Source organism: Facklamia sp. P12945 (assembly GCF_050409485.1).
Lineage (GTDB): Bacteria > Bacillota > Bacilli > Lactobacillales > Aerococcaceae > Facklamia.
This window is the reverse complement of the sequence record NZ_JBNUPJ010000006.1, coordinates 1-57,671: the sequence shown is the minus strand read 5'-3', so window position 1 is coordinate 57,671 and position 57,671 is coordinate 1. Positions and strand designations below refer to the sequence as shown.

At 35.4% G+C, this 57,671-nt stretch carries 54 protein-coding genes, 1 tRNA gene, 1 riboswitch and 1 other annotated feature (1 of these 57 running past the window's edge); of the genes, 44 read left to right on the top strand and 11 right to left on the bottom strand.

Going from position 1 to position 57,671, the window contains the following annotated elements; genetic code table 11:
- Both ACQV2X_RS03195 and ACQV2X_RS03190 read right to left on the bottom strand, forming a co-directional pair.
- Positions 1 to 54, bottom strand: the 5' portion of a protein-coding gene (locus ACQV2X_RS03195) for a glycogen/starch/alpha-glucan phosphorylase (RefSeq protein ID WP_428872830.1). 2,232 nt of this gene lie to the left of the window's left edge; the window shows 54 of its 2,286 coding nt (coding positions 1-54); it begins with the start codon at positions 52 to 54; its stop codon lies off the left edge, out of view.
- Positions 55 to 241: 187 nt separating this feature from the next.
- Positions 242 to 1,075, bottom strand: coding sequence for a DUF368 domain-containing protein (locus ACQV2X_RS03190; protein WP_428872831.1), 834 nt, complete (start codon positions 1,073 to 1,075; stop codon positions 242 to 244).
- A gap of 140 nt (positions 1,076 to 1,215) precedes the next feature.
- On the opposite strand from ACQV2X_RS03190, the gene ACQV2X_RS03185 reads away from it, so the two are divergent.
- The 14 genes from ACQV2X_RS03185 to ACQV2X_RS03120 all read left to right on the top strand — a co-directional run bounded on the left by ACQV2X_RS03185 (position 1,216) and on the right by ACQV2X_RS03120 (position 18,336).
- On the top strand, positions 1,216 to 1,467 hold the full coding sequence (locus ACQV2X_RS03185) for a hypothetical protein (RefSeq protein ID WP_428881688.1): 252 nt from the start codon (positions 1,216 to 1,218) through the stop codon (positions 1,465 to 1,467).
- Positions 1,454 to 2,734 carry a hypothetical protein gene (locus tag ACQV2X_RS03180; RefSeq protein WP_428874634.1) on the top strand — a complete coding sequence of 427 codons (1,281 nt, stop codon included), beginning with the start codon at positions 1,454 to 1,456 and terminating at the stop codon, positions 2,732 to 2,734. The genes ACQV2X_RS03185 and ACQV2X_RS03180 overlap by 14 nt, the downstream gene beginning before the upstream one ends.
- Positions 2,735 to 2,770: 36 nt before the next feature.
- Positions 2,771 to 3,178, top strand: a complete 408-nt coding sequence (gene cdd / locus ACQV2X_RS03175) for a cytidine deaminase (protein ID WP_428872834.1) — start codon at positions 2,771 to 2,773, stop codon at positions 3,176 to 3,178.
- 20 nt (positions 3,179 to 3,198) lie between these two features.
- Entirely contained in the window at positions 3,199 to 3,591 is a 393-nt protein-coding gene (gene gloA, locus ACQV2X_RS03170) for a lactoylglutathione lyase (RefSeq protein WP_428874635.1), read from the top strand.
- Between the two features lie 489 nt (positions 3,592 to 4,080).
- The gene (gene glgB / locus ACQV2X_RS03165; protein WP_428885096.1) at positions 4,081 to 6,015 is read left to right on the top strand and encodes a 1,4-alpha-glucan branching protein GlgB; all 1,935 of its coding nucleotides are present in this window, start codon (positions 4,081 to 4,083) and stop codon (positions 6,013 to 6,015) included.
- A 1-nt stretch (position 6,016) separates the two neighbouring features.
- Entirely contained in the window at positions 6,017 to 7,153 is a 1,137-nt protein-coding gene (locus tag ACQV2X_RS03160; RefSeq protein ID WP_428872923.1) for a glucose-1-phosphate adenylyltransferase, read from the top strand.
- Positions 7,154 to 8,308 carry a glucose-1-phosphate adenylyltransferase subunit GlgD gene (glgD, locus tag ACQV2X_RS03155; RefSeq protein WP_428872924.1) on the top strand — a complete coding sequence of 385 codons (1,155 nt, stop codon included), beginning with the start codon at positions 7,154 to 7,156 and terminating at the stop codon, positions 8,306 to 8,308.
- 10 nt (positions 8,309 to 8,318) lie between these two features.
- Entirely contained in the window at positions 8,319 to 9,770 is a 1,452-nt protein-coding gene (gene glgA / locus ACQV2X_RS03150; RefSeq protein WP_428885095.1) for a glycogen synthase GlgA, read from the top strand.
- A 218-nt stretch (positions 9,771 to 9,988) separates the two neighbouring features.
- Positions 9,989 to 12,115 carry a transglycosylase domain-containing protein gene (locus tag ACQV2X_RS03145; RefSeq protein ID WP_428885094.1) on the top strand — a complete coding sequence of 709 codons (2,127 nt, stop codon included), beginning with the start codon at positions 9,989 to 9,991 and terminating at the stop codon, positions 12,113 to 12,115.
- A gap of 92 nt (positions 12,116 to 12,207) precedes the next feature.
- On the top strand, positions 12,208 to 12,552 hold the full coding sequence (locus ACQV2X_RS03140) for a YlbF family regulator (protein WP_428872927.1): 345 nt from the start codon (positions 12,208 to 12,210) through the stop codon (positions 12,550 to 12,552).
- A gap of 96 nt (positions 12,553 to 12,648) precedes the next feature.
- Complete coding sequence (locus tag ACQV2X_RS03135; RefSeq protein WP_428885093.1) at positions 12,649 to 13,917, top strand: metallophosphoesterase family protein; 1,269 nt, start codon at positions 12,649 to 12,651, stop codon at positions 13,915 to 13,917.
- Positions 13,907 to 16,726: an AAA family ATPase gene (locus ACQV2X_RS03130; RefSeq protein WP_428872930.1), complete on the top strand. Its 2,820-nt coding sequence runs from the start codon at positions 13,907 to 13,909 to the stop codon at positions 16,724 to 16,726. Before ACQV2X_RS03135 ends, ACQV2X_RS03130 begins: the two co-directional genes overlap by 11 nt.
- On the top strand, positions 16,727 to 17,674 hold the full coding sequence (locus ACQV2X_RS03125; protein ID WP_428872931.1) for a 3'-5' exoribonuclease YhaM family protein: 948 nt from the start codon (positions 16,727 to 16,729) through the stop codon (positions 17,672 to 17,674).
- A gap of 8 nt (positions 17,675 to 17,682) precedes the next feature.
- Complete coding sequence (locus tag ACQV2X_RS03120; protein ID WP_428893295.1) at positions 17,683 to 18,336, top strand: SRPBCC family protein; 654 nt, start codon at positions 17,683 to 17,685, stop codon at positions 18,334 to 18,336.
- Positions 18,337 to 18,403: 67 nt separating this feature from the next.
- On the opposite strand, the gene ACQV2X_RS03115 is transcribed toward ACQV2X_RS03120, so the two are convergent.
- The 3 genes from ACQV2X_RS03115 to ACQV2X_RS03105 form a co-directional block, all read right to left on the bottom strand.
- On the bottom strand, positions 18,404 to 19,390 hold the full coding sequence (locus ACQV2X_RS03115; protein ID WP_428892493.1) for a peptidylprolyl isomerase: 987 nt from the start codon (positions 19,388 to 19,390) through the stop codon (positions 18,404 to 18,406).
- Positions 19,391 to 19,530: 140 nt separating this feature from the next.
- Positions 19,531 to 19,890, bottom strand: a complete 360-nt coding sequence (locus tag ACQV2X_RS03110) for a YtxH domain-containing protein (protein WP_428872935.1) — start codon at positions 19,888 to 19,890, stop codon at positions 19,531 to 19,533.
- Between the two features lies 1 nt (position 19,891).
- The gene (locus ACQV2X_RS03105) at positions 19,892 to 20,326 is read right to left on the bottom strand and encodes an HIT family protein (RefSeq protein ID WP_428874644.1); all 435 of its coding nucleotides are present in this window, start codon (positions 20,324 to 20,326) and stop codon (positions 19,892 to 19,894) included.
- Positions 20,327 to 20,566: 240 nt separating this feature from the next.
- On the opposite strand from ACQV2X_RS03105, the gene ACQV2X_RS03100 reads away from it, so the two are divergent.
- From ACQV2X_RS03100 to ACQV2X_RS03070, 7 genes are all read left to right on the top strand, one after another.
- Entirely contained in the window at positions 20,567 to 21,334 is a 768-nt protein-coding gene (locus ACQV2X_RS03100; protein WP_428874645.1) for a hypothetical protein, read from the top strand.
- 120 nt (positions 21,335 to 21,454) lie between these two features.
- Positions 21,455 to 21,526 (top strand) — tRNA-Arg (locus tag ACQV2X_RS03095).
- 653 nt (positions 21,527 to 22,179) lie between these two features.
- Positions 22,180 to 22,791: a 50S ribosomal protein L25 gene (locus ACQV2X_RS03090; RefSeq protein WP_428872939.1), complete on the top strand. Its 612-nt coding sequence runs from the start codon at positions 22,180 to 22,182 to the stop codon at positions 22,789 to 22,791.
- A 69-nt stretch (positions 22,792 to 22,860) separates the two neighbouring features.
- Positions 22,861 to 24,042, top strand: coding sequence for a tRNA epoxyqueuosine(34) reductase QueG (gene queG / locus ACQV2X_RS03085; RefSeq protein ID WP_428892523.1), 1,182 nt, complete (start codon positions 22,861 to 22,863; stop codon positions 24,040 to 24,042).
- Positions 24,043 to 24,045: 3 nt separating this feature from the next.
- Entirely contained in the window at positions 24,046 to 24,573 is a 528-nt protein-coding gene (trmL, locus tag ACQV2X_RS03080) for a tRNA (uridine(34)/cytosine(34)/5-carboxymethylaminomethyluridine(34)-2'-O)-methyltransferase TrmL (RefSeq protein WP_428894223.1), read from the top strand.
- A 33-nt stretch (positions 24,574 to 24,606) separates the two neighbouring features.
- Positions 24,607 to 24,830 (top strand) — a binding site (T-box leader).
- Positions 24,831 to 24,871: 41 nt separating this feature from the next.
- Positions 24,872 to 26,164, top strand: coding sequence for a serine--tRNA ligase (serS, locus tag ACQV2X_RS03075; protein WP_428872942.1), 1,293 nt, complete (start codon positions 24,872 to 24,874; stop codon positions 26,162 to 26,164).
- Between the two features lie 279 nt (positions 26,165 to 26,443).
- Positions 26,444 to 27,979, top strand: coding sequence for an ATP-binding cassette domain-containing protein (locus ACQV2X_RS03070; RefSeq protein ID WP_428874646.1), 1,536 nt, complete (start codon positions 26,444 to 26,446; stop codon positions 27,977 to 27,979).
- Positions 27,980 to 28,357: 378 nt separating this feature from the next.
- On the opposite strand, the gene ACQV2X_RS03065 is transcribed toward ACQV2X_RS03070, so the two are convergent.
- A complete protein-coding gene (locus ACQV2X_RS03065) occupies positions 28,358 to 29,173 on the bottom strand; it encodes an undecaprenyl-diphosphate phosphatase (protein ID WP_428873012.1) in 816 nt (271 codons plus the stop codon).
- 148 nt (positions 29,174 to 29,321) lie between these two features.
- On the opposite strand from ACQV2X_RS03065, the gene ACQV2X_RS03060 reads away from it, so the two are divergent.
- Positions 29,322 to 29,807 carry a PTS sugar transporter subunit IIA gene (locus ACQV2X_RS03060; RefSeq protein ID WP_428872944.1) on the top strand — a complete coding sequence of 162 codons (486 nt, stop codon included), beginning with the start codon at positions 29,322 to 29,324 and terminating at the stop codon, positions 29,805 to 29,807.
- Positions 29,808 to 29,906: 99 nt separating this feature from the next.
- Here the strand turns inward: ACQV2X_RS03060 and ACQV2X_RS03055 are convergent, their stop codons facing one another.
- Positions 29,907 to 30,947 (bottom strand): lactonase family protein, encoded by a 1,041-nt coding sequence (locus ACQV2X_RS03055; RefSeq protein ID WP_428894222.1) that lies wholly within the window; start codon positions 30,945 to 30,947, stop codon positions 29,907 to 29,909.
- Between the two features lie 128 nt (positions 30,948 to 31,075).
- Here ACQV2X_RS03055 and ACQV2X_RS03050 point away from each other — a divergent pair, with 128 nt between their 5' ends.
- The 4 genes from ACQV2X_RS03050 to ACQV2X_RS03035 all read left to right on the top strand — a co-directional run bounded on the left by ACQV2X_RS03050 (position 31,076) and on the right by ACQV2X_RS03035 (position 34,393).
- The gene (locus ACQV2X_RS03050; RefSeq protein WP_428894221.1) at positions 31,076 to 32,332 is read left to right on the top strand and encodes an AI-2E family transporter; all 1,257 of its coding nucleotides are present in this window, start codon (positions 31,076 to 31,078) and stop codon (positions 32,330 to 32,332) included.
- A 101-nt stretch (positions 32,333 to 32,433) separates the two neighbouring features.
- The gene (locus ACQV2X_RS03045; RefSeq protein WP_428872948.1) at positions 32,434 to 33,153 is read left to right on the top strand and encodes a DUF554 domain-containing protein; all 720 of its coding nucleotides are present in this window, start codon (positions 32,434 to 32,436) and stop codon (positions 33,151 to 33,153) included.
- Between the two features lie 32 nt (positions 33,154 to 33,185).
- Positions 33,186 to 33,806, top strand: coding sequence for an NADPH-dependent FMN reductase (locus ACQV2X_RS03040; protein WP_428894220.1), 621 nt, complete (start codon positions 33,186 to 33,188; stop codon positions 33,804 to 33,806).
- 11 nt (positions 33,807 to 33,817) lie between these two features.
- The gene (locus tag ACQV2X_RS03035; protein ID WP_428872952.1) at positions 33,818 to 34,393 is read left to right on the top strand and encodes an NADPH-dependent FMN reductase; all 576 of its coding nucleotides are present in this window, start codon (positions 33,818 to 33,820) and stop codon (positions 34,391 to 34,393) included.
- A 58-nt stretch (positions 34,394 to 34,451) separates the two neighbouring features.
- On the opposite strand, the gene rnhC is transcribed toward ACQV2X_RS03035, so the two are convergent.
- The gene (gene rnhC, locus ACQV2X_RS03030) at positions 34,452 to 35,390 is read right to left on the bottom strand and encodes a ribonuclease HIII (RefSeq protein WP_428872954.1); all 939 of its coding nucleotides are present in this window, start codon (positions 35,388 to 35,390) and stop codon (positions 34,452 to 34,454) included.
- Positions 35,391 to 35,525: 135 nt separating this feature from the next.
- Here rnhC and zapA point away from each other — a divergent pair, with 135 nt between their 5' ends.
- From zapA to ccpA, 16 genes are all read left to right on the top strand, one after another.
- Entirely contained in the window at positions 35,526 to 35,774 is a 249-nt protein-coding gene (gene zapA / locus ACQV2X_RS03025; protein WP_428872956.1) for a cell division protein ZapA, read from the top strand.
- Positions 35,775 to 35,846: 72 nt separating this feature from the next.
- Positions 35,847 to 36,386 (top strand): CvpA family protein, encoded by a 540-nt coding sequence (locus ACQV2X_RS03020; protein ID WP_428872958.1) that lies wholly within the window; start codon positions 35,847 to 35,849, stop codon positions 36,384 to 36,386.
- A gap of 30 nt (positions 36,387 to 36,416) precedes the next feature.
- Entirely contained in the window at positions 36,417 to 38,774 is a 2,358-nt protein-coding gene (locus ACQV2X_RS03015; protein WP_428894219.1) for an endonuclease MutS2, read from the top strand.
- A gap of 82 nt (positions 38,775 to 38,856) precedes the next feature.
- Complete coding sequence (gene trxA, locus ACQV2X_RS03010; protein WP_428872961.1) at positions 38,857 to 39,168, top strand: thioredoxin; 312 nt, start codon at positions 38,857 to 38,859, stop codon at positions 39,166 to 39,168.
- 124 nt (positions 39,169 to 39,292) lie between these two features.
- Positions 39,293 to 40,399 carry an alanine dehydrogenase gene (ald, locus tag ACQV2X_RS03005; protein ID WP_428872963.1) on the top strand — a complete coding sequence of 369 codons (1,107 nt, stop codon included), beginning with the start codon at positions 39,293 to 39,295 and terminating at the stop codon, positions 40,397 to 40,399.
- 117 nt (positions 40,400 to 40,516) lie between these two features.
- Complete coding sequence (locus ACQV2X_RS03000) at positions 40,517 to 41,410, top strand: bifunctional hydroxymethylpyrimidine kinase/phosphomethylpyrimidine kinase (RefSeq protein WP_428872965.1); 894 nt, start codon at positions 40,517 to 40,519, stop codon at positions 41,408 to 41,410.
- 1 nt (position 41,411) lies between these two features.
- Positions 41,412 to 43,160 (top strand): hypothetical protein, encoded by a 1,749-nt coding sequence (locus ACQV2X_RS02995; RefSeq protein ID WP_428893292.1) that lies wholly within the window; start codon positions 41,412 to 41,414, stop codon positions 43,158 to 43,160.
- Positions 43,161 to 43,186: 26 nt separating this feature from the next.
- Positions 43,187 to 44,095 (top strand): ABC transporter ATP-binding protein, encoded by a 909-nt coding sequence (locus ACQV2X_RS02990; protein ID WP_428872967.1) that lies wholly within the window; start codon positions 43,187 to 43,189, stop codon positions 44,093 to 44,095.
- Entirely contained in the window at positions 44,088 to 45,431 is a 1,344-nt protein-coding gene (locus tag ACQV2X_RS02985) for an ABC transporter permease (protein ID WP_428872969.1), read from the top strand. The genes ACQV2X_RS02990 and ACQV2X_RS02985 overlap by 8 nt, the downstream gene beginning before the upstream one ends.
- 137 nt (positions 45,432 to 45,568) lie before the next feature.
- On the top strand, positions 45,569 to 46,411 hold the full coding sequence (gene racE / locus ACQV2X_RS02980) for a glutamate racemase (RefSeq protein WP_428872971.1): 843 nt from the start codon (positions 45,569 to 45,571) through the stop codon (positions 46,409 to 46,411).
- Entirely contained in the window at positions 46,392 to 46,988 is a 597-nt protein-coding gene (locus tag ACQV2X_RS02975) for an XTP/dITP diphosphatase (RefSeq protein ID WP_428872973.1), read from the top strand. Before racE ends, ACQV2X_RS02975 begins: the two co-directional genes overlap by 20 nt.
- Before the next feature lie 2 nt (positions 46,989 to 46,990).
- Entirely contained in the window at positions 46,991 to 47,518 is a 528-nt protein-coding gene (locus ACQV2X_RS02970; protein WP_428872975.1) for a metallophosphoesterase, read from the top strand.
- Positions 47,515 to 48,027, top strand: a complete 513-nt coding sequence (gene cbpB, locus ACQV2X_RS02965) for a cyclic-di-AMP-binding protein CbpB (protein WP_428874651.1) — start codon at positions 47,515 to 47,517, stop codon at positions 48,025 to 48,027. The genes ACQV2X_RS02970 and cbpB overlap by 4 nt, the downstream gene beginning before the upstream one ends.
- A gap of 82 nt (positions 48,028 to 48,109) precedes the next feature.
- Positions 48,110 to 48,664: a DUF948 domain-containing protein gene (locus ACQV2X_RS02960; protein ID WP_428872979.1), complete on the top strand. Its 555-nt coding sequence runs from the start codon at positions 48,110 to 48,112 to the stop codon at positions 48,662 to 48,664.
- Position 48,665: 1 nt separating this feature from the next.
- Positions 48,666 to 49,100, top strand: a complete 435-nt coding sequence (locus ACQV2X_RS02955) for a YtxH domain-containing protein (RefSeq protein ID WP_428872980.1) — start codon at positions 48,666 to 48,668, stop codon at positions 49,098 to 49,100.
- 810 nt (positions 49,101 to 49,910) lie between these two features.
- Entirely contained in the window at positions 49,911 to 50,915 is a 1,005-nt protein-coding gene (gene ccpA, locus ACQV2X_RS02950; protein WP_428872981.1) for a catabolite control protein A, read from the top strand.
- Positions 50,916 to 50,980: 65 nt separating this feature from the next.
- On the opposite strand, the gene ACQV2X_RS02945 is transcribed toward ccpA, so the two are convergent.
- From ACQV2X_RS02945 to ACQV2X_RS02935, 3 genes are all read right to left on the bottom strand, one after another.
- On the bottom strand, positions 50,981 to 54,070 hold the full coding sequence (locus tag ACQV2X_RS02945; protein ID WP_428872983.1) for a transglycosylase domain-containing protein: 3,090 nt from the start codon (positions 54,068 to 54,070) through the stop codon (positions 50,981 to 50,983).
- Positions 54,071 to 54,096: 26 nt separating this feature from the next.
- The gene (locus ACQV2X_RS02940) at positions 54,097 to 55,068 is read right to left on the bottom strand and encodes a rhodanese-related sulfurtransferase (RefSeq protein WP_428872985.1); all 972 of its coding nucleotides are present in this window, start codon (positions 55,066 to 55,068) and stop codon (positions 54,097 to 54,099) included.
- Between the two features lie 279 nt (positions 55,069 to 55,347).
- Positions 55,348 to 55,905, bottom strand: coding sequence for a folate family ECF transporter S component (locus ACQV2X_RS02935; RefSeq protein WP_428872986.1), 558 nt, complete (start codon positions 55,903 to 55,905; stop codon positions 55,348 to 55,350).
- A gap of 48 nt (positions 55,906 to 55,953) precedes the next feature.
- A riboswitch (THF riboswitch) is annotated at positions 55,954 to 56,051 on the bottom strand.
- A 95-nt stretch (positions 56,052 to 56,146) separates the two neighbouring features.
- Here ACQV2X_RS02935 and ACQV2X_RS02930 point away from each other — a divergent pair.
- Together ACQV2X_RS02930 and ACQV2X_RS02925 are read left to right on the top strand one after the other, a co-directional pair.
- Positions 56,147 to 57,070: a diacylglycerol/lipid kinase family protein gene (locus tag ACQV2X_RS02930; protein ID WP_428872987.1), complete on the top strand. Its 924-nt coding sequence runs from the start codon at positions 56,147 to 56,149 to the stop codon at positions 57,068 to 57,070.
- 71 nt (positions 57,071 to 57,141) lie between these two features.
- Entirely contained in the window at positions 57,142 to 57,576 is a 435-nt protein-coding gene (locus ACQV2X_RS02925) for a DUF2187 family protein (RefSeq protein WP_428872988.1), read from the top strand.
- The last annotated feature ends 95 nt before the right edge of the window (positions 57,577 to 57,671 follow it).

Below are 57,671 nucleotides of genomic sequence, written 5' to 3'. Positions count from 1 at the left end.
ATCATAAACTTTTTTTTGAAAGAGGTCTTGAGTATAACGCTCTAGTAAAGTCATAAGTTTCTCCTTTATAGCGATTTATTGAAAAGAATCGTTTTATAACAAAATTCAAATATCCTTTTGTCTTCTTCATTATAAGTGAAAGGGCAATGACCTGCAATTTAATCTACTACTGAATGGGACGAAAAAGGTTCCCATCCATCGATTAAAGCTGATGAATAGGGTGGAGTGTGAATATTTATAATTAATTAATTTTTTTATACTTCTCTTCTAAGCGTGCCATCCACCAACCTAAAGCACTTCCTAATAAGAGCATGAGGCCGCAAATTGCATAGCCACTAAGTTGAAAACTTGTGTATTCGGTTGGAATGATCATAAAGGTAGATGCCAGAACAACACCGAAAATAAAGTGGAAGAACTTTGCATAGTAGCGGTCAAAAATTCTCTCAATTAGTTTAGACAAGAGCAGTATTGTTAATAGACCACCAACTCCAATTGGAATAATTACAGTCAGGTCTAAACTTTTGAACCCATCAGACATTAGCTTGTACATGCCCATGTAAAGAATAAAATTTGAAGGGCTCAATCCCGGAATCAGAACTCCTAATGCAATCAAAGCTCCTGCGATCATCCAAGTAAAGAAGTTTGCTGAAACCTGTCCGCCAAACCATGATTGTCCAAATATAAGCAAACATAAGGCCGCAATAAAAGAAAGAACCATTACAATCAAATCTGACTGATTGCGTCCTTCTTGACTAGCTTCTTTCCACAGTGAAGGAATCATACCCACTATGCATCCTACAAAAAACCACATGACATAAGTTTCATAATTTTCGAGAACATGGCTAACCCCGAAGGATAGGATGACTATGCCAAACAGGGCACCTAAACCGACAGGTATGAAGAAAATGATGTTTTCAACGAAGTCTTTAGTGATATTAGCTAGAAAACGGATAATTCGTTCATATAAACCAAAAATTGCCGCTAAAGCACCACCAGAGACTCCGGGTAAAATAAAGCCTGATCCAATGAACATGCCTTTGACAAAGCGCCAAATCCAATCAATTGTTTTTTTCATAAATTGCCCTCCATAGTTCAATACTTTTTCAGTTTAGCCCTTCTTGGTAAAATTTTCAATGAAAGTTAGCATGATGCTTGAGTAGGTCTTTTGAGGAATCTATTGTATAATAATATTAGTATGATATAGGAGGAAAAGTTATGAACATAGTTTATTTTTCTGATAAATGTCCGAATACGGAGGCTTTTATTAGCCGCTTAGATCAAATGGAAGTGAGCTACAAAGCAGTCAATATAACTGATTCAATGAAGAATTTAAAAGAGTTTCTTAAATTAAGAGATAGTCGTAATGAATTCGATGAAGTTAAAAAAAATGGCAATGTGGGTATTCCTGTTTTATATTCTGAGGATCGATTAATCTATGATTTGGATACAATTAATGAAAAAAAGTAAACAAGTCTTCAAGAGAATAGTTATAAGTATTACCTTCATTATTTTCAGCCTCTTTTTAAGACTGCCGACTAGCCACGCCCAAACGGAGTCTGATTTTTATGACATGTCTATTGAGATAGTAAATGACTTAACAACTGAAGTTAGTGATCAAGAAGATCAACAGTTACGAACCTTAAAAGATTCCTTAACAGAGTTTGATGTGGAGTATAAAGTAGAACAATTGGCTAAGAAATATGATCTAGAACCTAAAAGAACGACCCTCGATTTAGAAGAAAATTACCGTATGGAGTCCTTCCTTTTAAGAGAAGATGCCCCATATGGTATGGAATTAATTGCTATCTATCAAGTCGATCAGTTAGTCTATCTAGCCAGTCAATATTATGGGGCCCTCGAATTTATTGAAGAACAAAATCAATCCATTGAAATAGCTCGTGCTGTTGCCAAAGATTTTCAAATAATGGCCAGTCTGCAAGGGAATATTATGGAAGATGACGGCCTGTTAGTAGAAGTATCGTCTAAAGACAAGCAAGATGACTATCGTTTAGCTTATTTTAGAGAGCAAGCGGTTTTATCAGACTATCTGATCAATGAATTTTTAAAAAGCCAAAAGATTGAGGGCATCAATTCTCAACTAACCCTTGAATTAGCAGAAAAGAAAGAAATTCCTGATCCAACAGATGAAAAGTCAGAGGATTTAGAAGACGATAAGCGTCCTCTAGAAGAGAAATTAAAGGGCATGATACCCGCTTCCTTAGCTGAGTCTGAAATAGTTGCATTTGATGACTATCAAGATAATATTATAAGTCTTGAAGATCAAATTAAGCTTTATCAATCCAGAATCCAGACAGAGATTACGGCTGATAATTTTTCTCGAGAATCTATTATCGAACAATTAGGACAAGCAAGTAAGAGCAAAAAGCAAGATAACTTAGAGTCGGACGAATATTACTTTCTTTCTAAAAATAATTTAGTCTATCTTAACTTTATTTATAGTGAAGAACAATTGTTGCAAGCTAATTTCCATTATTTCGATGAAAATTGTTTTAAAGAAGGTAAAGATTTCCAGTCTCTGCTAACAGATTATGAAAACAATGGTTCTATCACAGTAGCAGAAATTGAAGAAGACCTCGGTTCAGCTGATAGTGCGGCATATTATATGATGACTGGCTTTTCTTATTATTCATGGGTGAGCTTTTCGGATAATATCCGCCAATTAATTGCAAGTATACAACAAGATCAAATTATTAATCTTCAAATTGATGAATAAAATCACTAATTATCACACACAGGAAGAAGGATCAAAGTGGATCAAACAACAATTAATTCTTTGATGGAACAAGCTCGTGAAGCAGTAAAAAGAGCCTATTGCCCATACTCAAATTTTCCCGTTGGAGCAGCATTGTTAACTAAGGACGGTAAAGTTTATACAGGTGTTAATATTGAAAATGTGTCCTTTGGTGCTACTAATTGTGCAGAGCGCTCAGCAATCTTTACGGCTGTATCCGAAGGATACCGTCCAGGTTTTATTGAGGCAATTGCAGTAGCAGGGGATACGGAAGACTTTTTAATGCCTTGCTCAATTTGCCGTCAAGTATTGGTAGAAATGGCAGAGCCTGACACTCCTGTCTATTTAACACGTAAGGACCAATCCATCTATCAAACAACAGTCAGTGAACTTGTACCAATGGCTTTCCAAAGCCTAGATATGTAAAAAATACAGGAGGAATTATAATGACACAAAAATTGTTACATACTTGCTATCGAATTAAAGATAGAAAAGCGAGCTTGACTTTCTATACGGAAGTTTTTGATTTTAAAGTGATGCGTGATCGTCGCTTTCCAGAACATCAGTTCGATTTGCTTTATTTACAAGTTCCTGGATCAGATTTTGAATTAGAGTTAACCTATAACTATGACTCGGAAGGCTATACTATCGGAGATGGATTCTCTCACATGGCTATTGGAGTGGATAATCTTCAAGCGCAACATCAAAAATGTAAGGAAGCTGGTTACGAAACAACAGAGCTCAAAGGACTTCCAGGTCAAAAAGCTTCTTACTTCTTTGTATCTGACCCTGATGGCTATCGACTGGAAGTGATGGATAATAAAAACTTAGCAGTATAAGCTTGTCTATGCCCGTTGCTTATGGTAAGATTTATACATGCGATGAGTCGAATACAATCTGGTAGATTGGAAGCAAGCTGTCTAGAGCTAAGAGCTCAAGCCAGGAAGGCGACAGAGCAAGTTGGAGCTGTGAACTGCAACTTGCAGTATCTTAGGATATTTTGCGATTCGTGAGTACTAGTTACTCACCGACACTCTTATGGAGTGTCCCTTATAAAAGAGCCTTTAACTTTCTGAAATTCAGTCAGTTAGAGGCTTTTTTGTATGAATTTAAAAAACAAGAGTTTTAGAGCTTAAATTTTTAATATTTATAACTAATTAATTTCAATATTAATGAACATATCATTTTGACTTTAAAATGGGCTTTGTCATGGGATTATTCTTTTAAATTAGAGGGCGTTCCGTTACAATATTGGTAATTGAACAAGTTACCCAATTCACTTAATAGTCCGTCTCAAACTTATCAATTATAAGAATGGAAGGTTGCCAATGACATTTTCCTTGGATCGAAGTAGCTTAAACAAAGAAATAGAAAAGTTTTCAACACAATTGCATGACCAAGCCTATCATTTTTTAGGTGCCAAGCAGGTTCAGTCAAATTCAAAAGGTTATCAGTTTAGTGTATGGGCACCCAATGCTTGGCAGGTATATTTACAAGGCGATTTTTCTAATTGGAAAAATCTATGGATGGAAAAACTTGATGGCGGTGTATGGAGTCTATATGTTGAAAACGCTCAAGCAGGACATTGTTATAAATATGGAATGGATCATGGAAATAATCACATTGAATATAAAATTGATCCTTACGCTATGCGATTTGAAACCCCCCCTCAAGATGCATCGATTATCGAAGATCTCACACCATTCCCATGGAATGATCAAAAGTGGCTAAAAGCACGCAAGGCTAAAGATAAATTTGACAGTCCTTTACAAATTTATGAAGTTCATCAGAGTTCATGGCGACAGCATCCCGATGGAAGATCTTATTCTTTTAAAGAGTTAGCTCACAGTTTAGTTCCTTATGTTAAAGAAATGGGTTATAACTACATTGAGTTTATGCCTCTAACTGCCTTTCCTTATGCTCCTTCTTGGGGCTATCAGGTAACCGGCTATTACGCAGTCGCTGGTCAATATGGAAGTAATGAAGATTTTAAATATTTCGTTAATTATGCTCATCAAGAAGGCATTGGTGTCATTCTTGATTGGGTACCTGGTCATTTCAATCAAAATGCGAATGCTTTGGCATATTTTGATGGTCAGGCTTGTTATGAGTATGCAGATCCTCAACGAGCTAAAAATATTAGCTGGGGTAGTTTAAATTTTGACCTTGGAAAATTACAGGTACAATCTTTTCTAATCTCAAATTTAAATTATTGGCTGTCTGAATTTCATTTGGATGGTATTCGAGCAGATGCTATTTCAAATATTCTTTATCTCGATTTTGATCAAGGTCCCTGGACGCCTAATAAATATGGAGGAAATGACAACCTTGAAGGCTATCATTTCTTACGCATAATGAATCAATGGGTTCAAGATTACTATCCTGAGGTTTATATGATTGCTGAAGAAGCCACTTCATCTAGCGGAATAACTTTGGATATTGCTCATGGAGGATTGGGTTTTGATTATAAATGGAATATGGGTTGGATGAATGATGTCTTACGGTTTTTCCAACTTCCTTACAATCAAAGGCCAGCTCAATTACGTCTCATTACTTTTGTTTTTATGTATCAATTTAAAGAACGTTACTTACTTCCTTTCTCTCATGATGAGGTTGTTCATGGGAAAAAATCCTTGCTAGCTAAAATGCCAGGTAGTCGCTATGATCAATTTGCTGATTTGAGACTTTTACATGCCTATATGTTAGCTCAACCTGGTAAAAAACTTCATTTTATGGGTAATGAATTGGGACAATTTATAGAGTGGCGTTATTATGAAGAATTAGATTGGCAAGGACTAAAGCAAGAATATAATAGTGAATATCAAGCGTTTATGCGAACTATCAATAAGATTGGCTTAAATAGGCCAGAATTTTATCAATTGGATCATCATCCAGAAGGAATAACAGTTTTGGATGCGGATGATTTAGAGAGAGGATTGCTAAGTTTTATTCGTTGGTCTAAAAACAAACAATCATACTCTGTGATAATGATTAATTTTTCAAAAAATCATTATTATGATGTGGAATTAGGTGTCCCTGAAAGTGGAGATTTTCTTGTCTATCTTAATAGTCAAGCAGATCAATTTGCAGGTTATCAACAAAATTGGCAAAAGTTTTACCAAGCAAAAAATAAAAGCTGTTGTAAGCAAGATTATTGTTGTTTGATTGAAGTTCCAGCTTTATCCGTTCAATTTATTGAACATATAAATTTGCATCAAGATAGAAAGGAGAAGGATGCTAAGCAGTTAGTATCCAAACGCTAAAATGAAAGATGAAATGATTGCGATGATACTAGCCGGAGGTCAAGGAAGTAGGTTGGGCGTTTTGACCAAGCAGATTGCTAAGCCCGCAGTGCCATTTGGAGGAAGGTATCGTATTATTGACTTTGCTTTAAGTAACTGTGCAAATTCTAACATTCATAAAGTGGGGGTCATTACTCAGTACCAACCTCTAGAATTAAATGGTCATATCGCTAATGGGGAGGCTTGGGGCTTTAATGCTAGCGGTGGTGGCACAACTATTTTACAACCTTATTCATCCACTGATGGAGAAAAGTGGTTTAAAGGGACATCAAATGCTATTTATCAGAACATAACCTATATCGATTCTGTTAATCCAGAATATGTTTTAATTTTATCTGGAGATCATATTTATAAAATGGATTATTCAAAGATGTTAGATTTTCATAAAGAAAAAGGCGCTTCTTTAACAGTTGCTGTGAAACCTGTGCCTATCAAAGAAGCAACACGCTTTGGAATTATGAACACAGATAAAAATGATCGTATCGTTGAATTCGAGGAAAAACCTGATCAGCCACAATCAAATTTGGCTTCAATGGGGATCTACATTTTCAATTGGCAGAAATTACGTAACTATTTAATTGAAGATCAAGATCAAGATAATCAATTAGAAGATTTTGGTAAACACGTTATTCCACTTTATTTAGCCAATGATGAAGCATCTTATGCTTATGCCTTTGACGGTTACTGGAAAGATGTGGGAACTATTTCATCCTTATGGGAAGCAAATATGGAGATTTTGAATCAAGATCACCCACTCTATCACTCCAATCCTGATTGGCGTGTCTACTCGAATAATCCGGTTCTACCTCCGCAAGTAGTGACGGACCATGCGGCGATCTATGATTCCTTTGTTACTGATGGATGTTATGTATCAGGAGAAATTCACCGGTCTATTCTTTCCGAAAACGTAAAGGTGGGGCTGGATTCTCAGATTACCGATTCAGTGATCATGGCTAATGCTAGGATTGGAGCATCTTGTCGAATTGAGTATGCAATTGTTGGCGAGAATGCTCGAATAGCAGATGGAGCAATGGTGATTGGAACAGAAAGAGACATTGCAGTTGTCGGTTTTGGCGATCAGATAGAAAGGAAGAATTAAATGGTTCAGCATAAGACTTGTGCAATTTTAAATTTAACAGAAGACAATCAACCTCTATATCCTTTAACTTATAATCGTCCTATCGCAGCTTTGCCATTTGCGAGTCGTTATCGCATTATTGATTTTATTTTATCTTCTCTTTCTTACGCTCAAGTTCAATCGGTGGCTATGTTTATTGGTGAGTCCGGACGCTCTCTGTATGATCATATCCGCTCAGGAGCCTCATGGAATCTTGATTCACGGATTAGAGGAGGTATTTTCACCTTCTCTCAACAAGACTGGAAGGCGCGTTATCATCGAGAGAACGACCATGAAGACTACTATTATAATCATCGAATCTTCTTAGAAAGATCGAAAGCTAAGTATGTCTTTGTATCTGGATCGAAGATTATCGCTAATTTAAATATTAATGACTTACGTCAATCGCACATTAGAAGTAAGAAAGATGTAACTTTAGTTTATAAAAATGTGATTGCATCGACTATAGGGATGGACCATCCCAACGAACGCATCGTTGCGTTTGATGAAGAAAAAAATATCGTCGATCTATTACCTAACTCAGAAAAACCCGCTCTTGCATCCGTTAGTTCCAGCTTAGATATGTATTTTCTATCTGTAGACATTCTTTTAGCTTTAATTGACCGAGCTGATAGAGAAGAGCAGTATCTTGAAATAGATGATCTTATTCAGTTTTATTTATTGGATTATAGCATTCATCCTTATGAATATACTGGTTATACCGCAAATATTAATACGGTAGAAGCCTACTATCAAGCCAATATGGACATGTTAAACCATTTATCCTTTGCAGCTTTATTCCATACGGATCAGGCTGTTCGTACCAAATCCAAAAATGGAATTCCAACCTATTACCATGAGCGTTCCTATGTGCGAAATGCAATTTTAGCAACTGGAACGACCGTTTACGGTGAAGTAATCGACTCTTTAATTAATCGGCGAGTTCAAATTGGGGAGAATGCTAGTGTGAGAAATTCAATTATTCAACAAGGGGTTGAAATTGGAGAGGGAGCCACAGTAGAGTACGCCATTTTAGATAAAAATGTCGTGGTTAAGCCCGGCACAGTGATTCGTGGACGCCCTGATAAATTAATTGTAAAAGCTAAAAATGAAATTGTGGATGCAAGGGTAGATTAGGAGGATTTAAATGAAAATACTTTATGCCTCAGCTGAAGCGGCTCCTTTCTTTAAAACAGGAGGTCTAGGAGATGTCGCTTCTGCATTGCCAAAAGAGTTAGCGAAGGAACCCGAGCTTGATGTTCGTGTGGTGCTTCCTTTCTATAGTCAAATGGCTAATGAATATGCGCAACAGCTAGAAGAAATTGCACATTTTCGTTTCCAACTGGGGCAACGAAATGTCTACTGTGGAATTAAGCAATTGAAGGACCATGGAGTAACCTATTACTTCATTGATAATTTGGCTTATTTTGATCGCGCTTCTTTATATGGAGAATGGGATGATGGCGAACGCTTTGCCTATTTTTCAACTGCTATCATTGAAATGCTGGAAGTAATTAATTGGATACCAGAAATTATTCATTGCAATGATTGGCAAACGGCTATGATACCCGCTCTTTTAATCGATCGTTATCACTGGAAGGAATCCTTAAAAAACATTCGAAAAGTACTCACTATTCACAATTTACGTTTTCAAGGGATTTATGATGCATCCATGCTTTCGAATGTCTTTGGCACTGGCTTTAATACCTTTACCGACGATGGTTTGAAGTACCACAACAATATGAATTACCTTAAGGGTGGTATTAACTTTGCCGATCGAGTAACAACGGTCAGTCCGACCTACGCTCAAGAAATATTAACTCCAGAATTTGGTGAAGGTTTAGATGCAGTATTAAGGCGAAATGAATGGAAACTTAAAGGAATTATTAATGGAATCGATTTAGAAATCAATAATCCCAAGACAGACAGCTATTTGCCTTATCATTATGATCAATCAGATCTTTCAAACAAAGCTAAAGTAAAAAGCTACCTTCAAAGGCAACTTACTCTTAAACAAGATAATCAGATCCCTTTAATTGGAATCGTCAGCCGGCTGACAGACCAAAAAGGTTTGCAATTAGTTGAGCAAATTATGGATGATTTACTGCAACAAAATGTTCAAATGGTTATTTTAGGTACTGGAGACCAACACTTTGAAGATTCATTTCGCTATTTCGAGCAGAAATACCCTGATCAACTGAGAGCTTGCATTCAATTTGATCTTGGACTGGCTCAGCAAATATATGCTGCCAGCGATATTTTCTTGATGCCATCTGCTTTTGAACCTTGTGGTCTCTCGCAAATGATTGCCATGCGCTATGGCACACTGCCTCTGGTGCATGAGACAGGAGGCTTAAAAGATACTGTCGAAGCTTATAATAAATATACTGGCCAGGGAACCGGTTTTTCATTTAAAGGTTTTAACCGCGACAATTTACTTTTTACCATTAATATGGCCTTAGATATTTATATTAATCAAAAGGAAGTTTGGCAGAAGTTAGTGAAGCAAGCCATGGGTAAAGATTTCTCTTGGACTGCACCTGCTAAAGCATATAAAGCTGTTTATGATGAACTTTTAAATACATCTGTCAATTTATAGAATTTAATTAATTTTCAATTATTAGCCTTCTAAAAATGTTTCATTGAGACATCAGTTAGATGGCTATTTGAATACTTAGGCAAAAGTCATACAATCTTTCATAAATTTTCTTAATCATTTAGTATAATTTAATAAAAAGATTGACCTCGGCCTTTAGTTGGAAGGCGGTCGATATAATTCTGTCTAGGATAGAATTAACAAAGTAGGTGAATGATTAAATGGAGAAATTTAAAATGCAATCGAGTAAACATAAAATATTTCAAGGGATCAAAAATATTTGGCGCTATTACCGAGGATGGAAGTGGTTAGTGTTTATTGCTTTATCACTTACCTTATTCTTAACCTCTTATTTGGTTTTTATTGCGAAAACGACTGATGTTAAACAACTGCAAGATTCCCTGCAAACAAAAACAGAAATCTATGACAAGCAAGATCAATATGTAGGTACACTCTTATCGCAAAAAGGAAGCTATGTGACCTTAGATGAGATATCTCCCTTAATGCAAGAAACAGTTGTTAAAACTGAAGACAAGCGCTTTTATGATCACAATGGATTCGATACAATTGGAATTGGTCGAGCTTTTTTGCGTTTAGTTATTAATCGCAATACTTCTGGTGGGGGAGGCTCCACTTTAACACAGCAATTAGCTAAAAATGCTTTTCTCAGCTTGGATCAAACTTTTCAACGTAAATTAAAAGAATTGTTTCTAGCACTTGAAATTGAGAAAACTTATTCAAAAGATCAAATTCTTGAAATGTATTTAAACAATGCCTACTTTGGTAATGGAGTCTGGGGCATTCAAGATGCGGCTCAAAAATACTTTGGCATTAATGCTTACCAATTAGATCAGAATCAATCAATGGTTCTAACCGGTATCTTAAAAGGTCCTTCCTTATATAATCCAATTGATGATTATCAAGCAGCTATTGACCGACGAAATGTCATTGCTGATCTTTTGGCTGATGAAGGGGTTATCTCATTTTCTAACGCAGAGGATTACAAAGCAATGTCTATACCTCTTTTAGACAATTATGTTCCAGCCAGTTCTGGACATGAATATCCATTTTACTTTGATGCGGTGATCAATGAAGCTATTCGTAAGGTAAACATCCCTGAAGAAGACCTTATGTCCAAGGGCTATCGAATTTATACTAATTTAGATATCAATGCTCAACAAGGTCTTAATAACGCTTATCAAGAGAATGCTTATTTATTTAATGATGGGGCATATGATGCGCCGATTGTTCAAAGCGCAAGTGCGATAGTTGATACTCGTACTGGGGGAATTATGGCAATTTATGGAGGAAGAGGAGAATATGTCTATCGCGGCTTTAACCGTGCTAGCGATATGTATCGTGCTCCTGGATCGACCATTAAGCCCTTAGCAGTTTATTTACCAGCTCTTGAGAATGGATTTAATATGCATTCGATGGTTCCTGATGTTGTTAAGGCTTATGGTAAGGATCAATTTGCTCCAGAAAACTTTAATCGTCAAACGGATCCTAGAGGAGAAGTCCCCTTATACTATGCTTTATCACAAAGTAAAAATACATCCGCTGTTTATTTACTAGATAAATTAGGAATTCAAACCGCAGTCGATAAACTGCATCAATTTGGTATTGAAGTTCCCCAACAAGACCAGCAGTTGACCTTGGCCTTAGGGGCTTTTTCGACAGGAGTAAGCCCTGTGCAATTAGCCTCAGCTTATGCGACTTTTGCTAATAAGGGAATAAGAAATGAATCTTACTTTATTCGACGAATTGAAGATATTTCTGGGAAAGTTGTATATGATAACGAAAAACCTAAACGTCACTTAATCATGACCAAAACGATTGCCGCAGATATGACCAGCATGATGTTAGATACATATGGTGGCAATGGTACTGGATATGGCGCAGGCCCTAATACAGGTTTGATTGCTGGTAAAACAGGAACAACTGAAGTATCAGACGGTTCAACCCAAACGCGAGACCGTTGGATGGTTGGTTATACCCCAGATTTTGCGATAGCGACATGGATTGGTCTGGATGACGTAGAAAGTGCTAATTTGGATGAAATTATGCCAACTGGCATGGGGAGATTATTTAATAGTCAAACTTCTTACATGATGGCATACTCGCCACAAACACCATTTGATGTCAGCTACGCTTCGCAAATGGAAGCAGATACCAATGGTAAAATGGGTGGTGATTGGTTGGAAAATGTTGATTTCAACTTTGACGGAGAACTTTTTTCAACACTTAAAGAGAACGGAAGTAATCTATGGGAAAAGGTTAAATCTTTTAGTAGTGAAAAAACACAAGAGGTTATCAATTGGATCGAAAACTTAGACCTACCCATTTAAAAAACGCCCAATAAAAATGGGTGCTTTCACCTCAGTTTGATTGAAAAAAAGACTAAAAATTGATACTATTATCATATAGAAATGAGGTTATTATGAACATTAATATTTATGATACAGCTAACACTTTAGAACGCGAATTACGACAGTTGCCAGCTTATTTGAATGTAAAATCGGCACTCGAAGAAATAAAGAAAGATCCTGAAAGCAATCAGTTGTTTGAAGAGTTTCGTCAGGTCTCACAGTCACTTCAGACAATGACTGAACAGCCGAGTGAAGAGAAAATCACAGAAGTTCAAAACTTGTATGCAAAAGTAATGGAAAACCCTTCAATTAAGAAGTTAATGGAAAACGAACAACAACTCGGATTTCTAATGGAAGAAATCAATCAAATTATTACCAAGCCACTACAAGACTTATATCAAGCGCCAACTGAATAAATTTGAATTTGGCAACTGGAAGCCATCGAACAATTATCTTTCGAGGTTCTTTCAGTTGCTTTTATCAACCAATTATTTTGGAGAGAGGAGACCGAGATGCGTTTCATGCATTTTGCTGACCTACATTTAGATAGCCCCTTTGCTGGAATGCAAAAACAATACCCTAGCTTACAAGAAGTTCTAATCCAAGCTCCATATAAGGCATTCCATCGAGGCGTTTCATACGCTATTAAAGAAGATGTAGACGCTGTTGTTATTGTAGGAGATATTTATGATACTCAAAAACAAACAATTTATGCTCAACATGCTTTTTTAAAAGAATTAGAACGACTGAAAGCAGCAGAAATCCCAGTGGTTATTTGTCATGGGAATCATGACTTTCTTAATAACCAACGCTTACTGATGCAATATCCTGAAAATGTTTACGTCTTTAAAGATGAGTCGATTGACCATATCGATATAAAGACAAATGATAATCAAACTTGTCGCTTCTATGGTTTTTCTTATAATAAACGTTGGATTCATGAATCCAAGGCCCAAGAATTCCCTGCAAAAAACAATGAAACGGACTTTACCGTAGGTTTATATCACGGGGAATTGTTAAGTACGACGCAAAAGGGAAATTATGCTCCTTTTACATTGGAGCAACTAATCTCAAAAAATTATGATTACTGGGCTCTTGGACATATCCATCAGGCAAATACTTTATCCACATTCCCGCTTATTCAATATGCTGGTAGTCCTCAAGGTAGAAATCGCCTGGAGATTGGCGACAAGGGAGCCTATTTAGTCACCTTAGAAGTCGATCAAAAGGTAAAATCTGAATTTATTCATTTAGCTGAAATTGAATGGAGAGATGAAATCATAGAGTGTCAGGAAAACTGGCAAGTTAATGATTTGTTATGGGCGATAGAATCCTTAGTCAATAACTTTAAAGATGAGGTTGATAAGGGCCTACCTTCGAAGATTATTTCTTTAACTTTAAAAAATGCACAACGTTTGCCAATCGATATACAAGAACAAATTGAAAAAGGTGAGGTTGAATCGATACTCACTGAACCCCAGTCGATCGAAAAATTCGCGATTATTGTTAGGGTAAAGCTTGAGCGTCAAATGGTATTAGATGCCTTCGAATATGATAAAACATTAAAAACTAGCTTCCAAGCGGCTTGTCAAGATATGCAAGAAGGTAAAGCATATCATGAAAGTCTAGCAGAATTATTTGACCACCCAATTATTAAGCAAAGGATGTCAGATTTATCATTGGATGAAGAATTGAAGAAGGAATCTATTCGATCAGCACAAGAGTTAATGATTCAAGCAATCGGATTTGAATTTAAGGAGGCGATTGATAGTGAAGATTAGCACCCTTGATATCTATGGATACGGTAAATGGGTTAATCAACGCTTTGATTTAGATGATCAATTACAGTTGATTTTTGGTCAGAACGAAGCTGGGAAATCAACACTCCAATCTTTTATTCGAAGTATTCTTTTCGGATTTCCTTCTAAACATCGACGGGTCAATCAAATTAATCGCTATGAACCCAAACTTAGTGAAGTATATGGGGGCAGAATTCTTTTAAAAGAAACTAGCCATGGAGATATTTGGGTGGAAAGAACTAATAGAGGTCTAACTTTAACAGATACAAAAGGGCATGAGCTTGAACAACTAGTGTTAGATCAAATCTTAAGTGGATTAGATGAAAACCTCTTTGACTCCTTTTATGCCTTTTCACTGCAAAATTTGCAGGAACTGTCAAATGTTGATGCAGAAAAATTGGGTGATTATTTCCTATCAATCGGAACGGTTGGATCAGATAAATTTCTTTCTGTGGCTAAATATTTCGAAAAAGATCTGGGGCAACTTTATAAATTAAAGGGGAAAAATCCTAAACTTAATCAAGCGTTATTGGAATTTGAAGAACTTAGTCAATCCATTGAGAAAATGAAGCAAAATATGGCGAAGTATGATGACCTGTTCGACCAACAGCAAGCTGAAATAGATCAAATTGAAGGTCTTAATCAGTCTATTCATGATTTAGAAGAAAAGCAAAGACAATTGGATCAGTTGATGACAAGGTTTGATATTTATCAAAAAGACCTCGTCGCTCAAAGAGAGTTAGAGCAATTAGTTTTTACTAAAATGGATAAGGATATGCCAGAAAAATTAGAAGAGGCTGTTCGGACCAAAAATGATAGTCAAAAGACTATACAACAAATGCAAGAGCGTATTCACAATTTAAACAATGAAATGAGTACCCTAACCCGTCTAAATTGGGGAAAAAACCACGAAGACCAAAGGAGACAATGGTCAAGTGATACCGCCCATATTAAAAAGGTGGATTTACGTTTAGAACACGTTTTAGAAAGAATTCAAGAACAAACCAATACTATGGCTCGACTGGCTCGTGAAGGACAGTTTTATCCTGAAAAAGTAAAGAAGTCCTCAGAGTTTGACCGTGAAATCGAGCAAGGTTACGAAATTCAAGCGGCCATAGATGATTTTGAAGGACAAAAAGATTCTATTCAAGCAGAGAGAAAAGTTTTCCTAGATCAGCGAAAAGAATTGCAAACCTACTCTGTCACAGTTAGACAGCAGCACGCAAAACTAGAAAGTATGCGTATGAATGAAAGAGCTCAATTACAACAAGCTACAAATATTAGGCATTATCTTATAGGGGCTCTTTCAATCATTTTAGGACTAGCAATGGGTATTTATCATTTACTTAATCAGACAGGGGCGAATTTCCGTTGGATTGCTTTGATTTTAATCGGATTAGGTATACTTTCAACCGCTTATGTCTTCTTTGAGCATCTAAAATATAAAAAGAAATTTCATTCCTCGCCAGCAATTGAGAAAATGGCTGAATTACAAAGAAAAGAGCGCCATTATCAAGATAGAAGTCAAGAACTAGGTCAAGACATCAATCAACGAGAAGCCAATCTTCGATCGGTTGAAGAAAACTTAGTCAGAAAAAGACAAGAGCAGCAACGATGGTTAGTTGCCTTAGGCTTTTATCCAACTGCAGATGCAGAAATTGTTCTTAAATCGAATCCGGTTAAAGAGTACTTTCAAGCTGAAACAATTCGTCAACAATATGAAGAAGAGCGAAATGACCTCAATGTCGAGATTGCCAAATGGCGCAAACAAATCGCTCCACTACTTGAGCGTTTTCCTTTGGGAGATCAAAGTATCAAGGTTCTTATACACCACGTTGAAGAAACTGAAGTTTCAATCGCCCGTCAAGTGGAACGTGGTAAAGCGATGGAGGAACGTATAAGAAATGCTCAAGATATTATTGCTCAAGAGAAAAAACATCTACAAGAGCAGCAAGAAATCATTGAATCAATTTATCAATCAACAAACTCCTTTGACCAAGTTGACTTTAGACAAAAAGTTCAAGCCAATAATCAAATTCAGCAACTCAAAGAAAAACGTCACTTGTATAGTGAGCAGATTAGGGGTTATGAAAATGAGATGTCAGCTATCGAAAGTAAACAGTCATTAATCAATCAATATAATAAGGTTCAAAATGAATTAACGCTTAATAAAAGTCGTGTACAACCTCATCAATATCAGCGTGCAAATATTGAAGTGGCTTTAAATCAGCTTGAGCAAGATGGAAGTTATCAAGTCTTACAACAAAAACTGGAAGATAAGAAAGCAGAAATCATTAAATATGTTCAAGAGTGGAGTAAGAAAAAAATTGCTGTCGATTTAATCTATCAAACATTAAGACAAGGAATGGATAATCCGATTCCTGAAATGAATAAAATGGCTAATGAAATTTTTTCTAAATTAACCTATGGGCGTTATGATCAAATTAAATTGAATAAAACCGGAATCAAAGTTAAACAGTTTTCAGATGTGCTGTTTTCACCCCATGAACTTTCGCAAGGAACCTTGGAGCAATTATATGTCGCTCTACGTTTAGCTTTTATAGTGAATGCCTCTTCAATGGTATCAATGCCTATCATAATCGACGATGCTTTTGTGAACTTCGACGAAATACGTAAAGCAAGCATGTATAAAGTTTTAGAGACCATCAGTCAAAATCATCAAGTTTTATTCTTTACTTTTGATCAAATGGCTGCGGATACATTAGCGATTGATTCGATGATTAACTTAGACGAGCTAATAGAAACGAATTCAACCCAGGAGGAGAGCTAAATGAGTTTATTATATGAGATTAATGAAGGAGACGAATTTGGAATTTATGTTCTTATTAAAGCAGCAGATGTGAGAACCGCTAGAAATGGCAAACCATTTATTGCCTTCCGTTTTCAAGACCGTTCTGGATCCATGGATGGTATGTATTGGTCTGCTACTGAAGAAGAAATTAACAAATTCCAAGTCGGTAAGGTTGTTTTTCTGAGAGCTAATCGGGATACTTATCAAGGAAGTCCTCAAGTAAAAATTAAAGCACTTCGTTTAGCTGAAGAAGGAGAACCCAACGATCCAACACTTTATGTTGAACGAATTTCTATGAAAATTGATGATATAAAAGAACAGATTAATGACGCTTTATTTCTCATTCAAGAACCGAATATTAATCGAATTGTGCGAAAAATTTTGAGTGAACATGAAGAAGCTTTTTACAGCTATCCAGCTGCTAAAAGAAACCATCATGCAATGGCAGGCGGTTTAAGTTATCATACTGTTTCTATGTTGAAAATTGCTAGAGCACTTTTGGCTATCTATCCGCAAATAAATTCTAGCCTACTTATTGGTGGACTGATACTTCACGATATCGGCAAAACAATTGAACTATCTGGAGCTATCTCAACCGAATATACTTTTAAAGGTAAAATGTTAGGTCATATCGTCATTATGTCAGAAATGATTGAACAAGTATGTCAACAAATTGGTATTGATCCTAATAAAGAAGCCGTTGTTTTATTAAAGCACGTTGTACTAGCACATCATGGTAAATTGGAATATGGTAGTCCTGTTCAACCGCGTATTCTTGAAGCAGAAATTCTTCACCATATTGATAATTTAGATGCTACTGTTAATATGATTTTGTCTGTTTTAGATAAGACACAAGAAGGTCAAGAAAGTGCTCAAATTTTCCCATTGGATCGTCGTAGTTTTTATAAACCAAATTTCAGAAAGTAGGCAAATAAATGACAGATAATAGCAATCCAAAGAAATGTAATTGCAAAAATCATGGGTCTAATCATGAGGGTCAATGCCAAGTTAATCATTCTAAATCGAACTCTGAGCACTTATGTGGATGCCATCATCATGCAGAACATAACTACCATCATGGATGTGGTTGTCACCATGAACAAGTAGAAAACCCTCAAACTGATCTTGGTTTTTCTCTATTCTTTGAAGGAGAAATTAATGCAACTCCGGAAGCAGTATGGAACCATTGGACTGATAATGAATACTTATCTAAGTGGAAGTCAGATATGAGGATGATTGACTGCAAACCAGGTGGGTCATTTAAAGTAACAAGAAATGGACAAGCGCATCATTTGATGTTAACAGATGTTGAAGAAGGACATTTATTGGCCTATTTATGGAAAAATGACGATATGGTTCTAACAATTGATCCTGGAGAAAATGATACTACGCTCTTTACTTTTGAATATTGGTTTGCTGATAGAGAAGAAGCCAATGCTGAGGATGTAGCTCCATGGATTATAAATCTTTATGAACTTGAACACTTTATTGTTCATAATGAATTAATGGATACTAAAGACTTGCCGAAAGCATTGATGGCAGAAGTTAATAACTTAATTAAAGAGCAAAAATCACGTGAAACGCTTTAATATTTTAATACAGTAAAACAAAAAAGGTTGAGGATTTTCCTCAACCTTTTTATATTTAAAATAGTTTCTATTCGGCTGGCGCTTCTTCAGCAGGAGCCTCTTCAGCAGGAGCCTCTTCAGCAGCAGGTACTTCCTCAGCAGAAGCATCCTCTGGTTGGTCAGCTAAATTGATTAAATCATCCACTGCATTTTTTAATTCAGGATCTTCAATCTTTAAGTCAGAGTTTTTAATAAGCTCTCCGACAATTCCATAGGTAAAGTTAGAGTCAGCATACTTACTTTGTTTATATGCTTCAACTACTTCTTCTTTACTCTCTTCTAATGGTTTCTTTTCACCATTGTTGATTGTTTTAATAACGTGGTAGCCAAATTCAGATTGAACAGGTTCGCTCGTCATTTCTCCATTAGCTAAAGACTTAACTGCTTCTTCAAATTCTGGAACCATTTGTCCTGGCGAGAAAGGGGCTAATAATCCACCATTTTCTGCAGAACCATCTTTAGATAATTCTTGAGCAACGGTATCGAATTCTTCGCCATTATTGATGCGTTCAATAGCATTTAAAGCTTCTTCTTCCGTATCAACTAGAATATGCTGTGCTTCCATCATTGGTTGGTAATCATTATCATAGAAATTTTGAATGGCTTCATCTGACATATCGATGCGACCTTCAACAATTTCTTGTAAAAGATTACGGATATATAATTGGTATTCATATTGTTCAGCGCTACCTAATTGTTGGTAAGATAAGAATTGTTGGAATACCTCTTCTCCACCCAATTCTTGAATTTGTGACTGAACTTCTTCAGCAGCTCTTGTTTTAGCTCCTTCAGCGTCTTCTACATTTTCAATTAAAACAGCTTCAATAATTTTTGAGCGTAGAGCAGTAGAGCCAAATTGTTCTTTCATATCTTGATAAAAATCTTCAGCAGTGATAGTTGTCTCTCCAATAGTGGCAATTACACCCTCTTGAGCTGAAACGCTTGTTAAATTCGGCAATGCAACAAGTGCGACACTTGCTGCTGTTAAAATCCAAGTACGGATTGATTTTTTCATATTAATTTTCACTCCTATAGTTCTACTATAATTTGCTATAACATAAGCATAAATATATCTTAACACTTAATGATTAGAAAAGATAATATAAGCTAGAAATTCTAAAAAACATCATAATTTTTATAAATTAAAACCTGAATTTAATTCTTATATGAGTTTAAATTAGCTGAAGACATTCCCTCAATATCTTCATTTAATTGCTTAACATTTTCTTTAATTCTTCTTATTCTAGGTTCTGTTTCATCCATGACTTTTTGTTTAGTTTGATTGGTTAAATGAGAAATAAAGTCCATAGTTTGCTTAGCTTCTGCAGTCAACGACTGAATAGCTGAATGAAAACGGGCATAGTCTTGATCAACTTGTTGGAAATCAACTTTAAAATCTTTATAAGTCTTTTTTAGTTGATGTCTTGTTTTCTCACCAGATTGTTTAGCATTCATTAACCCCGCTAGTACTCCAAGAGCTAAGCCAGTTAGAAAACCTTGTGGGAAATTTTTCATACTAATCGCCACTTTCTATTGTTTGTTTAATTGATGCTGCCAATTGCTGAAATTCATCCTGAGTGTAACCATCTGAATGGTCTTCAAAATGTAATTTAAATCCTTCTTCTTTATGATAACGTGGAATCAGGTGAATGTGTGAATGGAAAACAGATTGATAGGCGACTTCTCCATTGTTATTGAGAATATTCATGCCCTTAACACCTGGTATGCTTTTTTTAATGGCGTCGGCAATTTTCGGAATTCGACTAAAAACGGTACTTGCTAACTCTGGATCATACTCAAAAATATCTTTAACATGTTTCTTTGGTATGACTAAAGTATGTCCTTTGGTAACTTGAGTGATATCTAAAAAGGCAAAGACCTCATCATCTTCATAGACCTTAGCACTAGGAACCTCTCCGTTGATAATCTTACAAAAAATACAATTTGTCATTTTTTTCTCTCCTTTAACTTACGTCTTGTCTCTATAGCATATCATAAGGATTTTAGAAAACGCTATTAATAACATCTTAAAATGAGTCTTCATAAAAAATTCATAAGATTTGCGTGTTACAGGCTTAATTTCATTAAATATTCCATTTTAACTCAAGCCTCCTTTAAACTAGCTATGATATAATAGTTATGTTGAAGAAGGATATATTATAGATATAATAACAATTACATGGGAGGTAGAATGAATTTGAATAAAAGTAAATTTCAAAAAATGTACCTGCTCTTAACTCTTTTAGGCATTTTCCTGGTTTTTAATTTAAATCCTTTAGCAATAGTTCACGGCCAAGAGGAAACGACAGAAGAGCAAGTAGGGATAGAGCAAACTGACGAGCCGTCTAGTCAAGAAATTTTTGAAACAAGTAATGAAGCTGTTTTTGACCCTCTACCTGATGTCGGTCTATTTAAGCAACTCATTCCTTATGTGCATTATTTAAATTATCAATACGTGGGAGATGGAAGTGAATACTCTACTAAAGATATCATCATGGAATTCATGCCTGATGCAAATGGAGTTTTTCAAGTCGCAGAGTTTACAGATACAAAAGCCGTAGCCTACGTTTATCAAATTAAGCCCGATGGTCTATATGAACTCGCTTACTTTGATGATTATACGGTGGTGGAAGACCTGAGGTATTCCGCTGATGCTTCAGATGACAATGTTTCACTCATTCTACCTGTAGATATAAGTGAAGGAACAATTTTTAAATCAGGCTATCAAGAAGAAATTAAGAAAAAAGTAATTGGTAGGGTGGACTCGCTAACAATTGGTCAAGAAATTTATACTGATGTTTTGCTTGTTGAAGAGATGGCAAAGAATAACGGAGATACAATCCGTATCTATTATGCCAATGACGCAGGTTTGATTTTAATTGAGCGTCTTCATCCAGATGGCACAACCACACCAATAATTTACCTTAGGTCTAGACAAGGTTCAATCATGGACCAATAGTGGATAATTTTTACAATCTTATTTTTAGAATAGGACTAGCATCATTAATTGTTAGTCCTTTTTTATTGGCTTATTTCTTGCTTTTAGCAATTTGAGTTTGGTATAATAGGTAATCGTTAGGCCGCCGTAGTGTAATGGATATCACGGAAGATTCCGGTTCTTTCGATGGGGGTTCGATTCCCTCCGGCGGTATTTGTAATAAAGCTAAAGATTTTTAGCAAAAAATCTCATATTTTTTAAAAAAATACTTTTTAGAGAGTTCAGCCAGATTGGCTGTTTTTTATTTTAAATTAGACTAGCTAGAATAAGGGGATTGACTAGACAATCGCACAAGGGTTGACTAAGATTTAACTAGTTATAAGACAAGCAATTAGAAAGGAAAACTTAGAAAATTAAAAAGCCCATTTTTAAGAGTAAGTTTATTTCTTATTACCATTCTTGTATTAGCTGCTTGTGATAGTACCAATAAAGCAAATATTGCAAGTGATGCTTATAAGATGTCAACTTATACTCTTATTAAGGCTGCTCAAGAAGGTAATCAAGATAAACAAAATATTGATTTAGATAATCCCTCAAATATTTATGAAAAGGAAAAAAAGCGCTAAAAAGTAACATCAAAAGATAAAACGACTAGTAGAAAAACCACTACCAAAGATAAATAAATTAAGTTTGTAGTTATTTTTTAAAAGAATAAGGGCAAAAAAGAAAATTATATAGAAAAATCACTAAGACTAGTCATAAAACACTGGTATTGTGAGCTGGTTTTTGATATGATAATTTATGTGTAAAAATTTACAGCAAATCTAGCATTCTATATGCAATAAGTTATAAAGGAGCTCTTATATATGGCAATTAGTGCAGAATTAAGAACAAAGACAGGTACCGGTGCTTCTAAACAAGCACGTCGTGAAGGTAAAATCCCAGTAGTTTTATATGGGCAAAAATTAGAAGCAACTTCTTTATTAGTTGATCGTCGCGAATTCGAATCACTTCTAAAAAAAGAAGGATCTAACGCGGTTTTTGATTTAAACTACGACGGTAAAACGCAAAAAGTAATCTTGAAAGACTTTTCTAAAGCAGCTTTAAAAGATATTTTCTATTCAGTTGACCTAGAAGCTATCTCTGCTGATCAGAAGATTATTGTTGAAGTTCCATTAAGCATTATTAACGAAGAAACAGTTAAAATTGGCATTGTGGAACAAACACTTAATACAGTGGAAATCGAAACTAAACCAGACACTATTCCGAACTCATTTGAAATTGATGTTACTGGAATGGAAATTGGTGACACTAAGACAATTGCTGATTTAGCAGTTCCAGCAGGCGTTGAAATCTTAGAAGATTCAACTGAAACAATCGTTTCAGTTTCTGCTCCAACAGAAGAACCAGAAGAAGAGGAAGAAACTGAAGTGATAGAACCTGAAGTAATTGGTGCTAAAGACGAAGAAGAAGAGTAAAAATTTGTATTATGAAGCACTGTAAACGCATGTCGTTTATGGTGTTTTTTTAGATAGGAGTTGAACAAACTGATCTCAAAAGAAGAGGCTATTAAAGTCAAATCCATTTTAAAAAAATCGCTGAAAGACTTAGGAGTGGATAAGATCGGTTTTACGACAGCGGAACCTTTTGACCATTTAGAGGAAAGTTTAAGAGAGCAAAAGGCGAAAGGACATACCACTGGTTTTGAACATCCTATCATTGAGGAGAGAATCTATCCTGAAAAAATCTTTGAAGGGGCCCAATCAATTATTTCGATTGCTTTGGCTTATCCTAGTAACTTTAGAAAGGAACCAGCTTCTAATAAAGAAGAACGTCGTGGTAGTTTTGCTCGTGCTTCTTGGGGGAAAGACTACCATCATATTTTATCAGAACGTATGCAAAGGGTTATTGATCTTATCCAAGCAGAAATTCCTGATGCTCGTTTTAAACCGATGGTTGATACGGGGGAATTGATTGATGTGGTTGTGGCTGAAAGAGCTGGATTGGGCTTTATAGGTCGTAATGGTTTGCTGGTCACTAAAGAATTTGGCAGTTACGTTTATTTAGGTGAAATTATCACGAACATTCCTTTTATGCCAGATCAAAGGGTTACATATGGTTGTGGCGATTGTTATCGTTGTGTGACAGCCTGTCCTACTCAAGCTCTTTTTGGTGACGGTAAGATGAATGCGCAGAAATGTTTATCCTATCAGACTCAAACCAAAGGACATTTAGCTGAAGACTATCGCCGAAAAATGACTCATGTCATTTATGGCTGTGATATTTGTCAGATTTCATGTCCTTATAACAAGGGCATTGATTTTCATCATCATCCTGAAATGGAGCCTATCCAAGACGAAGTAAAACCAATATTAAAGAATATGTTATCACTTAGCAATAGAGCCTTTAAACGACAATTTGGACATTTAGCGGGGTCTTGGCGAGGCAAGAAGCCCTTGCAAAGAAATGCAATTATCGCTTTGGCTAATTATCGGGACCGAACAGCCTTGCCGCATCTGCTTGAATTAATTGAAAAAGATCCACGACCAGTGATTCGAGCAACTGCTGCCTATGCTGTTAGTGTAATCCAAAGAGATAAAAATCAAGCGATGATTAGTATGATTTATGACCAACTGCAGAAGGAATCTGAACCAGAAACCATCAAAGAAATGAAAAAAGCTATTGAACGTCTCAAAAATAAAAAAGAGTTAAAGTCTAAAAGGAGTTAAACGATGAAAAACCATATCGTACTTTATGAGCCCCTAATGCCAGCTAATACTGGCAATATTTCGAGAACTTGCGCAGGAACTAATACTAGTTTACATTTGATTGAACCGCTTGGTTTTTCTACTGAGGATAAAATGCTTAAACGAGCAGGGCTAGATTATTGGGAGCATGTCGACATTACTTACCATGACAGTTTATCAGCCTTTATGAAGTTTTTAGGTAATCGTAAATTGTACTTGATTTCTAAATTTGCACCAAGAGTTTATAGCGAAGCTAATTTAGCTGATTCAACGATTGATGAGCAGTTTTTTATCTTTGGTAAGGAAACGACTGGGCTACCTGAAGATTTTATGCAAGCTCATAAAGATCAATCTTTAAGAATCCCGATGAATGATCAGCATATTCGTTCTTTAAATTTATCTAATACGGCTAATATTATTATTTATGAAGCTCTAAGACAACAGAACTATGAAGGATTGGAAGCCATACATCATTATCGTGATACTGAAAAGGCTCAAAGACTTAAATGGTAATAGCTTGACAAATAAAATCTATTTAATATAATAAATTTAATAGTTAGTACGAATAGTATCTGAAATAAGGGTCAAGCAGAAAGTTAGCGGTTGATGAGAGCTAATCACTTATTCAGTGAATCCACGTATTCATTCTGCTTTATGAAAGCTAAGCATAAATAAAGCCGGTCATCGCCGTTATGATACAAGTGTAAGAATTTAAATCAATTCTTAAAAACGGGTGGTACCGCGGAACAAGAGACCTTTTCGTCCCAAATAGACGGAGGTCTCTTTTTTATTACATAAAGGAGGAATTAAGATGTTAGATAGGCGCTATTTGAGAAACCATATGGATGAAGTAGTTGAGCAATTAAGTCATCGCGGAGTAAAAACAGAAATTTTAAATGAATTTAAAGAGTTGGATAAAAAAAGAAGAGCTCTATTAACTCAAGTAGAAGAGAAAAAAGGGGTCCGTAATAAAGTTTCGCAAGAAATTGCCACTATTAAGCGCAATAAAGGAAATGTGGATGAACAGATTCAAGCCATGCAAGTTATAGGGCAAGAAATAGCTGAATTAGATGAGACTTTAAATCAGCTAGACATTGCTTTGGCTCAAATTGAACATGGATTACCTAATTTACCTCATGAATCAGTACCAATAGGTGAAGATGAAGAAGATAATGTTGAAAATCGCCGTTGGGGTCAGATTACAGACTTTGATTTCGAACCTTTAAATCATTGGGATATTGCAGAGAATTTAGGCATTCTTGATTTTGAACGAGCAGGCAAAGTATCAGGTTCACGCTTTGTATTCTATAAGGGGTTAGGCGCAAGGTTGGAGCGCGCTATTTATAACTTTATGTTAGATACTCATACGGCTAGAAATGGTTATACCGAAGTTATACCGCCTTATATAGTTAATGAAAAGTCAATGTTTGGAACAGGACAATATCCTAAATTTAAAGAAGATACTTTTGAGTTGAGTGATGATCGTCAATTTGTCTTAATCCCAACAGCGGAAGTTCCTCTAACCAACTACTATCGAGATGAAGTAATTGCAATGGAAGAGTTACCGGTCAAATTTACCGCCATGTCTCCATCATTTAGATCAGAAGCCGGATCAGCCGGTCGTGATACTAGAGGTCTGATTCGTATGCACCAATTTCATAAGGTTGAAATGGTTAAATTTGCCCATCCAGAAAGTTCTTATGAAGAATTAGAATTTATGGTCAAAGATGCTGAAGGTATCTTACAAGCTTTAAAACTACCTTATCGGGTAATCACCCTTTGTACTGGAGATATGGGCTTTTCAGCCGCTAAAACATATGATATTGAAGTTTGGGTTCCAGCTCAAGATACCTATCGAGAAATATCTTCTTGCTCTAACACAGAAGCTTTCCAAGCGCGACGCGCCATGATTCGTTACCGCAACGCTGAAGGCAAGTTGAATTATGTTCACACCTTGAATGGATCTGGCTTAGCTGTTGGTCGAACAGTTGTAGCCATCCTAGAAAACTACCAGCAAGCGGACGGCAGTGTTAAAATTCCAGAAGTATTGGTACCTTATATGGGTGGAGTGACTGAAATTACCAAAGAGAATGCAATGGGATAATATACAAAGCTTTTCTTAAAATTTTTTAAGGAAAGCTTTTTGTATAAGTATTTAGAGTGTGAAATTTGAATTTAAAAAAAAGATATGCTTTAATTAAAGTAACTTATTAAGAGGAGTGTTACATTTGAACAATTTCTAAGAAAGCAGCATGAGTAGAAGTGACTTCTATTTAGTGTGAACTTTTTTAGAAAGTATCAAATGTTACATAGGGGATACTTCTATTCTATTCTAAGCTGCTAATAATGGATTTTTGGCACAAGAGTAGAAAGGAGTTTTTTTATGTTACAGGTAAATAGTCTAAGCTTATACCATCGTAAGGATTTCGTTAAAATTATTGATGACTTGTCTTTTATTATTCATCCCGGCGAAAAAGTAGCGATTATTGGCGAAGAAGGTAATGGGAAATCGACTATCTTAAAGTGGTTAATGAATGATGAATCACTTAGTAACTATCTAATTATTAAAGGCGAAAAAATTAATTCTTTCAGTCAAATGGCATACCTCCCTCAACAAATGAAGGAGGAAGATCTTAGTTTAAGTATTGAAAAGTTCTTTTTCGCAAAGGTAGATCCCTTTTTAATGGATTATAATAAAATAATCAAATTTGGAATGAAAATAGGTTTTGATTGGGAGCGACTACATTCTGAACAAATAGTGAGATCCCTCTCAGGTGGTGAAAAAATAAAATTATCACTGTTAAGGATAGCAGCTCAGCAAGCGGATTTAGTTCTACTAGATGAACCATCTAATGATTTAGATATTGATTCAATAAGGTATTTAGAAAAATTTATTAGCGAAAGTAAACAAGCAATATTATTTGTTTCACATGATGAATCGCTACTACAATCAACAGCCACTTCGATTATTCATTTAGAGCGATTGTTGCATAGAAAAGACCCATGTCATACAGTTTCGAAATTAGCTTATAAGGACTATCTTCTATATCGTGATAAGAGGATCGCGAGTCAGCAAAAAGACTTTGAGCAAAATGAAAGAATATATGCTAAAAAGTTTGCTCGTCAACAAAGGCTTGAGTCAGCTTTGCATCATCGTTTAAATCATACTAAGGATTCAGCAAGCGGACGACTACTAGCGAAAAAGATGAAGACCGTTAAGTCATTGGGCAAAAGACTTGAACGCGAACATCAACAAGGAAGTCAGCAAGTGATAATTGAAGACCCAATTAAGATATTTTTTAACCACTCCATTCCAATTGCTGATTCGCGCAAGATTATGGAGGTAAGCAATCTTAATTTAAAGGTTGAAGGTCGTTTACTAGCACCAAACATTAATCTAACGGTTCAAGGACAGGATAAAATAGGAATTGTGGGAGCCAATGGGGTGGGCAAATCAACGCTTTTAAAGCATATGTGGCTTTTATTCAATCAAGATGGTGATAGAGAAGGAATTATACCTGCCTATATGCCTCAAAATCATAGTGAATTCGTTGATACGAATTTGACACCGATTCAATTACTTGCTAAGGAAGGAAGCAGCGAAGAATTAACACAAATAATGACTTTTTTGGCCAGTATGAATTTTCTTCCTGAGGAAATGTCTCACCCTATCAATGAATTATCAGGAGGACAAAAAGCAAAATTATTATTTTTAAAAATGGATTTGATGAGAGCGAATCTTCTTTTCTTAGATGAGCCGACGCGAAATTTTTCTCCGAATTCACAACCAAAAATACGGAAAGTTTTAAGCGAATTTCCAGGAACTATTATTAGCGTTTCCCATGATCGTTTATATTTAAAAGAGGTATGTCATCAACTGTATCTACTTAAACCAGAGGGTCTTAAACTTATTGATTAAATTCAAACGTTTATGAATTTAGTTAATGAGTAGTTTTAAAGCCGAAGTCCAAGCGTGAGACCGAAAGTCTAGCTTTTGGGCTTCCATTGGCTTTGAGTATGATGGACCAACTTAAAAAAATATTATTTATGCGAATCAAAAGAAGATAAAAACAATCATAAAATTGAAATAAAAATAAGTCCTTATACGTAAACAAGTTAGAAGTATATATTTTGTATCTTAAAGCCTGATCTGGCTGAGCCCGATTTGCTTATCGCCAATCACTTCAAGCTGCTTAGAAAACAATAAAATAAGAAAGACAAGCACATATAACATGTACGCATCTTTCTGGTCCAACTTCTTGGGGTCACTATAGGGTCAACTCTTATTTCTTTTAGATTACTTAAATAAATAATACAAAATGACAACGGCACCCAAAATAATACGGTAGTAACCGAAAGGTTTAAAGTCATTCGTTTTGATGAATTTAAGAAGTGAACGGATGACGATTAAGGAAACAAGAAAGGCAACAAACATACCTACCAAGAGGTAAACAAGTTCAGCACTAGTAAAAGCAAAGCCAAAGTCTTTTAACTTAACTAAAGAAGCTCCGAACATAACAGGTATTGACATAAAGAAAGAAAACTCTGTCGCAACTGTTCTTTCCATTCCTAATAAAAGTCCACCGAGGATGGTTGACCCCGACCGTGAAGTACCTGGAATTAAAGACAAGGCCTGAAATAGACCGGTTTTAAAAGCCGTAGGGAAAGAAATCTTTTTAAGAGTATTAACTTGTTTAGCATGACGAGCTGGCTTTTTATTTTCAATCCACAAGAAAGCAAAACCATAAATGATTAAGGCAGCAGCGACCACATAAGGAGTATTAAAATACTCTTCCATGTAATCATTGATCAATAGGCCCAGAACTCCTGCTGGCAGGGTAGCAAAAGCAACTTTAAACCAAATTACCCAGATATTTTTTCTTTCTTGGCTAGACTTTTTAAAATCCAAAGGGTTAAGTTTATTAAAATAAAGGACGACTACAGCTAAAATTGAACCAAATTGTACAACAGTTCGAAACATTTCAACAAAATTTGGATTGAGATTTAATTGAATAAATTCCTCAACTAAAATTAAGTGTCCAGTTGAAGAAATGGGTAACCACTCTGTAATTCCTTGAACAATACTTAAGAAAATAATTTTTAATAATTCCATCCATTCTAGGTTTTGCACTATATATCACCTCGTGATCTTTTTCTCGCTTATTATAGCTAACAATTAAACAAATGTCACTATGTGGTCAATTCTTAAAATAGGAGTCTGTGAAGAAATATGATAAAATGAAGTCAAGAGGAGGAATAAAATGTTTGGGTTATTTAAGAAAAAAGCTAAAAAAATCAGCCTACATGCTGTCTGTGATGGTCAAATAATTCCTTTAGAAGAAGTCAACGATCAAGTTTTTTCTCAGAAAATGATGGGAGATGGCTACGCTATTCAACCGAGTCAATCAACCATCTACTCACCAGTTCAGGGTAAATTAATGAATGTTTTTCCGACTAAACATGCGATGGGAATACAAATAGAAAATTTAGAATTACTACTTCATATGGGATTAGATACGGTGGAATTAGAAGGTAAGCCTTTTAATACTTTGGTTAATGAAGGGGATAACTTAACACCAACCACTGCTGTTTCAGAAGTTGATTATCAAGAAATTGAAGCAGCAGGTAAGGATAATGTGATGTTAGTTATCTTTGTTAATGGTTCAGAGGTCATCGATGAGTTTAAGATTACTGCTAGCGGTTCAGTTACTAAAGGACAAGAAATTGGGTATGTGACATTAAGGTAAAAGGTTATCAAAAAAATGATTAGCAAATTCTATTGAATCTGCTAATCATTTTGATTTTTAACTAATCACTAACTTTTTGAATATATTTTTTAATGAAATTTACTTATTATTTAATGCTAATATACAAACGCATTCAGGAGCATAAGCTTTTGTATCGGTTAAAGAAATTATTCCACTTTCAGAATTTCTCTTAAATAAAGTGAGGTAATCAGAATCTTGATGAGCCACAATCAAATATTTTTCATCATGCGATAAGCAGAAATCTCTTGGAACTTTTCCATATGATGAAATACTCTGTAGAAGGCTTAACTTACCGCTAGTTTTATCCACTCCAAAGAGGGTAATTTGATCTTGATAGCGTGTCGAAACATATAAAAAGTTACCATCTTTTGAAATTCTAATTGCAGCTCCGGTGGCTTCTGGGTGACTATCGGTTGGAATATTATGATAACTTTCAATAATCTCTAAATGGCCATTTTGTTTTAGATGACATAAAATCGTGGTATTATTCAGCTCACCAATAATGTAGATAAATTTCTGATTAGGATGGATTGCTAAATGCCGTGGACCGGTTCCAGCTGGAATATTTAAAGATTGCTCAAGATGGGAGATTGAGCCATTCTCAGCTAAGGAATATACATAAATTTTATCACTACCCAAATCACAAACATAAAGAAACTTATCTTGATTGAAAGTAGAGGTAAAGTGGATACGAGACTGAGTTTGATTAGGATGGACAGATGAACCATCGTGGGTAACAGTCTGTATATGTTTTATTTCATCATCATTTAAGTGATAGATTTCTATAGTGCCTTCATGATAGTTTGATAGGTAGAGGACTTTTTTAGAATCTAAATAGAAAAGATGACATCCTGCTGCTTTGGTGTGATAAAAATAATTTTTTTTAATCCAGGTATCATTATGCTTTTTTTTGTATACTGCCACTCCTGAAAAAGGTTCTTCTTTTTCAATTGTAAATAAATAGCGATTATCTTTTGAGAGGGCAAGATAGGTGGGGTTTTGAATTGTATCGATTAACTCTCTTTCTGTGAAAGTTTCTTTTTGAGAATCAAAAGTGATCGATGTTAATCCTTCATTAACTCGACGGGTATAACCACCTAAAAAATATTTTTCTTTCATAAGATGGACTCCTTTCTTCTTCAAAAGTATTATAGCATAAGGGTAGATTTATATCGTAGTTAAGCCAATCATTTTAATTCTATTTGTGGTATGATTGAGATGAATTCATATAGGATAGGAGGGTATTGATGCGAAAATTAAATCAGTTTTTATTTAAGTCAGAATTCTTGAATGATCGCAATGTTATTCGGCTATTAAAATTTATTTTAATTGTCTTGGCAATCTATGCTTTTACACAAATTTTTTATTTATTTCAACCACTCTTTGATTTCTTGAACTTCTTTGCCTTTCCTTTCATTGGAACGGGCATTATGTACTATCTGTTCTCGCCCTTAGTGGTTAAACTCTCTAGACGCGGTGTAAACCGTCATTTATCAATATGGTTAATTTTTATTGGCCTCTCATTATTAGTAACTTGGGGTGTAGCTACACTCGTGCCGATAGTACAAAGTCAGACGCGCTCATTTATTAATGATTTACCTAAATATGTAGCAGGAATTCAAGATGTTTTTAACAAGCTTCCTTTACTACCTGATTTTAATGAAGTCTTTCCTAATCTGGCTAATCAAGAGGGGAGTGTTGATTTAAACGGACTTATCCAGCAAATTCAACCGCTAATTACATCGACTTTTGGTGGATTAGGTAGCGTGATAGGTACGGTTTCAACGGTTGTAACCGGCTTAGTTACTATTCCTGTCTTACTTTATTATCTTTTATTAGAAGGTTATAAGCTATTCCCTAAAATACTTTATTATATTCCTGATCGCTATAGAGAAACGACTAAGACTATGATTTATCAATCTCACTATCAGATTGGTCAATATATTCGTGGCCAAATTATTGTTGCAATTATTGTGGGCATGATTTTCGCTGCTGGTTTTTCCATTATAGGCCTAGACTATGCGATTACTTTAGGAGTACTTGCTACTTTTCTTAATGTCATTCCCTATATTGGGTCAGTCATTGCCGCTATTCCTGCCATAATTATTGGTTTAATTGCCTCTCCTTTTATGTTAATAAAGGTCTTATTGGTTATAGGGATTGAGGCTTTAGTTGAAGGAAGACTTATTCAACCGCAAATTCTTAGCTCGAATTTAAAAATCCATCCAGTTACAATTTTAATTGTTCTGTTAGGAGCGGGGCGCATATTTGGTGTAACGGGTGTGATTCTAGGTGTTCCTGCTTTTGCAGTACTTAAAGTGATCGTAACAGAACTATATCGTATTTACCGCAAACACTCTAATTTATATGGTGATGATTTAAAGAACCAATCGCTTTCTAAAGAAACTTTAATTGATATGTGTTTGGTTGAAGATGGGCAGGATGGTTTTGCTGCAGAAGATCAAGTTGATAAATTACTAAATTCCAATCAATTATTAAAATAAAATTAGTTCTTGGTTTTCTATGGAAAAATCATGAATTTATCTTTATAATAATTAAGTGTCAAGGTGAGATAGTACGCCAGTCAAGCAAGAGTATCCTTTGGATGCTCTTAATTTTATGTGAAGGATTTGTTAAGATGGGTGTAATTATTAATGGTATCGTAATCGTTATATGTAGTTTAATCGGTATGGGTTTAAAGGCAGGAATCCCTGTAAAAATCCATGAGCGATTGATGCATGGTATTGCTTTATGCGTGCTCGCAATTGGAATTGATGGCACCTTAGCTGGAGAAAATACGATTGTTATGATTTTGTCAGTTGTTGTAGGAGCAATGATTGGGGAATCAATTGATATTGATCAAAAGGTAACTTATGGGATTTCATTAATTGAAAAAAAAATATCAAAACCAGGATCTGATAGTCAGTTAGGGCAAGGTTTTATTTCAGCAGCAATGATCTTTTGTATTGGTTCAATGTCTATTTTAGGATCTTTAGAAAGTGGATTAACCGGTGATAATACCACGCTCTATACCAAGTCTATCTTAGATGGCATTACCGCCATTCTATTGAGTTCATCTTTGGGAGCAGGTGTTTTACTATCGGCAATTCCAGTAATAATCATCCAAGGCTTATTAGTAATCTTAGCAGGCTTTTTAGCTCCTATTTTATCAGTAGCAGTGGTAAATGAGATTATTGCAGTAGGGTCACTATTATTGATTGGCTTAGGCATGAATATTTTAAATATTACTGAATTAAAGATTTTAAATTATACACCGGCAATCTTTTTACCCCCTATTTTCTTGACGCTATTATCTTTATTCTAATTAGGAATACTATTCTATGGAGGTATAATAATATGAAGAAAATTGTTGGCATCGTTGGAAATAATTCTACGGAATCTACCAATCGTAAGTTATTACAATTTATTCAAAAACATTTTCAAGATAGAGCGAATATCGAATTACTTGAAGTTCGAGGCCTGCCAATCTTTAATAAACCAGCGGATGGAAAATTACCTGAGGTAATCACTGAAATGGCTGAAAAAATTGAGGCAGCCGATGGAGTGGTTATTGCTACTGCAGAGTACGATCATTCTATTCCAGCCGCTTTGACGAACGCTTTATCTTGGTTATCTTATAATATATTTCCTTTTGTGGATAAACCTTTAATGATTGTGGGAACTTCCTATGGTGTTTTAGGGACTTCTAGAGCCCAACAACACCTGCGTTCAATTATGAATGCACCAGTTATTCGTGCAATGCTTATGCCTGGTTGTGAATTTTTAATGGGGAACTCTTTAGAGGCTTTTGATAAAGAAGGGAATTTAGTTTTCCCAGATAAGGTCAATCAGTTAGAAGCTTATTTTAATGATTTTCTTCAATTTATTGGTGTCACAGAACTATTACAAGAAAGGCATCAAGCAAATGTGGATGAAGCTCGCAAGTTCTATCATCAACAGTTCGAAGCTAAAGAGTAAGGGGGGATAATATGAAATTAGTAGGAATCGTAGGCTCTAATGCAGAATTTTCGTCTAATCGTTTATTATTACAGTATATAAAGCGGCACTTTGCTGAATATTTTGAATTAGAAATTCTTGAAATTAACCAAATTCCGATGTTTGATGCTAGTAATGATCAAACAGATCATCCGGCGATTCAGTTATTAAATAAAAAAATACTTCAAGCGGATGGTATATTAATAGCCACCCCAGAACATATCCATACTGTTCCACCTGCTTTAAAATCTACAATTGAATGGCTATCTTATAAAGTTACACCTTTTATTCATAAGCCTGTGTATGTTATTGGAGCATCCTATTTGGAACAAGGGACCTCGCGTGCTCAATTACATATGGATCAAATTTTGGAGTCTCCTAGAGTGGATGCTTATGTCTTCCCTGGAAATGAATTTTTACTAGGTGGTGCTAAAAATAAATTTGATGCTGAAGGGAACATTACCGACCCTAAAACAGTTGACCATTTAGAAAAATGTATAGCTAAATTTATTCGCTATGTAAAATTAATCAATCAACTGGAAAATATTCCTGAAACTACAATTGACTAGATAAATGCCCCTCGCATTGACTATAAAAAAGCTGTCGATAAAAATCGGCAGCTTTTTCTTAATGACGATATTTTTTGCTTAACTTTTTAGCTTTTTGTGTGTTAGCAAAATGGAGTTTAGCTGTTTGATTGAGACTTTCAATCCCATAGCGGTCGATTAATTTTGATGCATAAAGATCAACATTTCTGCCTGCCCCTGAAGGTAGTTTGCCGCCAAAAGTTTCACCGAGCGAATGAAGTTTTTTAACAAAGGCATCTCTTGCAATAATGGAAGCACAAGCAACGGCCAGATGAATAGATTCGGCCCTTTTAGCAAAATAGACATGGGCGCGATAAACTTCCTTTTCGTTTTTTAAGTGTTGGTAATAATTCTTTTCTGACGTAAATTGATCAATTATTACTCCATCAAGTTGCTTTTTCTGTTCAGGAGATAGTTTTTTATATAGTTCTTTAATAGTAAAGTTATGTAATCTCGCCTTAAGTCCGTTAGCATTATATTTTTTAATCATTTGATTGTATTTTTGTGGATTAGCAATTGTTAAATGATAATCAACTGAGTGTATGAGATTAGCCGCAATGCTTTCGATTTCATGATCAGATAAATTTTTAGAATCTTTTACGCCAAGTTCTTTAATTAATTCTTGTTTTTCAAAAGGAAGATAGACTGCACATACAGTCAAGGGTCCAAAGTAAGATCCGTTTCCCACTTCATCCGACCCAATTAAATTCTTAAATTGAATCCGGTCAGGTAAATGAGTGTTGTTTTCGAGAAAATTCGTGTGGATTGATTGAGGCAAGTCTTTAGCCCATATTCGCGCTTCTTCTTCAGCTGCTTTTCCTTGAAAGAGGACTTTGCCAGATTTATAAGCTGTAATGGTTACATAAGCTAATTTAGCTCTAAAGAGGCTATAGGGAACGGGGTCAATTAAGTGTCTTTGGTAATTTTCTTCCATAACTTTAAGAGTTGCTGGGTTTACTTCGAGAGTGACGCTGTTCATTTATATCCCACCTTTTATGAATTGGCTATCATAATTATCAGTTTACCATCTTCTTTAATATTCGTATAGGAAAGGTGCATTATAGAGGGACTTTTGGTAAAATAGTGGGAGAATCAAGCTTAAAGAGGAGATTACATGGAAGAGAAGAACCGTTATAAGGCATTGATTGAAGGCAGAGTCTATACCATTGTGGGTCATCGTTCGAGAGAGCACATGGATGCAGTTGTTCAATTACTGACTCAACAATTACAACAATTAAAAGAACTTGATCCCAATTTGACTCAAGAAGATCGCGCTATTTTGATGGCAATTAATGCTATTTCAGACCAGATTACAAAAGAAGAAAAAATTGCAGCGCTAGAGAAAAGACTAGGCTTAGGCTAATTTTTAAAGAAATAGAATGATTATGAATTTTTTGAACAGGACTAATGAGGAAATCATTAGAGGGGGTACTTTATGTTAAGTGTTATTGTAATTTTAATTTTGGCCTTCGCCTTTTACTCTGGCTATCGGTCAGGAATGATTATGCAGATTGTAAGATTGTTAGGTTATATTATTACCTATATCATTGCTACACAATATTTTGATGTTTTGAGCAAGTGGGTGGAGATGATTATACCATTTCCAGCTGTCCAACCAGATAGTCAACTCGCTCTATATACGGAAGCTCAAACTTTTCTACTCGATCAAACTTTCTATAAATTGATTACTTTTCTAATTATCTGGTTAATCGGCTGGTTGTTAACGAATGTATTATCCATTTTATTTACCAAAGTAACTTATTATAGTGTTTTAAATATTAGTAATCGGTTAATTGGTGGTGTACTCAATTTCGCTGTTGTCTATTTTATCGTATTTATGGTTTTATACTTATTATCGTTAATTCCTATAGAATTTATCCAACAGCAATTTGTTAACAACCCATTGATTTTTAGAATGGTGGATTCCACGCCTATTTTGACCGACTTTGTAGGGAAGTTTGGCTTGGGATCCTAATGATTATTAATAGGAAAGGGGGAATCTTTGATGACTAATAGTAAAACTTTGGAGAAATTAGAGTATCATAAAATTATTCAGCAAGTCTCCCACTTTGCAAATACCGAGATGGCTAAATCTAAGATTCTCAAAATGCAGCCATCCACCGATTTGGAAACAATTCAAAAATGGCAAGAGGAAGTGGAAGAAAATTTAGCAATTCTTCAACAAGGTAAGAACATACCTATTCCTCGCTTAGTAGCGTTAAGTATGGCCTTTAGACGGCTGGAGATTTCAGCTGCTTTAAACCCTAAGGAGTTAGGACAAATTGGCCGCCTATTGACTACTACCAATCAAGTAACACAATTTTTTGCTGATTTAGAAGCTGAAGAAAAAATCTATCCTTCATTGAAGTATTGGGTGGATCAATGCGTGAGTCTTCCACAAGTTATCAAAGAAATACAATCAACGGTAAGTGATGAGGGGGCGGTTTTAAATTCCGCATCCACTCAATTGGCAGCTATTAGAAAAAATCAAAGTCAAACAGAAAATCAAATCCGCAACCAACTGAATCAATTACTAAAAACTAAAGGGAATCAGTTGAGCGATCGCTTAATAACTATCAGGAACGATCGTTATGTTCTACCCGTTAAGGCGGAGTATAAAGGTCAATTTGGTGGTACCATTCATGATCAGTCAGCAACTGGTCAGACAGTCTTTATGGAACCGAAGGTTGTTGTGGAGTTAAATAATCGCTTAGCCCAATTGGAGATAGATGAGCGTACCGAAATTGAAAGAATTCTTCTTGAAATATCTTTAATGATTGCGCCTTATGTTGAAGAAATTAAACATAATCAATCCATGATTGCCCAATTAGATTTTATTCAATCTAAAGCTGAGTATGCTAAAGCGATTAAGGCGACAAAGCCTGTTTTTTCAATTGATAACCAAGTAGCTCTATGGCAAGCCAGACATCCTTTAATTGATTCGGACGATATTGTAGCAAATGATATATTAATTGGTGAAAACTATCATATTCTCTTAATCACAGGTCCTAACACCGGTGGTAAGACGATTATTTTAAAAACGATTGGTCTCATTCAATTAATGGGACAATCAGGACTTCATGTTCCTTGCGATTCTGGTTCTCAATTAGGCGTTTTCCAATCGATTTATGCTGATATTGGAGATGAGCAGTCCATTGAGCAGTCTCTTTCTACCTTCTCCAGTCATATGACGAATATTGTGAATATAGTCGAAGAAGCAGACTATCAATCCCTCGTTTTATTTGATGAACTCGGTTCTGGAACTGATCCGCAAGAAGGTGCAGCCTTAGCTATTTCTATTTTAGATTATTTAAGGAAAGTAGGGGCTACTGTTTTAGCAACAACTCATTATCCGGAATTAAAAGTTTATGCCCATGAACGAGCAAAAACAATTAATGCCTCTATGGAATTTGATGTTCAGACCTTATCGCCAACTTATCGCTTAATGATAGGTGTACCTGGTCGGTCCAATGCTATTGAAATCTCAAGAAGATTAGGCTTGAGACAAGATATATTAGAGGGGGCTCAAGAAGGAATTTCACAAGATAGTCAATCTTTGAACGAAATGGTTGCTAAATTAGAGCGTGAAAGAAGAGAAAGTGAGCTAAAAAATAAAGAAGCTCAAGCTTTCTTAGAAAAAGCAGAACTCTTATGGCAAGATATACGAACTGAATATGACCGCTATCTTGAGCAAAAGCATGACTTAGTTGAAAAAGCTAAGCGTCAGACTAATGAGAAAGTGGAACAAGCTCAAAAAGAGGCCGAAGAATTGCTGCAAGAAATTCGAGACTTACAGTTAGTCCAAGGACAAAATCAAACCATTAAAGAACATGTTTTAATCGACAAGAAAAAGGCTTTTGATCAATTAAAACAACCAGAAAACTTGAAAAAGAATAAAGTCTTAAAACGGGTTAAAAAGTCTAAAAAGATTCAGGTGGGCGATGATGTCGAGGTCTTATCCTATGGACAAAGAGGAACTGTGCTTGAACAAGTTGAAAAAAATGAGTATGTTGTTCAAATGGGCATTATTAAGATGAAGATTGCGGCTGACGAGCTAAAACCGATTGGTAAGGTTGAGCCTAAGCAGAAGGTTAATGTACAAAGGCAAGCTGGATCTAAGGTAAAAACGACTTTAGATATACGTGGTTTGAGGTACGAAGAAGCGATGAGTAAGTTGAAACAGTATTTAGACCAAGCTCTTCTATCCAACCATTCACTGGTCACCATTATCCATGGTAAGGGTACAGGAGCATTGAGACAGGGTGTCAAAGATCAATTAAGCAATCATCCTCATGTCGATCACTTCGAATACTCCCCACCAAACGCTGGAGGAGATGGTTCAACAAGGGTTTACTTCGATTAGTTAGTAAGCATATAAATAGTCAAAGACCTTTTTGATGTGCTAAGATACATCTATCAACGTGATTAGTGAAAGGGGCTTTAAGATGGTTAAGGCAATTACAGATTCAGAATTTCAAACGAAAACAGCACAAGGAGTAAGCATTGTAGATTTTTGGGCACCATGGTGTGGACCGTGTCGCATGCAATCTCCAATTATTGATGAATTATCAGAAGAGATGGAAGGACAAGTAAATTTCTTCAAGATGAATGTCGATGAAGAAACTAAAATAGCCGGTGAATTCGGTATTATGTCCATTCCAACCATGGTTATAAAAAAAGATGGACAGGTTGTAGAAAAACTTGTCGGTTTTCATGATAAAGATCGTTTGACTGAGGTGCTTAAAAAGCATATTTAGAATAACTAAGAAAAGGGCCCAACTTCAGAAGCTGGGCCCTTTAAATTTTAAGATATAATCATATAATTTATTTGTGATGAAAAGAGCATGTGGTATAATAAAAAAACAAAGGAGGGATTTATTAATGAAAATTGGAGTACCTAGAGAATTGAAAGCAAATGAAGATCGTGTAGGACTCACCCCTAATAATATTAAAGAACTTGTTTCAGCTGGAAATGAGATAATTGTTGAAAAAGAGGCTGGATTGGGTTCAGGGTTTACTGATCATGAATATATTGATGCTGGAGCAAGTATCGTTGAAACAGCTGCAGAAGTTTGGAAAGCAGAAATGGTTATTAAAGTGAAAGAGCCAGTTAAAGAGGAATATGACTATTTTTATGAAGGACTCATTCTATTTACCTATTTACATCTTGCTCCTGAACTAGAATTAACACAAGCCTTGCTCGATAAGGGTGTGATTGGAGTAGCCTATGAAACGGTTGCCGATAAGGGGACACTTCCTTTATTAACACCCATGTCTGAAGTAGCCGGTCGAATGGCTGTTCAAATCGGAGCGCGTTTATTAGAAAAGAACCACGGTGGTCCAGGTATTTTATTTGGTGGTGTACCAGGTGTTCGTCGTGCCAATGTGACAGTGATTGGTGGAGGGGTTGTCGGTTTTAATACCGCTAAATTGGCTTACGGTTTAGGTGCTAATGTGACAATTCTTGATATTAATCCACAACGTTTGGCTGAGATTGAAAATATTCTTGGTAATGGTGTACAGACATTGATGTCGAATGAAACAAACATTCATAAAGCTGTGATCGATTCAGACGTAGTTGTCGGATCAGTTTTAATAGCTGGACGCCGTGCACCAGTTCTTGTTAAAGAAGAAACTATTCAAGAAATGAGACCAGGTTCCGTTTTAATTGATATTGCAGTTGACCAAGGTGGAAACTTTGAGACAACTAAACCAACTACTCATAAGGAACCGATTTTCCTTAAACATGATATTATTCATTATGCAGTGGCTAATATTCCAGGAGCTGTCCCAAGAACTTCCACCATTGCTTTGACCAATGCTACTTTACAATATGCTAAAGAAATTGCTAGGGCAGGCATTAAAGAAGCTGCCAAGCAAAATGATGCGATTTTATTAGGTATCAATACTTATCTTGGACATCTAACATCCATTGCCGTGGCTGAATCGCAAGACAGAGAGTTTTTTGATATTGAAACAGTTTTATAAACAAGATAAACCACTCACCCTAGCAGAGACAATGTCTCTGCTATTTTTTTAGTATGAATTATCTTTATTTATTTGCTTAAAAGAGGTACTATGATTATATAAATGTAGGGGGTTCTTATGTTTTCACTTAATCGCAATAATTATTCAAATACTATTTTAGTTGTTAATGATATTCCTGGTGCCGGAAGAGTAGCGGGTTCAATTAATTTGCCAGTTTTAGCTGCTGCCCAATTAGAAGCTACTATTTTGCCAACTTTAATCCTTTCTTCGCATGCTGGAGAAAAAGGGGATTTAGTTCGTTATTCCATGGGAAATGCTTATCAAGAAATGCTGCACCATTGGCAGCAAGTTGACTATCATTTTGATGCAATTTTAACGGGTTATTTTGCTGATACTCAGCAGATAGATGATTTGAAAACCTATCTTTTAAAAGAAAAAGAAATCAATCCAAACATTGCATTATATATGGATCCGATTATGGGGGACCATGGTCAGTTCTATGCTGGTTTTGATCAAGACGTCGCTCATCATTTGCGTGAATTAATACCGTATGCAGAATTAGTCATGCCCAATCTAACAGAAGCTTGTTTGATTTTAGGACGAGACTACAAAGAGGACTTCAGATTAAATGAGATTGCTGATATCGCCGATGAATTATTAACTTTAGGTTGTAAAAATGTCATTATTACAGGAGCTAAAGATGATCGAAGTGATAATAATCGCTTAGGTTTCTACTATGCCAGCCAATCGGGTGAAAAAGGACTTGTAGTTCACGAGTATTTTGATGGTTACATATTTGGAACTGGAGACACTGTTGCTTCAATCATTACTGCCAGTCGAATCGCTGGTGACAGCTTGAAAGACTCTGTTAGATTGACAGCAGATATTATTGAGAAAATGATTCCTTTTTCTATTAGTCAAAATGAAAGTAATGTGGGTCCTATTCATTTTGAGCCTTTTATAAAAGAAATTTCTACATATTTCAGTCAGAAAAAAGAAAGTGGGTTTTAAATTGATTATTAAAGATGTGACACCTGAAAAAACGATTAATAAAAAAGCCAACAAGCGTTCATTTAATCCAAACTATTTGTATGTATTATTAGCATTGGCTATCTTTGTTTATTATTATCTCACACTACCACCTATCCATTACGCTTCTTATCAAAGCTGGTTTTTTCTTCTATTAATTGTGGCCGGTGTTTTTGCCATCGAATTGATTAAAGATTCCAATCAGTGGTTCAAGCAGATCAAGAATAATCCTAATCAAGTTACTGAGATTAAATTCGGCAAATTGCCAAAGAAATACCGCTTGTTCTATTGGCCGGTTGTTATTGTCTTATTAGTAGGATTAATTGGGAAGTTTGTTTTTTCTCCTTTCTTTATGGCAAAAGATTATGGTCAAATGATCTCACCAGTCAATAAAGATTTCGAGACCACTTTTCCTGAAGTTAATATTGATAATGTGCCATTAGTGGATCGAGATACAGCAGTGCGCCTTGGAGATCGCTATTTAGGAGCTTTAACTGAGCTTGTTTCTCAATTTGAAGTATCGGATGAATATACCCAAATCAATATTGAAGCAGAACCCTACCGGGTAACTCCCTTGAAGTATGCAGGACTGTTTAAGTGGTTAAACAACTTTTCAGAAGGAATCCCACATTATCTTCAAGTTGATAATGTTACTGGAAAAGTGGAAGTAAAAACACCTGAAAAACCGATTAGATATTCTTATTCAGATCATTTCGGTCGGAATATTTCTAGACATTTAAGATTCAATTATCCATTCAGTATTTTTGATAGCCCTGACTTTGAAATCGATGATGAGGGCAATCCTTATTATATAGCTACTAGCTATGGACGAAATTTCTTTCTTAATGAGCCAGAACCTAATGGATTAATTATTGTTAATGCGATGACAGGAGAACACCAAAAATACTCCATGGATGAGATCCCATCTTGGGTAGACCGCGTTTATTCTGCTGACTTAATCATGCACCAGTTAGACCAAAACGGTAAATTTAAAAATGGTTTTTGGAACTCAGTTTTTGCCAAAGAAGGCGTAACAGAAACCTCCAAAGGTTATAATTATCTACCAATGAATGATGATATTTACCTCTATACTGGTATCACTTCTGTTGTATCAGATGAATCAAACATTGGCTTTGTATTAGTTAATCTAAGAACCAAAGAAGCTACTATGTACAATTTATCTGCTGCCGAAGAGTTCTCTGCTATGGCTTCAGCTGAAGGGTCTGTTCAAGAAAAAGGATATATTGCAACATTCCCTCTCTTGATTAACTTACAAGGCAATCCTATGTATATTTTAACTTTAAAAGACTCTTCCGGTCTTATTAAAAATTATAGCTTAGTAGATGTTCAAGATTATCAGAAAGTCTACATTGCTAGCAATATGACTCAGCTTATCCAAAAGTATGGGGAAGATAATCCTGTGGTTTTAGAGGCAATCAATGAGGACACATTAGAAAAAGTAACCGGAAAAGTTGAAAAAATCCAAGCTGTTATAAAAGAGGGGGAAACTTTCTATTATTTCATGTTAGATGGTAATGTTTATCAAGTGCCTGCAAAATTGAATGATTACCTACCATTTGTAGAAGAAGGACAAACAATCACGCTTAAATTAGATGATCGATCAAACATTCATTTAGTCGATTTGACGGAAATATTTGGCGACAAAGCGGCTCAAGAAGAAGTGATTCCAACCAGTGAAGATACTGATCCGCTGCTAGACAATGTGGAATAATCATAAAAAGTTAAGAGGAGGATATAATGTTAGAAGTAAAAAACCTATCCAAGAAATTTGGTAGTTTTCAAGCTGTAAAGAATGTTTCTTTTGACATTGAATCGGGAACGATTATGGGATTTATTGGTCCAAATGGATCAGGGAAAACAACTGTTTTTCGAATGATTTTAGATTTCTTAAATCCTGAACCTGGGGGACTAGTTACTTGGAATCAAAAGCCGATTAATAATCAATTATATGATTTAGTTGGTTACTTACCAGAAGAACGTGGTCTTTATGAAAAGATGACTATTGAAGAACAAATTGTCTATTTCGCTAGCCTTAGAGGAATGAAATACCTTGATATTATCACTCAAATAGATGAATGGATGGATAAATTTGCCGTAAAAGGTAAACGAAAAGATAAGATTAATACGCTTTCTAAAGGAAACCAGCAAAAAATACAATTGATTGCTACATTAATCCATCGACCTAAATTAGTTATTTTAGATGAGCCATTCTCTGGCCTAGATCCAGTCAATGCTGACCTTTTAAAACAAGGCATCTTAGAATTAAAAGAAGGTGGATCGAGCATTATCTTTTCTAGTCATAATATGGAAAATGTGTCACAAATATGTGATAAGTTAGCCATGATTCTTGATGGTGAGCAAGTTCTTTACGGTTCGATTAATGAAGTTAGAGAACAGTTTGGACGTATTCGCATTTATATTGAAAGTAAAAAGTGGAATGAAGCTAGCCTGCTAGAAATTGAAGGGGTAGATTCGGTAGTTCGTACCAGCCCTGATCATTACACCTTAAATCTTAGCGATGAATCATTTGGTCCTAGCATCTTCCAAACAATCACTCAAGGACAATTTATCCCAATGTTCTCTCAACAACCACCGACCTTAGAGGAAATATTTAAGTTGAAAGTAGGTGACCGAATTCATGAATAAAATGTGGCTTGTAGCAAAAGAGGTTTATCGGAAAAATGTGAAGTCTTGGGCTTTTTTCTGGATGATAGCAGGCCCCATTATTATGGGGTTGGTTATTTTAGCAATCGGTTATTTTATTTATCTTGACCAATCCAGCTCTTCAGTCGGCAATGTTGGAATTGTATCTGAAAATGCAGAGATTAATCAATTGATTGCTGCAATAGAAGATGAAAATGACTACCAATTTGACTTAAATGAAAAGCAAGCTGAAGAAGCCTTATTTGCAGAAGAAATTGATGGTTATTTAGTTGTTGAAGGCGAAAATGTAGATCTTAATGCTAAGTTCTATCGCCATAATTCAGGCAAGAATATTGCCACTTATAATATCGAAGAAGTACTTTCAGAATATCGCATTCAAAAACAAGCAGAAGCATTTAATTTAAAACAAGAAGAAGTGAATCAATTAAAAGATAGTGCTGTTGACATTGAAACTATTCGCATCCAACCAGACGATGATGGCGCTGTTACAGAGGTTTCAGAAAATGATCCAGTAACTGCCGCTAAAATTGGAGTGGCTTATGTAGTGTGTTTTGTGGTTTTAATGTTTATTATGAGTTACGTATCCATAGTCTCTCAAGAAATTGCGGCAGAGAAGGGCTCTAAAATCATGGAAATTATTCTTTCCAGTATCACCGCTACCCAGCATTTTTTAGGTAAGCTGATTGGAGTGGGCTTGGTAATTCTTACTCAATTAGTCATATATGGTATACTAGGAGTTATTATTTCCTATGTATCCGGCTTAGTATTAGCCCAATTTTTTGTAAACTCATCTGAAAATATGGAAAATATTCAAGCTGGCACACAAGCCATGAGCGAAAGTTTTGATCCGGCCATAATCAGCGATTATATTTCACAAGCTAGACCGGTGATATTATATGGAATATTGTTTGCTGTTATAGGAATGGCAATTTATTCAATACTTGCAGCTTTCTTAGGTTCATTAGTTTCTAAAACTGAAGACGTCAATAAAATGATCACCCCAATCACCTTATTAGCAGTAGCAGGCTTTTATATTGCCTTATACGGTATGCAGTCACCTAACTCAGCCATTGTTCGTTTAGGCTCTTATTTCCCATTATTTACGCCTTTTATTATGCCTTTCCGTTTGGCTAATGACACAGTTGCCACTAGTGAAATATGGTTATCGGTATTAGTTGCGATTGTTTTCTTAGCCTTATCGATTTGGTTATCGGTTGTGTTCTATAAATCAAATGTTCTAGTTTATAGTGAAAAAGGATTAATTGGTAGTTTTAAAAAGTCCTTTGCTATATGGAAAAACGAGAAAAAAGTTAATTAATTTTAAAACAAGGCCTTGCAAACAACTTCAGTAGGTTGTTAATTAAGGGCCTTGTTTTTTAGTAAATAACAAGATGACTTCCATTCTTTTTTTGCATAGATATGTTAAAATAATAATTGTGAAGTGAGGAGAATTTTATGAAAGACTTACCCATCGGTTTTATTGATTCTGGATTCGGCGGATTAACAGTTGTTAAACAGAGTTTAAAACAACTTCCTAATGAATCCGTTCTTTTTATTGGTGATAATGCTCGTTGTCCATATGGTCCGCGTCCGTTAAATGAAGTTAAGAAGTATATTTGGCAACTCAGCAATTTCTTGCGTGAAAAAGGCATTAAAATGCTTGTGATTGCTTGTAATACTGGGACTGCTGCAGCTTTAGAAGATTTGAAGCGAACTTTACCCATACCTGTTGTTGGCGTAATTGAACCCGGTAGTCGAGCTGCCATTATCCAAACTAATAATAAAAAAATCGGTGTGATTGGAACAATCGGAACTATTCAGAGTAAAATTTATGAAAAAACGATTATCAATAAAAAAAATGATGTGGTCGTAGAAGGACTTGCATGTCCGTCTTTTGTTGAAATGGTAGAGACTGGCCAAATTTATAGTAGCCAAGCTAAAGAAAAAGTGTCGCAAGAACTTTCCCCGCTATTAAAAAAAGAAATTGACACATTAGTACTTGGTTGTACCCACTATCCAATCATGCGCGGTTTAATTCAAGAAGTAGTTGGTCCTAAGGTTCATCTGATTGATTCAGGAGTTGAAACAATTAATGATGTTAGTATGCTGTTGGATTATTTTAACTTAAGTCGAACAGCAAATGATGCCTTACAACAATCTCCTACACAAACTTTCTATACAACAGGAGACATCGAACACTTTGATCGAATGGCTAGCGACTGGCTAGCTCGAAAAGATCTTGATGTCAGAAAATGTGAAATTAAAGGAGAAGTAATTTATGAAACTGATTATAGCTAGTCATAATCCAGGAAAAATAGCAGAGTTTAAAGCTCTTTTTGAAGCTTTTGATTTACAAGTTCAATCTTTGCTTGATTATCCTGAAATTCCAGAAGTAGAAGAAACAGGTACAACATTTGAGGAGAATGCACGTTTAAAAGCAGAAACAATCGCTAAGGAAATGAACTGCTTAGCCCTATCAGATGATTCAGGCTTATGTGTTCCAGCACTGAATAATGAGCCGGGTGTCTATTCGGCTCGCTATGCTGGAGAAGAAAAAAATGACGAAAGAAACCGTTTGAAACTTTTAGAAAATTTGAAAGAATTTAACGGTGATCAACGAAAAGCCTATTTCACAACCGTTATCGTATTAGCAGATCCACAAAAAGATTCATTAGTTGTTGAAGGTAATGTAGAAGGAATCATTACCAAAGAGCCTATCGGTGAGGGTGGCTTTGGTTATGATTCACTATTTTACTATCCTCAAGATCAACAAACCTTTGCTCAAATCTCTGCGGAACGTAAGAACCAAATTTCTCACAGAGGCCAAGCAGTGGAGAAGTTAAAAGAAAAACTAAATGATTGGTTGGAGGGATAGAGATGAAATTGTTAGTATTAAGTGACAATCATGGAAATTACTCTATTGTAAAAAACATTATTCAGCAGTTTAGGGATAAAGTAGATTATATTATTCATTGTGGTGATTCAGAATTTTCATTTGATGATCCTATTTGGCAGGCTGTCGATGTTAAAGTAGCAGGAAATATGGATTTTTCTCCAGGCTATCCATCTAGCGAAATTTTATCGACCCCTAAGGGAAAAATTTTGATTACTCATGGCCATTTGTATCAAGTAAATCAAGGAAACATTAATCTTTTAGAATTAGCTTTACAAAAGAATGCCAAATATGTTTTCCACGGCCATACACATCGCCTATATGCTGAAATGAAGCGAGGAATCTTATTTATGAACCCTGGTTCCATTGCAAAAGCAAGGGGCGAAATTCAAGAAAAAACATTTTCTATAGTTGAAATTTCCGATGACTTTATTAAGGTTGATTATTATAATTCACATGCAATACAGTTAGAAGATTTGTCTTATTATTTTAAACTAGATGGAGCTGATTGATCTTGATAGATCCTAACTTATCAAAAAATATTGTTGAAAATCTAAAAGAAGTTATTATCCCGGCTGATAATGTAGTCTATCTTTATGACTTTAATTCATTAATTCACGGCTTATTAGTCCTTAATCAAGTCGACTATTCAATGATTCCTGTGGTCAATCAAAATGGTCAAATAGTGGGCTTAGTAAGTATTAACATGATTGTTAAAGAAGCTATTACTTTAGAAGACATAGACTTTGACAACCTTAATTATAAATTAATTAAGCATTTAGACTTAAGGAAACCAGAATTTATAACAATGAACGAAAAGCTCGAATCAATTTTGCATAAACTGGTAGATAATAATTTTTTATGTGTGGTTGAAAACCATATAGAAAAGAAATTCATTGGTATTATTACTCGAAATATGATTTTAAAACGAATAAATGCTTTCTTGCATCGTACAAGTTTAAAAGAGTTAAGGGTTTCAAACTTCCAACAAGGGCGTGAGAAAAAATTAATAAATAAATAGCTCATTTCTAAGCCCTTATCTTTGAGTTAAATGCGCTTTCATGATATATTTAAGCTAGTAACTTAGCAAAGGAGGATTAGATATGACAATTGGTCAAATTGCAGCCATGATTGCAGCTTTAGCCTTTGCAATTCTCGTTGTATTCTTATCGATGACCTTGATGAAAATTGGTGAAATTCTGACAAATCTGAAGGAAACGGTGAGCAAATTAAATAATACCATTGATGTGGTGACTAAAGATGTTGACCATCTATCAATTGAGGTAGAAGGTTTACTGAACAAGTCAAATACACTTGTAGATGATTTAAATGCTAAATTAGGAAAAACCGATCCGTTATTTACTGCTATCGGTGATGTCGGAACATCCGTTTCAGAATTAAATGACTCGACTAAAGAAATGACATCGAACTTTGTTTCAAATATGCTTAAGAAAAACAAGAAAAAATCACCAATTGATTCAATTCAAAAAGCATCGCGAATGGTAAATCGTTTCAAAGTGAAGCCACAAGCCAAAAATTCAGAGATTTTGGCTAAGGATCCAGCTAAACAGGAAAAGAGAAGCTTAGATTCCTTTATTCAAGGAAAACCTTCTAAAACAGCTGGTGAGATTTCAATTAATTTAAAGGAGGCAAAATAATATGAAAAATAATGATGGATTTTTAGCGGGAGCTTTATTAGGCGCTCTTATTGGAGGGGCAGCTGCTCTTTTATATGCTCCTAAATCAGGTAGAGAGTTACGTGAAGATTTAAATGAAGAATTAGATTATTGGATTGATCGTGCTAATGATTATACAGACTATGCCGTGGAAAGAGGTGTAGAGATGTATGACGCAGCTTCTGATGCGAGTGAAGATTTCCGTGTAAATCTTAAAACTTCAGCTGATCATATTAAACGTTCTGCTGAAGAATTAAAGAAAGAAGCAAGCAAAGAATGGGATCATGTAAAAGAAGACCTCAGTCAATCTAAAGACATCTTGAGTGCCAAAATTGAAGATATTGAAGTTGATACAAAAGAAGAACTAAAAGATGTGAAAAAAGAAGTCGAGAAGCAAACAGATGAACTACTAAAATAAATTTAGAGGCTGGACAAAAGGCCTCTTCACCCGCTACATAAAACGCAGCGAGCTTAGAATGGAAAGGTGTTTTTCGTTCTAAGCTCGCTGCTTTGCATATTTGCTTGATTATTGGCCATTAATACCAGTCTTACAATAGTCTTCACCTTATCTCTAAGGCGAAAAAGGAGCTTAAATTTGTCTTTACATGATCGAATACAGACTCTACAGCAATTCTTCGTTGACTGTAGAGTGTCTTTCCTTCGTCAGATAAGAGCTTGGCTCGTTCGTTAAACTTGAGTGATTCATAAGACGGTTTGTAGTAGAATGCTTTTTGAGGTGCCGTGTCTGTTTCCTTCGGTCGGTAAACATCGCTCGTACTTTCATAATCATTGCGTATTTTAAAAATCTTGAATGCTATTAATAATAACTACTTCCTTTAAGCAGTATGATGGTCTGTCATTGCGCTCGATTCGGCGATTCCCATAAATTAAAAGCTCCGATGATGTTTCTTCGTTTCTTCTTTCTCGAATAGATTATATTTGATAAGGTGCTTATTCCCATGGTAGGTTAATTAAGTTAAATTTTCATCACTGCTATATTTGGTGTCACTGACCATCCAAAAAGTTGAAGGATAAACTGCTCTACAAATGAAATCAGTGTTAACCTATCTTTTGGTTTGGAGAAGACAGCAAACACCCTCTAATGAGCGAGTTCATTATTTATGAAAAAACTGTGAAAACTTGAGAATAAAGCTAGAAAACGCTTGCACTATCTGTCTGCTTATGTTAAATTCAAAGAGTAAATTAAAAATTTGAAAGAAGGGTAGGCATGGAAAAGCAAACAATTACAATATATGATGTAGCTCGTGAAGCTGGCGTATCAATGGCCACCGTATCTCGAGTTGTAAATGGTAATCCAAATGTAAAGCCAAGTACTAGAAAAAAAGTCTCAGAAGTTATAGAACGTTTAGATTATAGACCTAATGCTGTAGCAAGAGGACTAGCCAGTAAAAAAACAACCACAGTTGGCGTTATTATTCCTAACATTACTAATATCTTCTTTTCGGCATTGGCACGCGGAATTGATGATATAGCAGCTATGTACAAATATGACATTATTTTAGCAAATGCCGACGAAAGTGTCGACAAAGAAATTAATGTTTTTAATAATTTATTAGCTAAACAAGTAGATGGTATTATCTATATGGGTTATAATGTCGGCGAAGAACTTAAGTCATTAATTAAAACTTCAAGAACACCTGTAGTTATTGCGGGTATGATTAGTGAAGATCCTGATCTCTATACAGTATCAATTGATATTCGATTAGCAATAGAAGAAATGACAGATTTCTTACTTCAAAAGGGTAACAGACCAGCTATTATCACCGATTCAGAAAAGTATTATGTCAATCGAGTGCATCGGATTCCTGGTTATAAATCAGCATTGGCTAAGCATAATATAGCGGTAGATGAAGATTTGATTATCCAAAGTGACTTTACTGATGATGAAGGAGATATAATTGTAGATCAATTATTAGCTGCTAAAGCTACCGGAGTTATCGCTACTAAAGATTTCTTAGCAGTAGCCATTTTAAATGCCCTAACTGATCGAAATATTAAAGTACCTGAAGACTTTCAAGTACTTACTAGTAAAAACTCAGTCCTTACAAAATATTCGCGTCCTCAACTATCATCTTTACAATATCCTTTATATGATGTTGGAGCGGTAGCAATGCGCTTGCTAACGAAAATTATGAATGATGAGGGTATCGAGCAGCGTCAAATCATTCTTCCCCATAAATTAGTACACCGTGGTTCAACACTGAGTGAATAAAAACATTAAAAAGCTATGAGATTTTAACTCATAGCTTTTTATTATAGAGCCTTTATTTTGCAAAATTATTCATAATATACTTCTTCAGTAACAGTCTCGCTATTTTCTGGTTGCGCCGGTATTAGATTACCATTTTCATCTGTGCTTTCAGAACGAGACTCATCATCCTCATCCGTTGTTTCTTCAGCAGAGGTCGTTGATGTTGTCTTTTCCTCAATAGATTCCATATAAGCATTCCAAAAACGTGCAGTATCTTGATCACTAGCGTTAAACATGAAGTTATAAGAGAGTGGAGCAGCAGGATTTGAATTTTTAAACAAATCTTGTTTAATAGGGCCATTTAGACTAGCAATTCGGTTATTATAGGTAATGTTTCCAGGTAAAGTTCCTGTCATTGCTACAATATTTTGGCTAACAACAGAAGCGGGTTGTGCAAAGACTTCATTAGATCCAAAAATATCAGGTCGAACTCTGAATAAGGCGTTGGCGATATTAGCCCAGTATATTTGTGAACGAACCGATTCATTGCCAAGTCCATCATCTGGGTTAACAAAGTATTCATAATATTGTGAATCATAGCCAGCCCATGTACCAATGGTAACAGAAGGAGTAGAGGCAATAAACCATAGATCTTTAGCATTCTCACTAGTTCCGGATTTGGCAATCCAGTCTCCTGGAACTTGCAGATTAGCTTTGGCATATTGTCCTGAACCGAATTCGGTTGTATCCCTTAAAATATCTACCATTAAGTAGTTTGTATCCTCACTAAATACTTTTTGTGGCTCTACTTCTTGTTCAAATACAGTATTTCCAAATGAATCGACAATCTTACTGATAATATGCCCTTGAATATAATAACCATTATTGGCAAAAGTTGAAAAAGCAGATGTTTGTTCAAAAACAGTCGGTCCGGTATTCACTCCACCAATGGAAAAGGCTAGGTTGTATGTTTCTTCTTGATCATATGCAAAGCCATCTTTAAAGCCCATGAGTTCAAGATAATCATAGACTGGTACGTTTTGCTGTATAAGCCCTTGATAAATTCGAATAGTTGGTAAATTCAGTGACTTAGCTAATGATTCTCTGACAGAGATAAACTTATTAGAAATTGATTCGCCGTAGTTGGTCGGTTTCCACTCAGTTCCATCGGGATAAGTTTCTACAAATGGTGTATCGGGTACAATTGTGGCAGGAGCAATAAGATTATTCTCAATTGCTGGTGCATAGACTGCAAGTGGTTTGATGGTTGAACCAGGAGAGCGGCGAGTGGCAAAGGCATGGTCAATTTGATTATTATCATAATCGGTCCCAGCCACAAAGCCCAGTACTTTTCCACTAGTGTTTTCAATCACCACAACACCAGTTTGAATATTTTCAACATAATAGATTTCTTCACCGGTACTAGGATCTGTATAAACCCCATCATAGCTTACTCCTAATGAGTCTACGTTTTCTTTAGCAGTTTCTTGTAATTGATCATAAATTTCTTTATCAATAGTTGAATATACTTTGTAGCCCCCGGTACGCAGCTGGTTTTCTGCTTCAGAATAATATTGATTATACCATTCAATGTCTTGTAAAACATCGCTCATCTGATTTCCATCGTCATTGACATTAATTTCCATTAATTTCTTAATGGCTTCATTCATGACGGTTTGATACAGGTAGGATTGGCGTTCGATTGGACGATTTTCAGGTTTAATAAAATCTTTACTAATATCATAATCAATCGCAGTTTCGTATTCTTCTTTAGTAATAGCCTTGTTACGATACATACTGAATAGCACAGCTTTCATTCGATTGATACCAGGATTGAAATCCTCTCTAAGTGAACTGTTATAGTTATAAGGAGTATAGCTATAAGGATCTTGAGGCAAACCAACTAAAAAGGCAGCTTGAGCTAAATTAACTTCATTTGGTTCTTTGCCAAAAATGCCTTCAGAAGCTTCACGAATTCCCGCAATATTATCTCCTTCATTATTACGGCCAAAAGGAGAAACATTGAGATAAGCGTTTAATATTTCGTCTTTGGTAAAATATTTTTCAACTCTTAAGGCCAAGAGAATTTCGTTAGCCTTTCTAAAGAAAGTAACATCATTTGTTAATAACTGCTGCTTAACTAATTGCTGAGTTAATGTTGATCCTCCAGTACCAGACCCGGTAATAAGCGTTTGAAGCACTGCTCTAAGTGTTGATTTAGGGTTAACACCGTAATGCTCATAAAAAGCTTGATCTTCAATGGAAATTAAACCTTCTTTAATATAGGGTGAAATATCTTCTAAATTAGTAACAGATCTAACGACGTCCGATCTTATATCAGCAATAAGGTCGCCAGAGTCATAATATAAACTAGATTGTTGTTCGACTTGATTAATAGCTTCAGCCATCTCTTGTTTACTTGGTGGAGTCGTATCAGATACTAATGAAGTGAAGTAGCCTAATCCAACACCTGATAAGAGAAAGCCAAAAAGAAGACCTACAACTACAAAGTAGATGAATAGACGTCTAAATACATTAAAGATAATCGAAAGGACTAAGGAAATTTTTGAAAACCGGTCAAGACCTTCCAAAGATAGTTGACTACGCACTTCTTTTTTTCTTTTTCTTCTTTTATCAAGGTAAGTCTGAAAAAGATTTTTATCCGTTGAGTGGTTGTCACTTTCACTTTCAGTTTTTTGATTTGACTTCTGTTGAGGTCTGTTTGATTCTATAGCGTCTCGACTGAACTTACTAGAATTATTACTGCTAGTATGATTATTAGTCTTATTTTCTAGCTTTAAATCAGTGTCAGTTTCAGTTTTTTTAATAACTTTCTTCTCTGAGCGATCTTTTTTAATCGATTTATTGTGTAAATTGCTTACTGACTCACCTATAGGAGTTTCTTTTTTGACTTTAAGCGATTGATAATGATTAGAAGAAAACTGTCTTCTATCCTCATTTGACTGAGGAATAGCCTTATCAAAATTATTAAAGCTCTTATTTTCAAGTTCACTAATTCTTTTCAATCTTCTTGCTCGAGCTTCTTCGCTATTAACATAGTTAGAAGATTTCTGGTTGATTAATCTTTGCCGCCTTTGATTGAGATTTGGCTTACTATCTTTTAAATGATGACCCTCCAAAGGTGGCAGATGATTCTTGCTTTCTTTATTAGTCATTTCATTATCCCCTTTATCGGCTTAAATTATGCAGAATGTGTTTTACTTAAGCTTTCTCCAATTGCATTTAATCTTTCTTCCCATTCTTCTGTGGAAAAGTTATGTTCAGCGACATAGCGGTTTCGAGGATGACGACGACAGGCCTCACTACATCCACGTAAATACTTATCTTCATTTGCTTTAGAAGTCAATATTTGTTCATTACATTCTGGGTTTGCACAATTTACGTATCTTTCACATGGTGTTCCATCAAAATAATCTTTTCCGACTACTGTAGGATTTACTTGATTAACTGGGACAGCAATACGTTCATCGAAAACATACATCTTACCTTCCCAAAGCTCACCTTTAATTTCAGGGTCTTTTCCATAAGTATCAATACCACCATGTAATTGCCCCACATCTTTAAAACCTTCTTTAAGTAACCAACCTGAGAATTTCTCGCAGCGGATACCACCTGTGCAATAGACAACAACGCGTTTGTCCATAAATTTTTCTTTGTTTTCTTTCACCCAGTCAGGAAGTTCACGGAAATTACGAATTTCAGGACGGATCGCACCCTTAAAATGACCTAAATCATACTCATAGTCATTACGAGTGTCAAGAACAACTGTATCCTTGTCAAGTAGAGCATCTTTAAATTCTTTAGGGGATAGATATTGTCCTGTAATTTCATGTGGATCAATATCATCATCTAAGTTTAAAGCTACAATTTCTTCACGCGTTCTCACAGACATCTTTTTATGCGCATAATCATCAGCAAGATCTTGTTTAAACCATAAATCTTCAAAACCTTCTAGTGAATGAACATAGTCCATATACTTTTGTGTTTGATCTAGGGTGCCTGAAACGGTTCCGTTTATTCCTTCTTCACCGACTAATACGCGCCCCTTTAAACCGATACGACGGCAAAACTCTAAGTGTTCTTTGGCAAACAACTCAGGGTCTTCAATTCTTTGATATTTGTAATATAACAATACACGATAATTTTTCTTCATAGTATACCTCCTGTAGTTGCAAGCTACATTTATTTTCATATCTTCATATTATACGTAAATATAGTAAATGTCACAAGTTTTTACAATTTTTAATCTGATTGTTAAATAAGTTTACTAGTATTTTTTGATTTTTTGAGTGAAGTTTATAATATTTAGTACAGTAAATTTTCGTTAATAAAAAGGGCAGAAGCTTAAACTTCTGCCCTTTTTATTAATTTTATAAGATAATTCATAAATAGTAAGTAGTGCGTTACCTACCTAAAAGAGCTACCATAAAGTTTAAAATTGGAATTTTTTGATTAAACGATCAATTACAGGCAATTTTAGGATAATCACTAAAATAATTGTGTTCAATGGAAGAGAAACAGCGTTTTTAGCGATACGAATTGGCATGAATGCTGCCCAAGCTTTACCTTGCATCATTTTAATCCATAGAGATCCAAATCCTAAGTTTACAATAAAGGTTACTAAAACAACTGCTATAAGAATATTTTTCCAATTACGTTCTTTACGCCACAAAAACCAACCATAAATGAAACCAGCTAAACCGGCACTAAAGGTATAACCGAAGAAGAAGCTATAGCCATTTAGAAGAGCAGTGATAATGTCATTAGCTACCGATATAACGATAGCCCACCATGGACCAATTATAGCGCTGGAAATAGCAGTACCGATAAAGCCAACTCCAATTTGGGCAATTTCACCTACTCTAAACGCTGGTATATAAGCTAACATAATACGAAACGCTAATAATAAAGCCATGGTAGTTAATTGTAGGGTGGTTAGTTTTCCTTTATTACCATATGAAATAATACGACGGGAATCAGGTTTTTGCATAAAAATACGCTCCTTTTTTTGACAAGAGAGCGCTACAAATAATATTAATGCAGCGAATGCAAAGATAGTATCGCAAGAATAAATTCTTTTCGTTTGTTGGCCACATCCCATCCAACAACACTTGACGTTCTATCTTTTACTCTGTCTAATGATATACATCAGTGTAACTTACTTTCAAAGAAATTGGAAGGGAAAATCGTTTAGGAGGACTTGTGGTATAATATAAAAAAGGAGGGTTAATATGAAGAGCGTTTTAATCATCGCTAATCCAGGTTCAGGTAAGGGTAAGGCCAAAGCATATGCTGAGCAGTTAGCTGATTTACTAATTAATACATACGATGCTCAAGTCAAACACCGAACAACTGAAAAACCTCAAGATGCCTATGATTGGGCAAAAACTACCCCTGCAGATGAATACGACACTATTATTTGTTTGGGCGGTGACGGCACTATTAAGGAAGTGGTATCCGGTTTAATGGAGAATTCACAACCACCTCATTTTGCTTTTTTACCTTTGGGGACTGTAAATGATTTAGCAAGATCTTTAGGAATCTCTCTAAACCCAGTAAAAGCCATTAATCAATTTAAATCTTTAGAGTTAAAAAAATTGGATATCGGGCAAGTTAACGAGCAGTATTTTGCGAATGTTCTTGCGCTAGGAGCTATTCCTTCAGCAGTATTTGAAACTGAATCTAAAGTAAAAAATAAGATTGGGGTATTAGCTTATTTATTTGATGGCTTTAAAGCGATGTTTGAAGAGGAAGATTTTGATTTAGACATTAGTGTCGATGGAAAGGAATCTCATCACCTTAAAACCAATCTTATATTATTAACACTCACTACTAGTGTGGGAGGAATGGAAAATCTTCTTTCACAAGACCAGCTATTTGATGGATTGGGTCATCTTTATGCTTTTAAGGGTTCATTGGCTATATCAAGTATAGCTACTTTTATTGAAGAGAAAGGCTTGCCTCGACACGACTTAGATAATGAGTCCATCTTGTCGTTAAAGGGTAAAACATTCGATATTAAACTCGCTTCCTTGAATGAAGAACGTGAACTAAAAGCGAACATTGATGGCGATAAAGGCCCAAGTTTACCATTAAAAATTAAGATTCATAGTCAAGCACTTTCTGTATGGGTTCCAAAGGTAGAGAAAGAGTAACCTTTAGAATAAAAAAGAAAAATGTGGTATAATAACAATTACAGAGGGCAATTTAAGAAAAGAGGGATAACGTGTCGAAAAAAATTTCAGATGGGCAACGAAGTCTAATTGAAAAGGAGTTAAGACGCGGGACAAGCAAGTCACGTATCGCTTCGCTATTAGATGTAGATTATGAAACGGGTCTTGAAATGATTGAATCAGTAAAGTTAGCAATTCGACCAGAAATAGGGGATAAGATTACTTTCAAATTTAGAGAAAGTAGCATGACAGGAATAATTACAAAATTGCTTTCTAATAGTGCTGTTGTAGATATTTATTGGCAAGAATCAGATATGATGATGCAAGATATTATTGAAGAGAAGACCATAGTCAATTTCAAAGATATTATTGATTTTATATCCTTACCACCACAAGAAGAGGATAAGCATGTCATTCTAGATCCACAACCTACCGTGCACCATAAAAACACCAAGGAAAATGATACACAGTCAGAAGAAGAGAAGTAAAATTAGAGCGAGTCTACTATAGACTTGCTCTAATTTATTTGGTTCTATAATTTATAGGGTTGATGGCCGAAGGCCTCAACTCTATTTTTTACTTT

Coding starts and splice junctions, on each gene's coding strand:
- ACQV2X_RS03190 (WP_428872831.1), bottom strand. CDS start 1,075: ATGAAAAAAACAATTGATTGGATTTGGCGCTTTGTCAAAGGCATGTTC.
- ACQV2X_RS03185 (WP_428881688.1), top strand. CDS start 1,216: ATGAACATAGTTTATTTTTCTGATAAATGTCCGAATACGGAGGCTTTT.
- ACQV2X_RS03180 (WP_428874634.1), top strand. CDS start 1,454: ATGAAAAAAAGTAAACAAGTCTTCAAGAGAATAGTTATAAGTATTACC.
- gloA (WP_428874635.1), top strand. CDS start 3,199: ATGACACAAAAATTGTTACATACTTGCTATCGAATTAAAGATAGAAAA.
- glgB (WP_428885096.1), top strand. CDS start 4,081: ATGACATTTTCCTTGGATCGAAGTAGCTTAAACAAAGAAATAGAAAAG.
- ACQV2X_RS03160 (WP_428872923.1), top strand. CDS start 6,017: ATGAAAGATGAAATGATTGCGATGATACTAGCCGGAGGTCAAGGAAGT.
- glgD (WP_428872924.1), top strand. CDS start 7,154: ATGGTTCAGCATAAGACTTGTGCAATTTTAAATTTAACAGAAGACAAT.
- glgA (WP_428885095.1), top strand. CDS start 8,319: ATGAAAATACTTTATGCCTCAGCTGAAGCGGCTCCTTTCTTTAAAACA.
- ACQV2X_RS03145 (WP_428885094.1), top strand. CDS start 9,989: ATGGAGAAATTTAAAATGCAATCGAGTAAACATAAAATATTTCAAGGG.
- ACQV2X_RS03140 (WP_428872927.1), top strand. CDS start 12,208: ATGAACATTAATATTTATGATACAGCTAACACTTTAGAACGCGAATTA.
- ACQV2X_RS03135 (WP_428885093.1), top strand. CDS start 12,649: ATGCGTTTCATGCATTTTGCTGACCTACATTTAGATAGCCCCTTTGCT.
- ACQV2X_RS03125 (WP_428872931.1), top strand. CDS start 16,727: ATGAGTTTATTATATGAGATTAATGAAGGAGACGAATTTGGAATTTAT.
- ACQV2X_RS03120 (WP_428893295.1), top strand. CDS start 17,683: ATGACAGATAATAGCAATCCAAAGAAATGTAATTGCAAAAATCATGGG.
- ACQV2X_RS03115 (WP_428892493.1), bottom strand. CDS start 19,390: ATGAAAAAATCAATCCGTACTTGGATTTTAACAGCAGCAAGTGTCGCA.
- ACQV2X_RS03110 (WP_428872935.1), bottom strand. CDS start 19,890: ATGAAAAATTTCCCACAAGGTTTTCTAACTGGCTTAGCTCTTGGAGTA.
- ACQV2X_RS03105 (WP_428874644.1), bottom strand. CDS start 20,326: ATGACAAATTGTATTTTTTGTAAGATTATCAACGGAGAGGTTCCTAGT.
- ACQV2X_RS03100 (WP_428874645.1), top strand. CDS start 20,567: ATGAATTTGAATAAAAGTAAATTTCAAAAAATGTACCTGCTCTTAACT.
- ACQV2X_RS03090 (WP_428872939.1), top strand. CDS start 22,180: ATGGCAATTAGTGCAGAATTAAGAACAAAGACAGGTACCGGTGCTTCT.
- trmL (WP_428894223.1), top strand. CDS start 24,046: ATGAAAAACCATATCGTACTTTATGAGCCCCTAATGCCAGCTAATACT.
- serS (WP_428872942.1), top strand. CDS start 24,872: ATGTTAGATAGGCGCTATTTGAGAAACCATATGGATGAAGTAGTTGAG.
- ACQV2X_RS03070 (WP_428874646.1), top strand. CDS start 26,444: ATGTTACAGGTAAATAGTCTAAGCTTATACCATCGTAAGGATTTCGTT.
- ACQV2X_RS03065 (WP_428873012.1), bottom strand. CDS start 29,173: ATGGAATTATTAAAAATTATTTTCTTAAGTATTGTTCAAGGAATTACA.
- ACQV2X_RS03060 (WP_428872944.1), top strand. CDS start 29,322: ATGTTTGGGTTATTTAAGAAAAAAGCTAAAAAAATCAGCCTACATGCT.
- ACQV2X_RS03055 (WP_428894222.1), bottom strand. CDS start 30,947: ATGAAAGAAAAATATTTTTTAGGTGGTTATACCCGTCGAGTTAATGAA.
- ACQV2X_RS03050 (WP_428894221.1), top strand. CDS start 31,076: ATGCGAAAATTAAATCAGTTTTTATTTAAGTCAGAATTCTTGAATGAT.
- ACQV2X_RS03045 (WP_428872948.1), top strand. CDS start 32,434: ATGCTCTTAATTTTATGTGAAGGATTTGTTAAGATGGGTGTAATTATT.
- ACQV2X_RS03040 (WP_428894220.1), top strand. CDS start 33,186: ATGAAGAAAATTGTTGGCATCGTTGGAAATAATTCTACGGAATCTACC.
- ACQV2X_RS03035 (WP_428872952.1), top strand. CDS start 33,818: ATGAAATTAGTAGGAATCGTAGGCTCTAATGCAGAATTTTCGTCTAAT.
- rnhC (WP_428872954.1), bottom strand. CDS start 35,390: ATGAACAGCGTCACTCTCGAAGTAAACCCAGCAACTCTTAAAGTTATG.
- zapA (WP_428872956.1), top strand. CDS start 35,526: ATGGAAGAGAAGAACCGTTATAAGGCATTGATTGAAGGCAGAGTCTAT.
- ACQV2X_RS03020 (WP_428872958.1), top strand. CDS start 35,847: ATGTTAAGTGTTATTGTAATTTTAATTTTGGCCTTCGCCTTTTACTCT.
- ACQV2X_RS03015 (WP_428894219.1), top strand. CDS start 36,417: ATGACTAATAGTAAAACTTTGGAGAAATTAGAGTATCATAAAATTATT.
- trxA (WP_428872961.1), top strand. CDS start 38,857: ATGGTTAAGGCAATTACAGATTCAGAATTTCAAACGAAAACAGCACAA.
- ald (WP_428872963.1), top strand. CDS start 39,293: ATGAAAATTGGAGTACCTAGAGAATTGAAAGCAAATGAAGATCGTGTA.
- ACQV2X_RS03000 (WP_428872965.1), top strand. CDS start 40,517: ATGTTTTCACTTAATCGCAATAATTATTCAAATACTATTTTAGTTGTT.
- ACQV2X_RS02990 (WP_428872967.1), top strand. CDS start 43,187: ATGTTAGAAGTAAAAAACCTATCCAAGAAATTTGGTAGTTTTCAAGCT.
- ACQV2X_RS02985 (WP_428872969.1), top strand. CDS start 44,088: ATGAATAAAATGTGGCTTGTAGCAAAAGAGGTTTATCGGAAAAATGTG.
- racE (WP_428872971.1), top strand. CDS start 45,569: ATGAAAGACTTACCCATCGGTTTTATTGATTCTGGATTCGGCGGATTA.
- ACQV2X_RS02975 (WP_428872973.1), top strand. CDS start 46,392: ATGAAACTGATTATAGCTAGTCATAATCCAGGAAAAATAGCAGAGTTT.
- ACQV2X_RS02970 (WP_428872975.1), top strand. CDS start 46,991: ATGAAATTGTTAGTATTAAGTGACAATCATGGAAATTACTCTATTGTA.
- ACQV2X_RS02960 (WP_428872979.1), top strand. CDS start 48,110: ATGACAATTGGTCAAATTGCAGCCATGATTGCAGCTTTAGCCTTTGCA.
- ACQV2X_RS02955 (WP_428872980.1), top strand. CDS start 48,666: ATGAAAAATAATGATGGATTTTTAGCGGGAGCTTTATTAGGCGCTCTT.
- ccpA (WP_428872981.1), top strand. CDS start 49,911: ATGGAAAAGCAAACAATTACAATATATGATGTAGCTCGTGAAGCTGGC.
- ACQV2X_RS02945 (WP_428872983.1), bottom strand. CDS start 54,070: ATGACTAATAAAGAAAGCAAGAATCATCTGCCACCTTTGGAGGGTCAT.
- ACQV2X_RS02940 (WP_428872985.1), bottom strand. CDS start 55,068: ATGAAGAAAAATTATCGTGTATTGTTATATTACAAATATCAAAGAATT.
- ACQV2X_RS02935 (WP_428872986.1), bottom strand. CDS start 55,905: ATGCAAAAACCTGATTCCCGTCGTATTATTTCATATGGTAATAAAGGA.
- ACQV2X_RS02930 (WP_428872987.1), top strand. CDS start 56,147: ATGAAGAGCGTTTTAATCATCGCTAATCCAGGTTCAGGTAAGGGTAAG.